The organism is Nocardia altamirensis NBRC 108246, from assembly GCF_001612685.1.
GTDB lineage: Bacteria > Actinomycetota > Actinomycetes > Mycobacteriales > Mycobacteriaceae > Nocardia > Nocardia altamirensis.
Genome location: NZ_BDAY01000021.1, coordinates 115,344 through 156,965, shown reverse-complemented (window position 1 = coordinate 156,965; position 41,622 = coordinate 115,344). Strand labels below are relative to the sequence as shown.

The 41,622-nt window shown below is 66.4% G+C and carries 35 protein-coding genes and 1 tRNA gene; 12 read left to right on the top strand and 24 right to left on the bottom strand.

Annotated elements, in window-relative coordinates:
- On the top strand, positions 1–643 hold a 643-nt coding region (locus NA11_RS14435), incomplete at its 5' end, for a TetR/AcrR family transcriptional regulator (RefSeq protein WP_069162365.1).
- Positions 644–741: 98 nt separating this feature from the next.
- Here the strand turns inward: NA11_RS14435 and NA11_RS14430 are convergent.
- The gene (locus NA11_RS14430; protein ID WP_084654618.1) at positions 742–1,593 is read right to left on the bottom strand and encodes an AraC family transcriptional regulator; all 852 of its coding nucleotides are present in this window, start codon (positions 1,591–1,593) and stop codon (positions 742–744) included.
- 301 nt (positions 1,594–1,894) lie between these two features.
- Here NA11_RS14430 and NA11_RS14425 point away from each other — a divergent pair, with 301 nt between their 5' ends.
- Complete coding sequence (locus tag NA11_RS14425; protein ID WP_218023299.1) at positions 1,895–3,013, top strand: acyl-CoA dehydrogenase family protein; 1,119 nt, start codon at positions 1,895–1,897, stop codon at positions 3,011–3,013.
- 263 nt (positions 3,014–3,276) lie between these two features.
- Positions 3,277–4,434 (top strand): GGDEF domain-containing protein, encoded by a 1,158-nt coding sequence (locus NA11_RS14420; RefSeq protein WP_069162362.1) that lies wholly within the window; start codon positions 3,277–3,279, stop codon positions 4,432–4,434.
- A 133-nt stretch (positions 4,435–4,567) separates the two neighbouring features.
- On the opposite strand, the gene NA11_RS14415 is transcribed toward NA11_RS14420, so the two are convergent.
- From NA11_RS14415 to NA11_RS14385, 7 genes are all read right to left on the bottom strand, one after another.
- The gene (locus NA11_RS14415; RefSeq protein WP_069162388.1) at positions 4,568–5,716 is read right to left on the bottom strand and encodes an acyl-CoA dehydrogenase family protein; all 1,149 of its coding nucleotides are present in this window, start codon (positions 5,714–5,716) and stop codon (positions 4,568–4,570) included.
- Positions 5,717–5,750: 34 nt separating this feature from the next.
- On the bottom strand, positions 5,751–7,550 hold the full coding sequence (locus tag NA11_RS14410) for an NAD(P)/FAD-dependent oxidoreductase (RefSeq protein ID WP_218023298.1): 1,800 nt from the start codon (positions 7,548–7,550) through the stop codon (positions 5,751–5,753).
- A 25-nt stretch (positions 7,551–7,575) separates the two neighbouring features.
- Positions 7,576–8,385, bottom strand: coding sequence for a TauD/TfdA dioxygenase family protein (locus NA11_RS14405; RefSeq protein WP_069162361.1), 810 nt, complete (start codon positions 8,383–8,385; stop codon positions 7,576–7,578).
- On the bottom strand, positions 8,382–9,356 hold the full coding sequence (locus NA11_RS14400; protein WP_245745872.1) for an L-tyrosine/L-tryptophan isonitrile synthase family protein: 975 nt from the start codon (positions 9,354–9,356) through the stop codon (positions 8,382–8,384). The genes NA11_RS14405 and NA11_RS14400 overlap by 4 nt, the downstream gene beginning before the upstream one ends.
- Positions 9,357–10,347: 991 nt before the next feature.
- Positions 10,348–11,544: an MFS transporter gene (locus NA11_RS14395; protein WP_069162360.1), complete on the bottom strand. Its 1,197-nt coding sequence runs from the start codon at positions 11,542–11,544 to the stop codon at positions 10,348–10,350.
- Between the two features lie 129 nt (positions 11,545–11,673).
- Positions 11,674–12,894 carry a styrene monooxygenase/indole monooxygenase family protein gene (locus NA11_RS14390; protein WP_069162359.1) on the bottom strand — a complete coding sequence of 407 codons (1,221 nt, stop codon included), beginning with the start codon at positions 12,892–12,894 and terminating at the stop codon, positions 11,674–11,676.
- The gene (locus NA11_RS14385) at positions 12,891–14,033 is read right to left on the bottom strand and encodes an LLM class flavin-dependent oxidoreductase (protein ID WP_069162358.1); all 1,143 of its coding nucleotides are present in this window, start codon (positions 14,031–14,033) and stop codon (positions 12,891–12,893) included. Before NA11_RS14385 ends, NA11_RS14390 begins: the two co-directional genes overlap by 4 nt.
- 414 nt (positions 14,034–14,447) lie before the next feature.
- Here NA11_RS14385 and NA11_RS14380 point away from each other — a divergent pair, with 414 nt between their 5' ends.
- From NA11_RS14380 to NA11_RS14370, 3 genes are all read left to right on the top strand, one after another.
- On the top strand, positions 14,448–15,416 hold the full coding sequence (locus NA11_RS14380; protein WP_084654612.1) for a LysR family transcriptional regulator: 969 nt from the start codon (positions 14,448–14,450) through the stop codon (positions 15,414–15,416).
- A 247-nt stretch (positions 15,417–15,663) separates the two neighbouring features.
- Entirely contained in the window at positions 15,664–16,638 is a 975-nt protein-coding gene (locus tag NA11_RS14375; protein WP_084654611.1) for a carbohydrate kinase family protein, read from the top strand.
- 116 nt (positions 16,639–16,754) lie between these two features.
- Complete coding sequence (locus NA11_RS14370) at positions 16,755–18,878, top strand: HAD-IIB family hydrolase (RefSeq protein ID WP_069162357.1); 2,124 nt, start codon at positions 16,755–16,757, stop codon at positions 18,876–18,878.
- A gap of 21 nt (positions 18,879–18,899) precedes the next feature.
- On the opposite strand, the gene NA11_RS14365 is transcribed toward NA11_RS14370, so the two are convergent.
- The 4 genes from NA11_RS14365 to NA11_RS14350 form a co-directional block, all read right to left on the bottom strand.
- Positions 18,900–18,973, bottom strand: a tRNA-Leu gene (locus tag NA11_RS14365).
- Positions 18,974–19,111: 138 nt separating this feature from the next.
- Positions 19,112–20,029: a ribonuclease Z gene (locus NA11_RS14360; protein ID WP_069162356.1), complete on the bottom strand. Its 918-nt coding sequence runs from the start codon at positions 20,027–20,029 to the stop codon at positions 19,112–19,114.
- Positions 20,030–20,111: 82 nt separating this feature from the next.
- Complete coding sequence (locus NA11_RS14355; protein WP_069162355.1) at positions 20,112–21,611, bottom strand: amino acid permease; 1,500 nt, start codon at positions 21,609–21,611, stop codon at positions 20,112–20,114.
- Between the two features lie 57 nt (positions 21,612–21,668).
- Positions 21,669–23,135 (bottom strand): peptide MFS transporter, encoded by a 1,467-nt coding sequence (locus NA11_RS14350; RefSeq protein ID WP_069162354.1) that lies wholly within the window; start codon positions 23,133–23,135, stop codon positions 21,669–21,671.
- A 250-nt stretch (positions 23,136–23,385) separates the two neighbouring features.
- On the opposite strand from NA11_RS14350, the gene NA11_RS14345 reads away from it, so the two are divergent.
- Positions 23,386–23,835, top strand: a complete 450-nt coding sequence (locus NA11_RS14345; protein WP_069162383.1) for an SRPBCC family protein — start codon at positions 23,386–23,388, stop codon at positions 23,833–23,835.
- Positions 23,836–23,865: 30 nt separating this feature from the next.
- Here NA11_RS14345 and NA11_RS14340 read toward each other — a convergent pair whose 3' ends face one another.
- From NA11_RS14340 to NA11_RS44765, 9 genes are all read right to left on the bottom strand, one after another.
- Entirely contained in the window at positions 23,866–24,813 is a 948-nt protein-coding gene (locus tag NA11_RS14340; RefSeq protein ID WP_069162353.1) for a Ppx/GppA phosphatase family protein, read from the bottom strand.
- Positions 24,814–24,816: 3 nt separating this feature from the next.
- Positions 24,817–25,344 (bottom strand): DUF501 domain-containing protein, encoded by a 528-nt coding sequence (locus tag NA11_RS14335; protein WP_069162352.1) that lies wholly within the window; start codon positions 25,342–25,344, stop codon positions 24,817–24,819.
- On the bottom strand, positions 25,341–26,012 hold the full coding sequence (locus NA11_RS14330; RefSeq protein WP_069162351.1) for an FtsB family cell division protein: 672 nt from the start codon (positions 26,010–26,012) through the stop codon (positions 25,341–25,343). Before NA11_RS14330 ends, NA11_RS14335 begins: the two co-directional genes overlap by 4 nt.
- 20 nt (positions 26,013–26,032) lie before the next feature.
- The gene (gene eno / locus NA11_RS14325) at positions 26,033–27,316 is read right to left on the bottom strand and encodes a phosphopyruvate hydratase (protein WP_069162350.1); all 1,284 of its coding nucleotides are present in this window, start codon (positions 27,314–27,316) and stop codon (positions 26,033–26,035) included.
- Positions 27,317–27,428: 112 nt separating this feature from the next.
- Entirely contained in the window at positions 27,429–28,163 is a 735-nt protein-coding gene (locus NA11_RS14320; protein WP_245745875.1) for a lytic transglycosylase domain-containing protein, read from the bottom strand.
- 55 nt (positions 28,164–28,218) lie between these two features.
- A complete protein-coding gene (locus tag NA11_RS14315) occupies positions 28,219–29,838 on the bottom strand; it encodes an ABC transporter ATP-binding protein (protein WP_069162348.1) in 1,620 nt (539 codons plus the stop codon).
- The gene (locus tag NA11_RS14310) at positions 29,835–30,704 is read right to left on the bottom strand and encodes an ABC transporter permease (RefSeq protein ID WP_069162347.1); all 870 of its coding nucleotides are present in this window, start codon (positions 30,702–30,704) and stop codon (positions 29,835–29,837) included. The genes NA11_RS14315 and NA11_RS14310 overlap by 4 nt, the downstream gene beginning before the upstream one ends.
- A complete protein-coding gene (locus tag NA11_RS44770; RefSeq protein WP_245745871.1) occupies positions 30,701–31,699 on the bottom strand; it encodes an ABC transporter permease in 999 nt (332 codons plus the stop codon). The genes NA11_RS14310 and NA11_RS44770 overlap by 4 nt, the downstream gene beginning before the upstream one ends.
- Positions 31,684–33,201 (bottom strand): ABC transporter substrate-binding protein, encoded by a 1,518-nt coding sequence (locus NA11_RS44765; RefSeq protein WP_069162346.1) that lies wholly within the window; start codon positions 33,199–33,201, stop codon positions 31,684–31,686. Before NA11_RS44765 ends, NA11_RS44770 begins: the two co-directional genes overlap by 16 nt.
- 248 nt (positions 33,202–33,449) lie before the next feature.
- Here NA11_RS44765 and NA11_RS14295 point away from each other — a divergent pair, with 248 nt between their 5' ends.
- Genes NA11_RS14295 through NA11_RS14275 form a run of 5 tightly spaced genes read left to right on the top strand, consistent with a single transcriptional unit; the run spans position 33,450 to position 39,494 of the window.
- Complete coding sequence (locus NA11_RS14295; RefSeq protein WP_069162345.1) at positions 33,450–34,652, top strand: TauD/TfdA family dioxygenase; 1,203 nt, start codon at positions 33,450–33,452, stop codon at positions 34,650–34,652.
- Positions 34,624–35,634 carry an ornithine cyclodeaminase gene (locus tag NA11_RS14290; RefSeq protein ID WP_069162344.1) on the top strand — a complete coding sequence of 337 codons (1,011 nt, stop codon included), beginning with the start codon at positions 34,624–34,626 and terminating at the stop codon, positions 35,632–35,634. Before NA11_RS14295 ends, NA11_RS14290 begins: the two co-directional genes overlap by 29 nt.
- The gene (locus NA11_RS14285) at positions 35,625–37,013 is read left to right on the top strand and encodes an alanine racemase (protein ID WP_069162343.1); all 1,389 of its coding nucleotides are present in this window, start codon (positions 35,625–35,627) and stop codon (positions 37,011–37,013) included. The genes NA11_RS14290 and NA11_RS14285 overlap by 10 nt, the downstream gene beginning before the upstream one ends.
- A gap of 37 nt (positions 37,014–37,050) precedes the next feature.
- Positions 37,051–38,085: a PLP-dependent cysteine synthase family protein gene (locus NA11_RS14280; RefSeq protein WP_069162342.1), complete on the top strand. Its 1,035-nt coding sequence runs from the start codon at positions 37,051–37,053 to the stop codon at positions 38,083–38,085.
- Positions 38,082–39,494, top strand: coding sequence for an MATE family efflux transporter (locus NA11_RS14275; protein WP_069162341.1), 1,413 nt, complete (start codon positions 38,082–38,084; stop codon positions 39,492–39,494). The genes NA11_RS14280 and NA11_RS14275 overlap by 4 nt, the downstream gene beginning before the upstream one ends.
- Positions 39,495–39,543: 49 nt before the next feature.
- On the opposite strand, the gene NA11_RS14270 is transcribed toward NA11_RS14275, so the two are convergent.
- From NA11_RS14270 to NA11_RS14260, 3 genes are all read right to left on the bottom strand, one after another.
- Positions 39,544–40,119: a TerD family protein gene (locus NA11_RS14270; protein ID WP_069162381.1), complete on the bottom strand. Its 576-nt coding sequence runs from the start codon at positions 40,117–40,119 to the stop codon at positions 39,544–39,546.
- Positions 40,120–40,203: 84 nt separating this feature from the next.
- The gene (locus NA11_RS14265) at positions 40,204–40,695 is read right to left on the bottom strand and encodes a pyridoxamine 5'-phosphate oxidase family protein (RefSeq protein WP_069162340.1); all 492 of its coding nucleotides are present in this window, start codon (positions 40,693–40,695) and stop codon (positions 40,204–40,206) included.
- A gap of 122 nt (positions 40,696–40,817) precedes the next feature.
- Positions 40,818–41,270 (bottom strand): flavodoxin domain-containing protein, encoded by a 453-nt coding sequence (locus NA11_RS14260; protein ID WP_069162339.1) that lies wholly within the window; start codon positions 41,268–41,270, stop codon positions 40,818–40,820.
- Positions 41,271–41,622 lie beyond the last annotated feature (352 nt).

Sequence of the window (41,622 nt, the reverse complement as noted above, 5' to 3'; positions counted from 1 at the left end):
ACAACGCTCCACTCGTCGTCAGCTCCAAGCGGCCGCGACACGGTCCGACATCCTCGACGCGGCCGAGACACTGTTTCTGGAACGCGGCTACGCGGCGACCTCCGTCGACGCGATCGCCGGAGCGGCGAACGTCGCCCGCGCGACCGTGTTTCTTGCGTGCGGTTCAAAAGTGGAGATCCTGAAATCGCTACGGGACCTGCGGCTCGTCGGAGACGACGAGCCGATTCCGATGCTCGATCGACCGTGGTTCCGCGAGGCGCTCGAAGCCACCAACCGGGACGACGTGCTGCGGCTACACGCGCGGAACATGCGCATCATCTGCGACCGCGAGGCAGGCATCGAACGCGTGCTCGCCTCGGCCGCCGATGTGGAGCCCGCGCTGCGGGAGCTGTACAACGAGGCACACCAGCAACGGGCCGCCGGGATGCGATTGATCGTCGAGGCCGCGGCGGCCGGGGGCACCGATCCGATCGCGGACATCGAAACCTTCGCCACCGCCGTGTATGCCCTGTCCGGTCCCGAGGTGTACGAGCTCCTGGTACGCCGGAGCGGCTGGTCGTCCGATCATTACGAGAAATGGCTGGCGGCAACGCTTATTCGGCAGTGCGCTGATAGCGCGGCATGCGGCGGTTCCGCTACGTAGTCCCTGATGTCGAGCGCAGTACTCCTCGCGGGCGGCACATTCCCTCGGAGCCGCACCGTGCCGAACAAACTCGGCCGCGGCATGGACCCCGCCGCCCTCTACGCCCTGTTCACCCGGTCTGCCGCAGCGTTCTTGAATGAGTGACGCTTTTTCGCGGCCATGCACGCGCACGGTAAGAGCCGGGCGGTGATCTCACTCGGCGCGGCGCCGGCAAACTCGGCGAAGGCACGGGAAAGGTGCGCGTGATCGCTGTAACCCGTCTCGGCCGCGAGATCGGCGAGCGTGCCAGGATATCCGTCGATCAGCCGGGAGAAGGCCGTTCGGAAACGAATCAGCCGGGCCATCGTCTGCGGCGACTGCCCTAGCTGCGCGGCAAATCTCTTGGCCAGATGTTTGCGACTCCAGCCGACGGCGGCCGCGAGGGTTTCGATGCGGATCCGGCCGCCGGTGACGGTCAATCGCCGCCAGGCCTCGACGACTTCCGGAGCAGGCGACGGACCGTCCTCCGCTCTGGCGAACAAGAAACTCTCGATCACGGCGAATCGCCGCCGCCAATCATCGGCCTCGCCGACCGCGGCGGCCAGATCGGATCCGACCGCACCGAGCACGGCCTCCAGATCGGTTGTGTACCCGCCCAATTCGGCGATGGGCAGACCGAGCAACCGGTATGCGCCGACCGGTGTCAGGTTGATGCATGCCCACATCGGCTCGGCGACACCAGGTTTCGGCCGACCCGTGACGTACGTCGCTTGCAGACCAGGACTCCACAGCACCGGATGCCTGTCGAACGTGTCGAAGGAGAAGATCAGTGGCACCCGTGCCCTGGCCGGAACCAGCCATGGCGATGATCGGACCGTAGCCGACCGGACCGAAGCGGAACCGCCGCAATATTTGTCGACGATGTGCCGTAGCCGCGGATGCGGCACGCCGGCACAGTTGGACGTCTGCATGGCCGAACCTCCCTGTCAGCCAACCACAAATAGGTCACGGCAATACTTCCTGATGGAATAAGAAGGTTCATCTTTCGGTTCGGTCACCGAACCACGATGGCATCGTCCCAGCTCCCGACCGGCTGCGGAAAAAGCGACATTCGTTCAAGCCTGCGGCGGCCTGCCGCCGATAGCCTCACCTCGGTGCTGTGTCACCAACCGAATAAAGCGCAGTACCAAGAGAAACGGGGGCAATCTAGTGCAACACATCGAAATAGCATCTCGAGCCGACCTCGTCGAGCGAGCAACGAAGCTGGTCCCCTTGTTGCAAGAGAATGCCTTACGTATCGAGGCCGACCGCAGGCTGCCCTCCGACATTATCGACGCGCTGACGACCGCGGGAATGCCGCAGCTGCGGGCGCCTGCCCGCCACGGCGGTCATGAAGTCGACATCCGCACGATGGTCGACGTCATCGCGGAACTCGCACGTGGTGACGCGTCGACGGCGTGGACGGTATCGGTGTGGTGCACGTTCGCCTGGATCGTCGGCTTCTTCCCCGAGGAGGTGCAAGCGGAGGTATTCGGCAGCCCCGGCGCGCGGGTCAGCGGGGTCCTCGGGAAGCCGGGAACGGCGGTGCCGACGGACGGTGGCTACCTCATCAGCGGCCGATGGGCCTTCAATACCGGTGCGACGCAGAGTGACTGGAATGTTGTCATCGCACGGCATCCGCTGCCGGAAGGCAAGCATCGATCGTTTCTGATGTTGGCGAAGTCCAGCGATTTCACGACGATCGATGATTGGCACTCCAGCGGGTTGTGCGGATCCGGCAGTGTCACTTCGGTCGCAAAGGATGTGTTCATCCCCGAAGCACGCGCCCTGCCGATGCCGACGGTCCTCAAAGGACAATCCGGCGCCCAATGCGATCCGGACAACCCGTTCTACCGAACGCCGCTGTTTCTCGGCGTGATCGTTTCCGTGGCAGGGGTTCCGCTCGGCCTGGCCAGGGCCGCACGCGAGGCATTCCATGACCGGCTTCCCGGCCGCGCGATCACGTATACGGACTATGCCAGCCAGAGTGCGGCTCCCATTACCCACATGCAAGTCGGCACCGCCGCAATGCTTCTCGATGAGGCCGAGTTCCACATCACCAGCACCGCCGACTTCCTTGACGAAAAATCCGTCAGCAATCCCGTATGGACACTGTCGGAGCGCGCCAGGGTGCGGTTCGGCATCAGCGCTTCCTGCCTGCGCGCAAAGGAGGCGGTCGACATCCTGACCATCGCGAGCGGTGCGTCGTCGGTGTACCGAAATGTGCCCATCCAACGCATCGACCGCGATATCCGCGTCGTGCACCAGCACGCATCATTGCATCCGAACACCGCGATCGAATTGCACGGCAGGATGCTGTGCGGACTAGAGCCGAACACCAATAATTTATGAGCACAGGGAGGGAATCTCGTGCCTCATCGTCGCCATGGCGGCGCCGGATCAGCCGCAACCTGCGACGACGGCAATAAGGACAATTCTCGCGAATGGTGTTGGCGGCGTAGGGATTGCCTCCGATAAGTATTGCCAAATGGAATAATCTTGGTAGGGTCGGTTGCGCTCCGCGCCTGTGGCCGGTGCTCGTTCCAACAATCTGCGCAACCCGATCGGGCGCGGTTGCCGTATGAGGCGGTGAATTGGTGGGCGATAGTCGGTCGGTGCTCCGATCCTGGTGGAGCGAGCGCATCGACTATCGCTGGCTGGTCGACACGATCGGGGCGCATTCGGCCTTGCGGCCGTTGAAGACGATGGTCGGCTGTGCGGGTCTCGTCATGCTGGCGATCACGATCGTCGCGCTGTGCTCCCCGGCCGGGCAGCACGGAACGGCCGGGGACATTCAAGCAGGCATCGTCGCCACGACCGCCGTGCTGTGGACGTTGCGCTGGTGGTTGCTGCCGTGGCCTGGCGAAGCCGAATCGTTGGTGCTGATCGCCATGGTCGACATCGCCATCACCGCCAACAACGTCATGGTGCAGGACCGGCTACTCGGTGCGATGGGCAGCGCGTTGCTGGTGGTCACCGGGGGTTATGTGACCATTTTCCACGGGCCGCGATTTCTGCTGTGGCACGTCGGCTGGTCGCTGTTGTCGATCGTGGTGTTGTCGCTGATGATGGTGCTCGGCGACGGGCACGGGGCCGGCGATGCCGCGCTAGGTGTCGTCGTGGTGCTCGTGTCGTTTGTCGTCGATATCTTCGTGTTGCCGATTGTGCAGTTCTGCCATTGGGTATTGCGCCGCGACGCCCTGACGGATCCGCTGACCGGCCTGATGAATCGGCGCGGCCTGGACTACCACATGCAGCGCCATGTCGACTGTTCGGATTCGCGCCGCCGCTTCTCTCGTCGGCGCGAAACGCGGGCATGCTATTTCGCGACAGTGGATCTCGACCGCTTCAAGACCGTCAACGACACCTTCGGACACGCGGTCGGCGACGACGTCCTGGTGAGCACTGCGCAACGCCTACGTGCGACCGTCGACCCCGATGCCCTCGTTGCGCGCATCGGCGGTGAGGAGTTCGCGCTCGTCGGTCAGCTGCTCGACCCGTCCGACGAGATCGGCGAACGACTCCGTGCCGCCATCGCGACCATGCCGAATCTCCCCGTCGAGGTCACCGCGAGCGTCGGCGTCGCCCTGTGGGACGGCACCCAGATGGCTGCCAAATGCACCGAACCCGCAGGCAGACACCTACTCCAACTATCCGACGACGCCATGTACGTGGCGAAACGCCTAGGCGGCAACACCGTCATCGTCACCAGCGCCAACGAACCAGGCACCCCCACGTCCCAAGGCGTCCCCACCGGCGAATGGTGGGGCTGACCCAGGCGAGGTCGGTGGATCCGAATGGCCCCTTGGGCGAATTGGCTTGGCTCGAGGGGCCATTCGGATTTCCATCGGGTAGGTCAGACGACAGTCGGTGTTGCTCCTTCGTGTCGGATAAGGGTTTCCGGCATCAGGCGAAGGGACTCACGGTGTTTTTTGCGCCGACCAGAGCTGCACCGTAGATCTCCAGGTTGACCTGCGGGATGAGCATGCCGTGGCGGGCGGCCACACTGGCGTCACGCCAAATGCGTTGGAGTGGGCTGGCATCGGCGAAGCCGCTCGAACCGTGCGCGGTCATCAGGACTTCCAGTGCACGGTTCACGCTCCGTGCGGCTACCGCGGCGTCGGCGCGGTAGCGAGCACGGAGCAGTTCGTCGGGATAGACGGCTTCGGCGGCATGCACGTCCATGGCGTCAGCGGCACGGTAGGCATGCAGTTCGGCGGTGTCCAGCGCGGTGGCCGCCTCGGCGATCTGCAGCTGAAAAGCGACAGAATCGGATTGGCGGTCGAAGCTGGTGAAGGCGATGCCCTTGTTCCCCGCACCCTCGATGACGTGGGACAGCGCAGCACGGCCGAGCCCGAGCTGCGGCCCGACGACCATCAACACGAGCGTTGGCACCATGGCGGTGCGGAAGGCCGCGGCAGCGCCGGCATCGGTAGCGTTCGCCCCCGCCACCAGCGGGCCGAGCCGCATGACGCGGTGGTCGGGCACGAATGCGTCGTCGACAACGAAGCGGTTGCTGCCCGTCGCACGCATCCCGGTCATGTGCCACTCGTCCACGATCTCGAAGTCCTCGCGCGGCACCAGGAAAGCCGCAGGACCATCGTCGAGGACTGCCGACGCGATCGCCCACGACGCGTGCCAGATCCCGGAGGCGTAACTCCATGCGCCACTGAGCCGGAAGCCGCCGGGCACCTGGCGGACCGGGCCACTCGGCTTCAGGGTGCCGCTGATCAAGGTATCGGGCGAACTGCCCCACACATCGTCCTGCGCCTGTTCCGGAAAATGGGCAACGCACCAGTTGTTGCCGTTCCACAGCCCGGTCAGCCAGCCGACGCTGCCGTCCATCGCGGCAACGGCGGACGCCACCTCGAGGTGGGTGCGGAGTCCAGCCTCCCCGCCGCCGTACCGCTTGGGCGCCGACACCCGGAACACACCCGCCGCCTGCATCGCAGCGACGGTCTCGTCGGACAGCCTGCGGTCCGTGTCGGCCTTGTCCGCAGCACCGGTCAGCTGTGGTGCCAATGCACCGATGGTGGTGAGCAAGTCGGAGCTCATCGCACTCTCCTCAGGATCGGGGTTGTCGCGGCGTTCACTGGGCACCGCCGCTCTGACCATTGGTTTCGGTGACAACGAGGCCCGCGCGGAGCAATCGCTTGATCGCCCGCCCTTGCAGTGCCGACAGCGTCGGCGCCAGCTCGGACCACAGCACCGGACCGTTCGAGAGCGCGTCCCACAGTCCCTGTCCGCCATCGCGTTCCAGGCAGCGCACCTCGATCTCGGGGTCCTCGCTGGAGTAGAAGCGGTGACACGGCACCGTATCGACCAGCGGGGACGGCGCCGAATCGGTGTTGGCGATCGGGTCGAGCCAATAGTGGGCAAGCCCGTCGCGTGCTTCCTGCGGGATCTCGAATGGTGGTGACATGCCCTTGAATCCGGGGATGTCGGCGGCGACGCTCGCGCGGATCCTGGTCTCTGGCGCCAGCGAAATCCGTTCCACTGCTGCGAGTTCCACGGTGTCGGCGGCACTCACAGCTTGCAGGTAGGGGCCCTCGGTGGCCAGATCGCGCGGGTCCCGGCTGCCGTTGGTCATCACGTTGAGCAGGTCGGGGACCAGCGCCGTGTTCAGCAACGCCTGGAAGGTGGCCTCGGTGGCGTTTTCCAATGTGCCGCCGCGATTTTCGCGCTGCCAGTACGTACTGGTCGGGTGCGTGCGCGAGATCTCGTGGTACCACTGGTCGATGCCGAGCGCGAATGTCTCGGCCATGGCCCGCCATTCGACGTCGTAGTCGCGCCAGAGATCTCGCTTGGTCTGCTCGTCGACCGAAGGGTCGAAGCTCTTGCGCAGCACCAGTGCCGCCGCCCATGCCTGGGTCACCGCGAACGACATCCCCGACGAGAACAACGGATCCACGAAGTACGACGCATCCCCGACCGCGAGCCAGCGCTCGTCGAAGGACCCGAAGTGATCGCTGATCCGCGAATAGTTCGTCGCGGTCAGCATTTCCGGGCGGATCGGCTCCGCATCGACGATCAGATCACGCAGCACCGGAATCGAGTGCAGCGCCTTGGCGAAGATCTCCGGATCACGCAGGTTCACCCGCGACATCGTGTCCGGGTTGGTGACGATGCCGATGGACCAGACGTTCTCCCGCACCCCATCGATATCCCGTGGTGTCGGGATGTACCAGACCCAACCGTGCTCGAAGGCTGTGCAGTAGATGGGCGACTGGTTCTTCTCCCGGAACACGTTCCAGTCACCCGGAATCTGCTGCGCCGGAATGCAGTTGCGGAAGTGCGACCACACCGCGATGTTGCGGTACTCCGAGAGCCACTGCTTGTCCCGCTGCGATCCGCGCGCGGCCACCGAGTTCGCCCGGCCCGACGCGTCGATGAAATAGCCTGCCCGGATCGGGGTGCCGTCTTCCAGTACGACGGTCGCGTGACCTTCGCCGTACCCGAATTGGGTGATCCGGACCCCCTGGAAGACATGTGCGCCGCTGTCCTCGGCGTGATCGAGCAGGACGGTGTCGAACTCTTCCCGGTTGACGTGAATCGACCAGCGGTTCACCCCGTCGACCAGGTAGTCGGCGTGCTCGAAGAGCGAAACGAACGGACGATCGTTGTCCCACTGGAAGATTCCGCCGAACTTCTGAATCCAGCACTGACTGGCGAGCACCTTCTCCAGCGCCCCACTGGCTTGTAGGACCGGCACCAGCGGATGCGCGCCGGATTCCCCGATGTGCTCACGCGGGAACACTTCCCGGTCGAAGACGGCAACCCGCAGATCGGTGTCGCGGCACAGCATGGCGGCGAGGGTCGACCCGGCGGGTCCGCCGCCCATGATCACCACGTCGTACTCGGTAGCCATTTCGGTGACAGGTGTTGGCATAGTAGACCTTTCGACGAGCAGACGATCAGACGATCTGGATGCGCTGTACGTGGCGCTCGGCGGATCCGCTGAATCCGTTGCGTCCGTGTAGCAGCGCGTGGTTTTCGACGACGACGATGTCGCCGGTTTCCCATGGGTGGGCGTAGCAGTAGCGCGGGTCGTGCAGTCGCTCGCGCAGGTCCTCCATCACCCGGACGCCGTCCTCGGGCGAAATCCCCTCGAGGGTGAGGAAGAGCGGGTTGAGATACTTTGTGGGATCGAGTGGTTCGGCATAGCGGATGGTCGTCTCGCCGGTGGCCGGGTGTGTACCGAGCAGTGGCCACTTGGCCAGCCCGCCGTAGTGCGCGAGTTTGTCGGTCCGATAGGTGATGGTGGTCTGCGCCCAAAGATCCTTGAGCTCTTGCGGCGCTTCGCGATACACCTGAGTCGTGTCGGAGAACACCGTCTCCCCACCTGCACCTTGTGCACTGCCTTGTACACACTGGAACAGGAAGAACCGCGGCACCTGCGCGGCGAACGCACCGTCCCAGTGGAACGGCACATCACCCTTGTCGAACAGATAGTTCTGCGGGTTGTCTTTGACCACCAGGTCGAGGATCGTGCCGAAGTCCCACTGCAACAGCTCCCCCGCGGCGCGGCAGTACTGCTCGAGCTCCGGCTTGTCGAGCAGACCGTAGCCGCGCAGCACCGTCACTTTGGTGGCGAGCACGGTCGCGAGGAGATCCTCGACCGGCAGATCGGCGAGGGTCTGCCCGCCGGCAGGTGCGGTGACGATACGGGCAAAGGGTGACAGGTCCGTCCCATCGAGCACGGGCGGATGTACGCGGTTTGTCATAGTGTTCCTCGGGTTGCGAGTACGAAGTGGCTCGGCCGGCTGTTGCGCCAGATCAGGCGTGCGCCAAGGTCTTCCGCCTCGGCCCGCTTGATCAGCGTGTATCTCGTGCCGTCGTCGAGCACGACGCCGTGCCACGGGGTCAGCCAGTTGTCCGGAGTCCGCAGCAGGTGGAAGCCGATCTTTCCGCTGTGGTGGGTTTGCGGATGGATGGACAGCCGTACCGCGTCGGGGAACACCCCGGCGACCAAGCCGCTCCATGCCTGACTGCGCTGCACCACTTCGTAAGCGGTCTCCTTCGACCGGTTGCGCCGCTGGGTCGCGCTCAACTCCGGCATCAGTGCCGTGTTGTCCTCCACCATGAATCGGTGGATACCGTTGAACATCCGTCGCATCGCCGGATCTGTTTTCACCGACTCGCGAATCGAGTCGATGCTCGTGGCGAACTCCTCGAGCAGACGCGCGCGGCGCTCGTCCCACGACAGCCCAGGCATGGCGTCACGCAACCCGTACAGGCCGATGGAGCCACCACCGGTGGACCGGATCACCCGGCGCAGCTCGGCGGCATACTCGTCGACGTTCGGGTCCGGAATGCCCAGTGAGTCGCTGAAGACGTGGCCGTCCGAGCAGATCGTCACGATCGCGCCAGGGGCATAGACCGCTGACACCTGATCGCAGAACCCCTGCAGCGACTCGATCGCCAACGTCTCGGCCATATCCGGCAGTCGCCCAAGGGTTTTGCGGCGGTTGCGCGACTTGGCAGGGAAGGCGGGAATCACGAAGTGCACCGGCTTGCCCGCCTCGACAAACCCGATCACCTTCTTCAGATGCGGCGCGAAACACTCATCGCAGGGGCCGACGTCGCAGACCGCGTCCGGTTCGGCGCTCCGACGCCTGGCGAAGACCAGGCGGAGTACGTCTGTGGCGACTGCCTCGGCGGCCAGGGGGAGCGGAGAGGTTATCGGCTCCGGCACAGGCTTGTGAACAAATTCAGAACTATTACCGACGGTTACGCTCATAACTACTTTCGATGACTTACGGTGGCACGGACCCATACGGCCGGCACAGAAAGCTGGCGGTCGCTTCTTGGCGTACCGCCCGAGTCCGTCCGAGCACCTGTGCTGGAAAGATCGCCTGGTCACCGCATATTGTTGAGCTCAATATCGGATCCACGGCGCAATCGGCTGCATACAATGTAACAATGAGCACTGCGGACCCTTCCGCAGTGGCCATCAAGTATCGCGTTGCCTATTAGCGGAATCTTTGCCGCCGCTATCTGCATACGCCCGAACAGCATGCATCGAAGAATGTCGATATACGACTCGGCCTTCATAGCACGGGAGACGATCTAAACCCCCGGGCGTGCGGCCAAAAAACGGCCCCCCAATCTCTACACGCTCAAATCGAAGAACATCATCATCGTAACTCTGTTCAATTGAGCCTGCAAGTCTGTTTCACTCAGTGGACTTGTCATATAACCGTCTCGGACACCGAACGTAGAGTTTCACGCGTAGCGAACTCGTCGTGAAATAAAAGAACTAATTCTCCGCGATTCTATTTCACCGAAATGCCGCCTCGACCGGCGGATCGGATGGGACAAACATGCAGCTCGTGCGCTTCGACCGGCGCGGTGACACATCTCCAGCGACGCGACGGAGATGCACTGCAATCGTGCCGCCAGGAACTTCGAAAGCGAATTACCCGCCGTCAGCAATATAGCAACTGGCGCAGCACAGCGGGCCCGCAATGCACAAGACCCCCAAACCAAGGGCATGGGGGTTGTGCTCGCGGCGATCACAACACTGGACGAAAAGGCCATTGTCGGCTTTCCGGTCTGTGCCGCGACTATTTCGGCAGAAAGGTGCTGATCAAAACATTGTCGGTCCCGATGACATGCTTTCGGGGGCTTGGTCGACGACCAAGCCCCCGAATCCAGCGGAGCCCGTATTGTTGCTGAACGCTATATCAGTGGGTTTCTGCCTTTCCCGGCTCGGACACCGGCACTGCCGTACCCTCGGCGTCCGCGGCGGCACGATCCCGGTACCACGCCAGACCGCTCAGCGCGATGCCTGCCACCGTGATCGCGGCTGCCACCAGATACATCGACCGCAACCCGCTGGTATTGATGACCTGGCCACCCATCCACCCCGCGAACGCAGCCGCAACCTGATAGGCCGACGCGTTGACCGCCAAGGCGAGAGTTGGTGCCGCACTTGCGATGCCGAGCACCCGAGCCTGCATCCCCGGTATCACCGCAAAGCCGAGCGCGCCGATGATGAACACCAGGACACCGATGATCACCGTACTGCTGCTCGTCACCCACATGACGGCGAGCGCGACGGCCATCAGCGTGAGCAGCCCGACCTGTGAGGGCATCTTCGCCTGGTCCCACAGTCGACCGCCGACGAGGTTGCCGACGGTTGCGCCGACGCCGTACACCAGCAGCCATATCGCAATGCTGCCGCTGGAGAACCCGGTGACGTCGGTCAGCAGTGGCGCGAAGTAGGTGAACACCATCAATATCCCCGCATTGGCGACCGCGTACACCGCAAGGGCCAATTGCAAGTCACGATTGCGGAATGCGCGCAGCTCACTGGCGACCGACCCACCCGAATTCGGCACGGCGGGCACCAGCTGCATCACGAGCAGCAACCCGATCACACCGATCACGGCGATCGCCGCAAAGGTGGCACGCCAGCCGTAATGCGAACCGATGAAGGTGCCGAGCGGTGCACCGAGGATCATGGCAATGTTCATACCGAAGACCAGCTTCGACACCGTCGACGCCTGCTTGCCCTCGGGCGCCGTCGCTATAGCGGTGACGACCGCATTGGCGAAGAACGTCGAGGTAATACTCGCGGCAATCACCCTGGCTACGAACAGAATCGCGTAGGACGGCGCGAGGGCCGAGACGAGGTTGCCGACGACGGCGACGGCGAGCAGCACCACCATCAAGGGTTTCCGTGGATACCGTGTGGTGAGCGCGGTCAGCGTCGGCCCTCCCACAATCATCCCGATGGCGTACGCCGTAACCAGCAGACCCGCAGCCGGAATCGACACACCTAGATCGGTCGCGAGATCCGGAAGAATACCGGCGATAACGAACTCACCGGTCGTAATTCCGAAGACGCACAAGGCAAGTGAAGCAATACTGAGCCGCATGATTCTCTTCTCTGTAAGAGCAGGGATCGGCGAACGTCACACGATCCGTGCTACGGCGATGACGCAGGACGGGCGGAGCTGGTTCCGAACGAGCTGAACGACGGTGCAGGAGTGTCTGGATTGCTCATCTCACTCCGTACGGAAGCCGGCGAGGAACGACTCGGTTCCCCCTGGGCTGGACAGGGTCTGCCACATGGTGACCGGGTCGTTGAAGTTGTTGACGAAGGCTTCCGCGACCCGTTTGTCCGCTGCTGCCGCCCCGAACAGCCCGATCACATGGGGCGGCGGCGGCCCGAGAAATGCGGTGCTCCAGTCGACGACGTCTCGTGCGTGCGCCCAGAGCTGTTCGGAAGTTTCCCGGCAGAATTGATCGTCGTACGGACCCGATGCTTTGGCGATCAAGTCGGCGAGCTCGAATGCGGTGTAGGAGCCGAGATTCGCGCCTTGCGCGGTCAGCGGATCGTTCGTGATCCACGCATCGCCGATAGCGAGCGCACACTTGCCGTCCGGCAGGCTTGCCCACCCTTGGCGGACCACCGGAGTGATCCCGCCCTGAGCCACTTCTCCCGGTCCGATGAGTGAGAATGCCTGCGTATCAATGCGTTCCCGCAGACCGGGCGCGAATTCGCCGAGCAGCTTGAGCACATCGCGGTAGAAGGCCTCGGGATCGGCCTCGGAGTCGACGTGCGAGATCGCTTCGAGTGGTCCGCCGGGGACTGCCTCGAAGGCCAGCACGTCGGCCCGCCCCTGCGGGGAGTAGAAGGGCATCCGCAAGATCTCGCCGACACCGGCGAGCAGGAACAGATCCAGCGAATGCGGCGTTTCCTCGCTGATCCCGAAATACAAACCGCTGCAGAGGATCCGCTGCGGACCGTCGAACACCGATCGGGTCTCGTGCCGCGGAAACAGCTCCCGCATCGAGCGGTCGCCGTTGGCGACGACCATCAGGTCGTGCCGCTCGGCCAACTCGGTGATCGGCCGTTCGCCGACGACGACATTCCCGCCCCGTTCGACAAACTTGGCGCACAGGTGTGGCAGGTAGACGCGGAAGTCGACGACACTCGACGGCGGCCGCAGATCCGCGTGGAACGTCAGTTCTTGCGGGCCTGCCTGGATCGCCACATCCCACCTGTGCACTTGCGCGTCAGCGAAGTCCCAGTCGAAGACGCCGAGTTGCGCCTCGCGCTGCTGGGTCGCGCCGAATCGTGCTGGGAAATTGCGGGGCCTGCCTGATGCGAGCTGGTCGGGATCCTGCGCGGAGTAGACGGTGACGTCGATCCCCAGTTGCTGCAGTCGCAATGCGAGCTGCAACCCGGAAATCCCGGTCCCGACAATGCCAATACTGCTCATGAGATCGTTTCGCCAATCGGTGAGGGCGCCCGGAGTTCGCGAGCGAGCCAAGCCACTGTTTCGAGGGTGAATGCCGCGGCATCGGGAGAGGCCAACGCGGAAACCGGAATCAGCATCGGATGTTCCATGCCTGCCTCGACCAGCTCACCTATCCGGTCGAGCACCGTCTTCCTGCTTCCGACAAGCACCTGATCGGCCACCACCTGTTCAGGTACGGCGGCCATTGCCTGCTGTACTTCCTGACGAGTCAGTACGTGGGGCAACAGTTCGGTGAGCCCCCGGTACTCGGCACCGAACGGATGCACGGCACCATGTCGTGCCCATGCATCGGCACCCGCGTGCAGGGCAAGGAACCGAATAGGATTGGCCTGCAACAGTTCATGGGCCTGGTCATCGGTTTCGGCGACCACGATGGGCACACCGCCGGAAGCCACGATCGCACTCGGATCCCGACCCGCCGCCGCCGCGGCCTTCCGGACGACGCTCAGCCTGCGCGCGTACTCATCCGGCGCCACGAGTTCCGATGGCAGCCAGCCGTCCGCATATCGGCCGGTCAGTGTGAGCATCCGAGATCTGTTCGCGCCGACCCACAGTCGTGGTTCCCGGCCCTCGGGGGCGCGCAGACCCATCAGTGCCTGATCCAGGGTGAAGTGGCTGCCTTCGAAGTCGTGCGGGCCTGCACCGTCCAGCAGCATCCGCACGATCTGCAGGGCCTCTTCGACCCGGTCGACTTGATGATCGTGCGGCACGCCGTACGGCTGGAGGTTTTCCAGCGCTCCCGTCCCGATCCCGAGAACCGGCGGCCGATCGGTGAACTGCGCGAGAGTGAGCGCCGTTTGCGCAAGTACCGCAGGGTGCCTGCGATGCGGGTCGGTGACCCCGACGACGAGCTGCACCGGACCCGCATGCGGCGCGAAACTGCCTAGCACCGTTGCGAAGTCGAGGCACTGGTCCGGTGTCGACTGGACGGACGCCAGGTAGGTGAAGTCCGTGTCCCACGCCTGGCTCGGAAAAGTGTTGATCAGGTGGTCGAAAATCATGAAGGCGTCGAACTCGTTGACCCGAGCCAACTCCAGCAGACCGCGCCCGCCCTCGACGGATCCGGCTGCGTCCCACACCAATCCAACTTTTACGGTCATCGTCCACTCCTCGCCGACCGCGTCGCAGCGACCGACGCCGCCGCGTTCTCGTGCTGGTTCGTCCAGCCTTTCCGCGAGGTGGTTTCATCGTTTTCGGTGCGCATGCGCACCCATGGGTTGTCCAAATCGTCCATAGGCACGGCATCACCCCCAATTTCTAGCTCGATTCCCCTCGGGCGAATACACTGGGAAATAGCTGCTTCTGCCACTACCCATCGACCGACCTAACCCGACCCGGCGCACAGCAATCCCTGAGCTAGCGGATCGCCGATCAATGGTCGTGATGGCGTGCCTTCATCTAGCGGAGCGGACTCTGATGCCGTGCGGCGAGTCTTCAACAGCTTGCCAGTTGTGCATGCGACCAGACAATGGAGTACCGATTAGAATTCGGCGCAGTTTGATAATGTATGGGCTATGGATCAAGTTCGTAATCCGCTGGCCGGCATAGACGATCCGACCGCTCATCAGCTACGACTGCTGCTGACACTTGCCGAGGAGCTGCACTTCGGGCGCGCCGCCAGCAAGCTACATCTCACCCAGCCTGCGCTGAGCCAGCAGATCCGCTCGCTCGAGGATCGACTCGGCGTCGAGCTGTTCCACCGGACCAGCCGCCGCGTCGAGCTGACCGCTGCGGGTCAAGCAGTGCTGGTGGCTGCCAGGAATGTTGTCGATGCCGCCGACTATCTACGGAACATCGTGCGCCGCATCGCATCGGGGAGCGAACGCCTCCGGTTGGGGGTTTGCGAGAGTTTCGCGGCCGTGCCACCCGCCCGCGGTGTCATTGCCGCGCTCACCGACTCCAATCCCGTTCCCGGCCCTGATGTCCGGGTGCTCGATCGGCTGACCGACCTACTGTCCGCCCTCGAGTCCGGCGAGATCGACGCGGCGTTCACGCATTTGCCCGTGCCGGAACACCTGCACAGCGAACCGCTCAGCATCGAACCTCGGGTGGTGTGCGTCTCGAGCGACGATCCACTCGCCAGCCGTACCTCCGTTCGCCTGGCGGATCTGGCCGACCATCGGGTTATCAGCTTGGTGCCGCCGACATTCCGCGCCGGGCACGACTTCTGGGCGGCCAGCCCCCGCCCCGACGGCACCCCGGTTCGCTACGCCGCCCATCAAGGCTCCAGCTTCCAATCCGTGCTGTCCACGGTCTCACTCGGCGGCGTGATCGTCTTCGTTCCTGCCGTCACGGCCAGCCTCTATCCGCGACCAGACCTCCACTACCTCCACGTCGAGGACCTCACCGAGTGCACATTCGGCGTCGTCTGGAATCCGCGCAACCCGGCCCTTGCGAAGATCAACGCGCTACGAGCCGGTGTCAGCAGCTATCGCGCCCGCAGTTCCAATGAGTACATAAGTAATTCGAGACTCGCAGGGTGAATTCCCTGATATTCGAGTGCGTACACGATGGCGTGTGCCGAATTACTCCGAGTTAACTGTTGCCGAAGCTATTCATCGGCTACTGACCTAAACGTGTGCGTGACAAGAATTGCCACGTCCCTACACAATCGCAAAAGATAATGCCCGGCAGGCGGGTGCCTGTCCAGCTGTTGCGCGCGCAGGTGCGCACGAATCCCGCGTTCGAGAAAATCGGCGGTGGTGCCGCGCCGTTTGCTAGTGTCGCCGGATGGGAACGGACCCGGCGGGGCGGGTCGATGCCGCTACCTCATCCAACAATCGCCGCCACCGTGCCGAGGTGCTCGTCGTCGGCGCCTATTACGCCGATCTCGTCTTTCACGGCCTGTCCCGGCCCGTCCGGCCCGGCACCGAGGTGTTTGCTCGCGGCTTCGCAATACTGCCCGGTGGCGCGTTCACGCCCGCGATGGCGATGCGGCGACTGGGGCACGAGGTGGTCTGGTCGACCGACTTCGGCACCGATCTGTTCAGCGCGCAGGTCTTGGCGGCCGCGCGCGCGGAAGGACTCGACGACACCGGATTTCGGTTCCACACCGTGCCGGTGCGCAGCGTCACGGCGGCGCTGTCCTCGCCAGAGGATCGGGCGATGGTGAGCTATCAGGACCCGATCGCGCCGCACCCGCTCGCGATGGTGCTGCGGGAGCATCGGCCACGAGTGGTGATCCTGCCGCAGCTGCGCTACGGCGAATCCGTGCTGGCCGCCGTCCAGATCGCCCATCGGCTCGACACCATGGTGTTCATGGACTGTCAGGACGTCCCGTGCACGCTCGACACCCCAACGGTGCGCGAGATCCTCGCTGACGTAGACATTTTCGCGCCCAACGCCGACGAGGCACAGCGACTGACCGGCGCGCCGACCCTCGACGCGGCCATCGATATCCTTGCGGGCCTGGTGGATACGGTCGTCGTCAAGCGGGGCAGCAATGGCGCCATCGCGGTCCGGCATGGTCAACGGTGTGAGATCGACGCGATCCCGGTCGATGTCGTCGACACCACCGCCGCGGGTGACTGCTTCAATGCGGGCTTCCTGCACGCACACCTGGCCGGACACCCGCTGCCCGACTGCCTGGCCACCGCGGTGGCCTGCGGCGCGGCGGCGACAACGGCGCTGGGATCCAGTGCCGCACCGGACTTGACGGAGCTCGCACAGTGGTTGGATCGGGTGCCACGCGCCCGCCTGGTCTGAAGTTCCTCCCGATTCAATGATGCGCCCCTGCTATCGTTGGGTAGATGGCAACCGGCGAGGGTTCCAAAATAGTTGAGCCGGAAGCCAGTTCACCCGGCAATCGACGTTGCGGCACCATGGCGAGCGGTCGTGGCAAGGTCTTGGTCACCGACCTGGACGGCACCCTGCTCGGCGGCAGCGCCGCCGATCGGCTCCGGCTGCGGAACACGCTGACCCGGCATCCTGAGGTGACGGTAGTTTTCGCGACCGGTCGCGGAATCGAGTCGATCCGTGAAGTGCTGCGCGATCCTCTTGTGCCGCACCCGCGTTGGATCATCGCCGATGTCGGCGCCAGCATCATCGACGGCGAAGACCTGACCCCCGTCACCGAGCTGGAGGCGGGATTACGCGCGGGCTGGCCCGGCGCCGACCGAGTCCGCGTTGCCTTGAATCGGTTTCCGGCACTGCGCTATCAGGAAGTTTCCCAGCACGGCCGCTGCTCGTTCCACCTGCCACCCGCGGCGCTGACGCGAGAACTGGTCGACGCCGTCGGCGCACTGGGCTGCTCATGGCAGTACTCGGCGAACACCTACTTCGACGTGCTGCCCCGCCACGCGAACAAGGGAAACGCACTCGTCGCGCTCGCCGAAGACCAGCACTGGCCGATGGATTCGATTCTGGTCGCGGGCGACTCCGGCAATGACCGTTCGATGTTCGGCCGCGGCGCACACGGCGTGATCGTCGGCAACGCGGAACCCGCCCTGGCGGCAACGGTGCCCGTGGCGGACGCCGCGCATCGACCGGACCAGGCCGGTGCCGCGGGCATCCTCGCGACACTGCACGAGCTCGGCTGGGTCGCGGCCGACTACCCCCTGGTGGTCGGATATCACCGCGCACCGGTCACCTGGACTGCGGAGGGCTGGCGGACACCGGCGAGTCCCAACGGCATCCTGCCTACCCTCAACACCCTGTTCACCGAGGACCTGCGGGCCGTGTGGGCGGCGGGCGTGGTCATCGAGCCCGACGAATCCGTCGCGCACCTCGACGAGCACGACACCGGCCTTCCACTCGCCTTCCTACCGCTGACCTCGGCCGAGTGGAGCGGCTACTTTCACAGGGCCTGCAAAGAAGCACTGTGGCCGGTCCTGATGTCCCAACCGCATCGGCTGCGCTTCGACCCCACCGCCTGGGCCGAGTATCGCGCGGTCAACATGCGCTTCGCCGACCACATCAGCGTCCGGGCCGCACCGAGCGCGACTGTCTGGCTGCACGACTACAACCTGTGGCTCGTACCGGCCCGACTCCGCGAGACACGCCCCGACCTGCGGATCGGCCTGTTCCACCACACACCGTTCCCGGAGCCGGAGGTCTTCGCGGCACTGCCGCCCGCCGCCGAGATCCGCGCCGCACTCGGTTGCCTGGACTGGGCGGGCTTCCACACCGGCGTCTTCGCCGAGCGCTTCCTCGGGTCACTCGCCGACCTGGCCGAACCACCGCAGGTGGGGGTCCATCCACTGGGTATCGACCGCGCGGCCATCGAGAAGCTGGCAGGTACGAGACCGCGCCGTCGCCGAAAAACCGGTGGGCCCGTTGTGCTTTCGGTCGAACGCCTGGACTACATCAAGGCACCGGTGCAAAAAGTCGACGCCATCGCCGAGCTGCTCCTCCGTCATCCCGAGCTGCGCGGTGCGCTCCGATTCCGGCTGGTCTGCCCGCCACCCGAGCCGGGCATCACCGCCTACGACGCGACCAGAGAGATGCTCGAGCGACGCATCGACGAGGTCAATCGCATCTGGGCCGTCGGCGCGTGGCAACCCATCGAATACTTCCCGCGATTCCTGAGTTTCCCCGAAGTGATCGACCACTACCTCGCCGCGGATGTGTTCTGGGTGACGTCACTGCAGGACGGCATGAACCTGACCTCGAAGGAATTCATCGCCGCCCAGGCCGCGACGGGCGGTTCCGGCGTGCTCGTGCTTTCGCGGCACACCGGAGCCGCCGCGCAATTGGCGGCGGGAGCCCTGCTCACCGAACCGAACTCACCCGCCGACCTGGTCGACACCCTGCATCGAGCACTGACGCTACCCGCCGTGGAACGCCGGAAACGATTGGCTCGACTCAGCGATCTTCTCGGACACCACAATCCGGCACAGTGGGCTGCCGAGATCCTCACCGCCATCCGGCAAGGCCGGGCGCTGCGGAGTGTCGACCGACCGGGCCGCTCGAGCGCCCCGCTCGAAGCGCTGCCCACCCCGAGCTGAGCCAGGGCCAGAGCGATTTCGTGCCCCCAGTCGGACTCGAACCGACACTGAATGGATTTTAAGTCCACTGCCTCTGCCAATTGGGCTATGGGGGCGCGCCTGGGACAGCGTACCGACTCGTACGGGTGTACCGGAATTCTGACCTTTCAACCTGTGCACTGTGTCGGATCGAAGTCCGGATGAATCGGGCATATGACCAAGTGGCGGCGGCCGGAACGTGCGGTGAGCGGGGGTTATCGCCTGGGCGGCAGCGGGATTCGGTCGAGGTCGGCGGCGATATGGATCTCGCCGGAGAAGTGTTTCTCGGCTTCGGCTCGGTGCGCGGACAGGTCGCGGTAGCGCTGGGAGAAGTGGGTGAGCACAAGGGTTCTCGCCCCTGCCTCGGCAGCGACGCGGGCGGCTTGGCCTGCGGTGAGGTGGCCGTACTCGGTGGCGAGGTCAGCGTCTGAGTCAAGGAAGGTGGCCTCGATGACGAGCATGTCGGCGTTCGCGGCTAACTCGTAGACGCCGTCGCAGAGGCGAGTGTCCATGACGAAGGCGAAGCTCTGGCCGGGCCGGTGCTCGCTGACTTCGTCGAGTGTGACTGTGTGGCCGGATATTTCGACGCTGCCGAGCCGTTGCAGCTCGCTGACGATCGGACCGCTCAGCCCGAAGGCACGCAGGCGATCCGGGAGGATGCGGCGACCGGACGGTTCGGTGAGCCGATAGCCGTAGGTGTCGATGAGATGCGAGAGACGGACGGCCGACACGGCGAACGGCGCGTCGGGGACCTCGAGGACACCGGGTTCCTCGATCGGGCGCGGACGGAGTTCGGCCTGGTGAAAGTAGGAGGTGGCGTTGACAAGCCGGTCGTAGAACTGTGCTCCGGAGGCGGGGAACCACACGTCGATCGGGTGCGGCACCTTGTCGAGGCTGATCCGCTGCGCCACGCCGGCGAGCCCGAGGCTGTGGTCGCCGTGGAAGTGCGTGATCGCGATGCGCGTGATGTCGGTGGCCGACACCCCGGCGTAGGTCATCTGCCGCTGCGTTCCCTCCCCCGGATCGAACAGCACGCCTTCGGCGTCCCAGCGCAGCAGATACCCGTTGTGATTGCGCTGCTTGGTCGGTACCTGGCTGGCAGTACCGAGGACGACGAGTTCCCGCTGCGACACCGTGTCACGCTACCGCGCGCCGCCGGACGCACGACGCCCCCGCCGCAGGCAATCGCATGCGTCGGGGGCGTCGTCGCACGAGCTATTCCACGGGCGTGTTGCGCAGCACCGAATGCCTGCGGCTGTAGGCGAAGTAGATGACGAAACCGAGCGCCATCCAGACCAGGAACCGCAGCCAGGTCTCCACGGACAGGTTCAGCATCAACCACAGGCAGGCGAGCACCGCGAGCACCGGAATCACCGGCACCAGCGGAACACGGAAGCCACGCGGCAGTTCAGGACGCGTGCGGCGCAGGATGAGCACGCCGATCGAGACGAGCACGAACGCGAACAGCGTGCCGATGTTGACCATTTCCTCGAGCGTGCCGAAGTCGACGAATCCGGCGAGCAACGCGCAGACGATGCCGACGATGATGGTGATGCGCACCGGCGTTCCGTGCTTGCCGGTGTGCGCCAGCTTCCTCGGCATCAGCCCGTCGCGCGCCATCGCGAACAGCACCCTGGTCTGGCCCAGGAACATCACCATGACGACGGTGGTGAGCCCGGCGAGCGCGCCGATGGAGATGATGTTCTTCACCCAGGTGTCGCCGTGGATGGCGAAGGCCGTTGCCAGGGTGGCGTTCCCACCGGACAGCTCGGTGTAGGGCACCATGCCGGTGAGCACGAGCGACACCGCGACGTACAGGATCGTCACGATCAGCAGCGAGCCGAGGATGCCGCGCGGCACCGCCTTCTGCGGGTTCTTGGTCTCCTCCGCGGTGGTCGCGACGACGTCGAAACCGATGAACGCGAAGAACACCAGGCTGGCCGCGGCGAGCAGGCCGTACCAGCCGAAGCTGCTGTGGCCCGCACCGGTCAGGAACGAGAACAGCGACTGCCGCAGCCCTTCGCCCTCGGCGCCGGGCTGCGACGGCGGAATGTAGGGCGTGAGGTTCTCCGACTTGAAGTAGGTGACGCCGACGATCAGCACCAGCGCGATCACGCTCAACTTGATCGCCACCGCGACCGCCGAGACCCGCGAGGACACTTTGGTGCCGGTGGCCAGCAGCACGCCGAGGATCGCGATGAGCAGCACCGCGCCCCAGTCGAAGCTCACCGAACCGAGGTGCACCACCGGCGTCGTGCCCATCACCTCACCGAGGTACTGGGACCAGCCCTTGGCGACCACCGAGGTGGCGAGCGCGAACTCCAGGATCAGGTCCCAGCCGATGATCCAGGCGACGAGCTCACCGAAGGTGGCGTAGGAGAACGTGTACGCGCTGCCTGCCACCGGAACCGTCGACGCGAATTCGGCGTAGCACAGCGCGGTCAGCCCGCAGGCGATCGCGGCGAAGACGAACGCGAGCGACACCGATGGCCCCGCGACGTTGCCCGCGGTGCGCGCGGTGAGGGTGAAGATGCCAGCACCGATCACCACCGCGACGCCGAAGACGGTGAGGTCCCAGGCGGTCAGGTCCTTGCGGAGCTTCGAATCCGGTTCGTCGGTGTCCTTGATCGACTGTTCGACGGATTTGGTGCGGAACAGACCGCCCCATCGAGCAGCCGCCTGCCCTGTCGCGCCGTCCGGCTTGCGGATCGCCACACGTTCTCCTCACCTCAGGTAATACTGTCGAACTGTCCTACGTGCCCGGCACGCAGGCTAATGCACGCCTTCCATGTGCTTGCTGACCCACGGCGAAAGTGCGGCCACGGCCAGTCCCGCACAGACCGCGACGGCTCCGGTGATGCCGAAGTACGCGATTTCGTGGTCCGCGTCATAGAACCGGGCCAAGGTACCCGACATCGACGTGCCGATGCCAAGCGAGAAAAAGTACAGCGCCATCATCTGTGCCCGGAAAGCTTCCGGTGCGAGCTGGGTGGTGACCGCAAGTCCGATCGGCGAGAGCAGCAGCTCCGAGATCACGAACCCGCCGAGGACGACGAAGACGAGCAGCACGGGAACCGTCCGCCCACTGAACGTGGACAGCGGCATGAACAGCAGGAACGAGACGCCGACGCCGATCACGCCGAGCGCGAACTTGTGCGGGGTACTCGGGGCCCGCGAACCGAGTTTCGTCCACAGGATGGCGAAGATCGGCGACAGCCCGATGACCCAGACCGCGGCGATCGAGCTGACCCAGCTCGATGGTGCGTTCCAGCCGAAGATGTTCCAGTCGATCCGTTCGTCGGAATAGACCGTGAGCACCGTGAAGATCTGCTGGTACAGCGACCAGAACACCGCGTTGGCGACGAGCAACGGGATGGCGGCGCGCACCCGGCTTCGCTCGATCGGCGTCACCTTGGGGCTGCGGAGCAGCACCCAGAGGTAGATGATCACCCCTGCGGTGATGGCGCCGGTGGTCACGTCCGGCAGGTTCTCCAACGTCACCAGCCCGGTCGTCCACACCACGGCGACCGCGACGACGGCGACGGCGACCACCGCGGCCACCTTCCCGAACTCATCGCGCGACAGCGGGTTCGGCACCTCACGGCCGTGCGTGCCGAGGTTGCGGCGGAAGACCACGTACTGCGTGAGACCGATGGCCATGCCGATGGCCGCCGCGCCGAACCCGTAGTGGAAGCCGACGTGGTCCTTCAGCAGACCGGTGAGCAGCGGCCCGATGAACGCGCCGAGGTTGATGCCGAGGTAGAACAGCGTGAACCCGCCGTCGGCGCGCGCGTCGCCCTTCGGGTACAGCGTGCCGAGCAGCGAGGAGGCGTTGGCCTTCAACGCACCGCTGCCCAGGGCGACGAGCACCAGGCCGATGGCGACGCCGCCGAAGCCTGGCACTATCGCGAGCGCGATATGGCCTGCCACGACGACCGTGCCGCCGTAGAAGACCGTCCGTTCCATGCCGAGCAGCCGGTCGGCGATCCAGGCGCCGAGGACGGTGGACAGGTAGACCAGCCCGCCGTATGCGCCGACGATGCCGACGCCGGTGCTCTTCGCGAGCCCGAGCCCACCGTCGGTGGCCGAGTAGTAGAGGTAAAAGCCCAGGATGGAGACCATCCCGTAGTACGAGAACCGCTCCCAGAGCTCGACTCCGAAGAGGTTGACCAGCCCGATCGGGTGGCCGAAGACGGTTCGTCCTGTGACCGATGACTCAGTCGTCGTAGTTTCCGACATTCTCAGACCATGCCATGCCGACGCAGATTTTTTGGCATCTACACCTGAAATCCGAATGATCGTCGACTTAAGTCCACCTTCGTCGTTGTGTAATGTCGAACGGCAATTAGTCGCACGCGGGAATCGGCCGTCGGTGCCACGGCGAGGCGCGCGGGTTTCCCTGGACCGCTGGCGGGCATCCGACATCGGGCGGCCGTCGCGGATCTGCACGATTACAGTCGGCGACACGGACGACGAAAGCGATGCAGCGATGGATCCTGTCGAAATCACGGTGGACGCCTCGGCGGAGCAGACGTTCGCGGTCCTCGCCGACGGCTGGATGTACGCGACCTGGGTGGTCGGCGCCTCACATATCCGCGACGTCGATCCCGGCTGGCCCGCGGTCGGCACCCGCATTCATCACAGCGTCGGCACCTGGCCGCTGACCATGTCCGACATCACGAAGGTGCACGACGTCGACCCACCCCGGATGCTCGAGCTGGAAGCCAAGCTGTGGCCGGTCGGCTCGGCCTGGATCCGTTTGGAGCTGGTCGAACTCGCGCCGCAGCGCACCAAGATCCGGATGTCGGAGCGGGCGATCAGCGGCCTGGCCACCCTGCTGCCGGACCAGGTGCAGGAGCTGGTGCTGGTGCCGCGCAACAAGGAATCACTGTCCAGGCTGGCCGATTTGGTGATCGGCAGGTCGCGGGACAGCAAGTAGGCCGAGCACCGCGTCAGGCGATCGACACCGTCAGGCGATCGACAGCGCGATACCGTCGAGAATGTCGTGCTCGGACACCACGAGCTCGGAAATCCCGGCGCGGCGGGCCAATTCGTCGGCGAGCACCTCGGCGATGACGGCGCCGCCGCCGATCACATCGACCCGGCCCGGATGCATGGGGCCGAGCGCGGCCCGCTCGTCGTGCGACATGGCGATCAGCCGATCACACACGGCCCGAAGCTGATCCAGGCTCAGACGGGTGAGATGGACTTTGTCCGAGTCATATTCGGGCAGATCGAGTGCGACCGCAGCCAGCGTGGTCATGGTTCCTGCCACGCCGACCCAGGTGTGCGCGCCGTCCACGGGCACCGCGGCGAATGCGGCGGCCAGTCGTTCGGCGGCGAATTCCCGTGCCGCGCCGACCTGTTCGGCATCCGGCGGGTCACCGGGCAGGCAGCGCTCGGTGATCCGGACGCAGCCGATGTCGGCGGAGAACGCCGCCTGCACGCCGTCGCTGTCGCCGAAGACCAGCTCGGTCGAGCCGCCGCCGAGATCGACGACGACGAAAGGTCCTTCGGCGCTGGCGAGTTCGCCGATCGCGCCGGCGAAGGACAGCCGCGCCTCCTCGTCACCGCTGATCACCTCGGCCTCGGCGCCGGGCACCACGGTGCCGAGTTCGGCGCGCGCCATGGCGAAGAAGTCTTCTCGATTGGACGCGTCGCGGGTGGCGGAGGTGGCGGTCATCCGTACCCGGACGACACCGGTCTTCTGCATCAACGCGACATAGTCGGCCAACGCCACCCTGGTGCGTTCGATCGCTTCCTGCGCAAGCGAACCGGTCGCGTCCACCCCCTGACCGAGGCGGACGATCCGCATCTCCCGATGCACGTCGACGAGCCTGCCGTCCGCGCCGACGTCGGCGATCAATAGTCGGATGGAGTTCGTCCCGCAGTCGACCGCCGCTACCCGATCACTCATTGCCTAAGCTCCATCTCCTCGATCGCCGGTCCGCTCGTACTTCGGCCAGTCGGCCGGAATCGCGGTGCCGCGCAAGCCATTGTCGGCGGCAAGCGCCACCGCCTCATCGCCGAACGGATTCACGCCTGGCCCCTTGGCCAGTGCGTGCGCAATGAGCACATGCAGGCATTTCACCCGCTCCGGCATCCCGCCGCCGGTGAAATCGGTGCCGAGCGACTCGATCTCGTTACGCTCGGCCAGATAGCTCTCGTGCGCGGCGCGGTAGGCGGCCGCCAATTCCGGGTCACTGCCGAGCCGTTCGGTCATCTCGCGCATCACCCCCGCCGACTCCTGCCTGCTCGCCTCGGCGGTGAGCCGCGGGTCGGTCAGGTAATACAGCGTGGGGAACGGCGTGCCATCCGGCAGTCGTGGCGCGGTTTTGACGACGGCCGGGATCCCATCCGGGCTGCGATACGCGACGGCGAGCACGCCGCGGGGTTCGCGGCCCAACTGCTTGGCGATGATCGCGAGATCCTGGTCGTTCGGTGTCACCGTGGTCCTTCCGGGCCTGGCTGCGGCGCTGCGGGTAGCGGCCCCTGCGGTGCGGGGGCGGTACCGGCAGCGGGTTGGGGTTCGGAGATGCTGTGCCACAGCTGGGTGTACCAGGGGTCTGGCTCCCGAGACTTGGTCGCGGCAGTCGGTGCGGCAGGCGCTTCGATGCCGGGCACCTGCACGATGTAGGGGGTTTCGCCGGGCTGCACCAGCCGAAGCCGATCGCGCGCCTCGGACCGGATGTAGGCCGGATCCTGTTGCTGCGCACGACGATCCCGCAGCCGAGCCAGATCGGCCTCCAGATCGAGCCGCTGTTGCGCCAGCTGCGCAGCCTCGGCCCGCTGCGTGAAATACGTGCGCATCGGCACGGCAAGGGTGAGCGCGAGACCGCACACCACGATCGCGAGGATCACCGCCTTGCCGGTGGACAGCCCGAGGATCGTGCGCTCGTGCCTGTCCTCGGTCCGCAACCCGACCTTCGGCTTACCGACCTGCTGCGGCTCGGCCTTCTTGTCCTCCGACCGCCTGCGCGTGGCGCGCTTGGCGGCGGCGGGCCGTGCGGCGGTCTCCGTGTCGGAGCCCGCCTTGGGACGCGAGCGGGCGGCCCGCGACGTGCGCCGGTCCCCACGCCCGGCCGGACTGGATCCCCGCGCACGTCGCTCCGTCATCGCGAAACCCCTCTAGCTAGTCAGCCCTCGAATGCGAAGCGCGGGAACGCGACATCCCCGGCGTAGCGCGCGGAGTCGCCGAGCGCGTCCTCGATGCGCAGCAGCTGGTTGTACTTGGCGACCCGCTCGCTGCGCGCAGGCGCACCGGTCTTGATCTGGCCGCTGCCGACCGCGACGGCGAGGTCGGCGATGGTGGTGTCCTCGGTCTCGCCGGACCGGTGGCTCATCATCGTCTTGTAGCCGTTGCGGTGCGCCAGCTCGACCGCGTCCAAAGTCTCGGTGAGCGTGCCGATCTGGTTGACCTTGACCAGCAGCGCGTTCGCCGCGCCCTTGGCGATGCCCTCTTCCAGGCGCTCCGGGTTGGTCACGAACAGGTCGTCGCCGACCAGCTGGATCTTGTCGCCGATCTGATCGGTCAGCGCGACCCAGCCGTCCCAGTCGTCCTCCGACAGCGGGTCCTCGATGGAGACCAGCGGGTAGGCGGCGATCAGGTCGGCGTAGAACTGCGCCATCTCGGCGGCCGAGCGCACGCTGCCCTCGAACTTGTAGCCGGTGGAGCTGTAGAACTCGGTGGCCGCGACATCGAGCGCGAGCGCGACATCGGTGCCGAGCTTGAGGCCGGTCTTGCCGATCGCCTCGCTGATCAGGTCGAGCGCCTCACGGGTGCCTGCCACATCGGGGGCGAAGCCGCCCTCGTCGCCGAGGCCGGTGGACAGGCCCTTGGCCTTCAGCTCGGCCTTCAGCGCGTGGTAGACCTCGGCGCCCCAGCGCAGCGACTCCTTGAAGGTGGTCGCGCCGATCGGGGCGACCATGAACTCCTGGACATCGACGCTGGTGTCGGCGTGCGCGCCGCCGTTGAGGATGTTCATCATCGGCACCGGAAGCACGTGCGCGTTCGGACCACCGAGGTAGCGGAACAGCTCGAGGCCCGAGGACTCGGCGGCGGCGCGTGCCACCGCGAGCGACACGCCGAGCAGGGCGTTCGCGCCGAGGCGGGACTTGTCCGGGGTGCCGTCGAGATCGAGCAGCACCTGATCGACGGTGCGCTGTTCGACCGCGTCCAAACCGATCACGGCGGGCGCGATCTCGTCGAGCACACCCTCGACGGCCTTCTGTACACCCTTGCCGCCGTAGCGTTCGCCACCGTCGCGCAGTTCAACGGCCTCGTGTTCACCGGTCGATGCGCCGGAGGGCACCGCAGCCCTGGTCAGGGTGCCGTCGTCGAGCGCGATCTCGACCTCGACAGTGGGGTTTCCGCGAGAATCCAGGATCTCACGAGCTCCGACCTGTTCGATGATTGCCACGAAAACGACACTCCTTCGGCTGCTGGCACGGTAGGTCTCATGGGCATTGCCGTGCGCTGCGAGCCTAGCGCCCGCCGACCTGGGCAGGTAACCGGCACTCCGTAGTCCGAGGTCACACGCGTCGCCCGACGCTGTAGGCCGCGGCGCGATCGCGCACGGTGAGTAGGTAACTGTGCGACTGGTTGTAGGTGAGCAGCGCCCGTTGCCAGCCGTGCTCCGAGGTGAGGTCGCCGCCGCTGACGCACAGGTAGCGGGCGGCGGTGAGGGCCGCGTCGTCGATGTTCTGCGGGTCGGCAACGCCGTCGCCGTTGGCGTCGACGCCCAAGCGCTTCCAGGTTTCCGGAATGAACTGCAGCGGGCCGATCGCGCGGTCGAACTCCGGATCACCGTCGAGCACACCGCCATCGGTGTCCTTGATCAGCGCGACGCCCGGCGTGCCGTCCAACGGGATGCCGATGATCGGCGGGCGGACGACGCCGTCCTCGCCGACCCGCGCGCCGCGGTAGGTGCCGTGCTTGCTCTCCACACTCGCGATGCCCGCGATGGTGGTCCATGCGATCCCGCAGTCCGGGCGCGACCTGGCGAGGATTGCCGCCGCGTAGCCGTAGGCCTCCAACGCGATCGGCGGAATGGACATCCGTTCCGCCTGTTCCTCGGCCCAGCCGCGCAGTTGGACCGCGGTGCGGCCAGGCGCGTCGAGGTCGATCACCGGCAACGGGGTACCAGGACCCGGCGGGATGCCCTCGGGGATCGGGGTGAGCGCACGGTCGATCCCGCAACCGGCCACCACGAGGGACACCACGACGGCGGCCGCGGCGCCGGACAATTTCGAAAGCACCCCATCCATCATCCAGATCCCGCGCGGGATGTCCGATTTCCCACGCGGATATGGCAGTCCGGAATCAGCGGAGCAGCGCGTGGGTCGCGGCGTGTGCCGGGGCAGCGAGCACCGTGTCCGTCGCGCCGGATTCGACGATGCGGCCGTGGTCGAGGACGAGCAGGCGCGGGCAGTGCGCGGCGACCATCGTCATGTCGTGGGTGATCACCAAGAGGCCCATGGCACGGTCGGCGCGGAGCCGGTCGAGGAGGGTCATGATCGAGGTTGCTGTCGCGGTGTCGAGGGCGGAGGTGATCTCGTCGCAGATCAGGACCGCCGGCTCGGCGGCGAGCGCGCGGGCCAGTGCGACGCGCTGGCGTTGTCCGCCGGACAGCTCGTGTGGGTATCTGGCCGCGAGGTCCTCGGCCAACTCGACGGAGCGGAGCAGATCGGTGATCCGTTGCGCCAGTTGCGTTCTCGGTACACCACCGATCCGGCGCAGTGGCCGGCCGAGTGTTTGCGCGACGGTTCGGCGCGGGTTCAGCGCGGACCGCGGGTTCTGGGTCACCAGCTGAATACCCTTGCTGCCCATGGCAGTTCTGCTGCCGCGAGTGATCGGTATCGAGGCGCCACGCAGCTCGAGGGTGCCGGTTGCCGCGCGGCACAGGCCCGCGATCACCCTGGCGAGCGTTGTTTTGCCCGCGCCGGACGCACCCACAACGGCGAGCGCCTCGCCGGGCGATAGCTCGAGACCGATCCCGTGCAATACCTCACAGTCGTTGATGGCAGCGCTGATGTTTTTGGCGCACAGCATGACTGAGGCGGCAGCGGCCGATGGCATCGACGGTTCGTGCGTGGCGGCGTCTTCGCTTGACGGATCGCCCTCTCGACCGTCAAGCGCCGCAGCGTGTCGCCGCGGTGTGGTCACGCCGCGGTGCTTTGGCGCATTCTGAGCCGAGTCCCGTTCTGCCGCATTGCTCGACACGACCGCCGGGTGCGCGCCGAGCTCGATGACGTTGTCCGCGATGGCGTGGACGGTGGCGGTGTCGTGACCGGACAGGAGGATCGCTGCGCGACGTTCGGCGGCGATCTCGGTGAGCAGGCGCGCGATGTCGGTGCGAAGCGCACCGTGCAGGCCCGCGAGCGGCTCGTCGAGGATCAACACGCCGGTATGGCGGATCAAGGCGCGCGCCAAGGCGACTCGGCGCTGCTGGCCGCCGGAGAGTTCGGCGGGCCGTCGGCGTAGCTGCTCGGCCGAGAGGCCGACCAGTTCCAGGGTGGTGACGAGGGCGTCCCGCGAGGCGTGCTCGGCGACCTCGCGAAGCAGGGCGTGCACCCGCATCAGCGGGTTGAGCGCCGAACCGGGGTCTTGGCCGACAAAGGCGACCTGGGTGCGCCGGAAGCGCTGGCGGGCAGCGGGGTCGAGCGTGAAGACGTCGTGGCCTGCCACCGACGCCGAACCGGCCTGGCGGGTAGCGCCCTCCGGGAGGTGCCCGAGCAAGGCACGCATCAGCGTCGTCTTGCCCGACCCCGAGGCGCCGGTCAACGCCGTGATCGTGCCCGCATCGGTCCGGAAACTCGTCGGCCCGAACAACTCCTGCCCATTCGGGCCGCGCACCAACAATCCGTCCACCACGATCGCCGACGAGGTATCGCTGTCGGATTTCGGCAACGGCCCGTGCACATCGATTGTCCGGCCACTCATGACTCCACCTCACCGACACGGGGTTTCGGCCCGGGCTCGGCAGCGTCCACCGACACCTTCCGCCGGCTTGTCCGCCCTCGGCCGAACGCGGTGACCGCGAGGTTGACGCTGACCGCGACGATCGCAATGGCCAAGCTCGGGGCCAGGACAGCCCAGGGGTTGAGCAGCATGCCGGAAGCGTTCTCGCGGACCATGACCGCCCAGTTGCTCGCGCCGAGGGTGGTGGGGAGCTGCAGGAACGATGCGGTGCTGACCAGGTAGACGGCGGCCACGAAGCGCAGGCCGAGTTGGGCGAGGATCACCTCGCGCAGATTCGGGATCACTTCCCGGAAGATCAAGTGCGCCAAGGTTTCACCGCTTGCCTGCGCGACCTCGACGTAGCCAGAGGCGGCGATGCCCGCTGCTGCGGCCGCGAAAACTCTTGCACAGTAGGGGGTACCGAAGAGCAGGGCGACGACGAGCAGGCCGTAGGCGCCCGCGTCCGGCCATGAGGTCAGCACCAGCAGGATGCCGAGAACGGCGGGGAGCAGCATGACGAAGTCGGTGGCGCGTTCGATCAGCGTGCCGATCCCGGGACGCAGCGCGGCAAGGGCGCCGAGCACGCAGGACGCCGCGGTGACCGCAACGGCGATCACCGCGGCAAGCACGAGCAGACCCCAACCGCCGTACAGCAATTGGCTCAGTACGTCGCGGCCCAACCGGTCGGTGCCGAGCCACGCGGTGGCGTCGGGATCGCCGAACGGGATGCCGACGGGGGTCTCGGCCGCATGCGGAGCCAGGGCAGGGCCGAGGATCGCGAGCCCGGTCACCAGGACCGCAGGGAGCACCGTCAGCAACCGCAGCTGCTTCGCCGTGGCGCGCATCATCCGTGTCCTCGCAACGACCAGGCCCGAATACCGTCCGCAACGGCGAGCATCACCATGATCACCGCCCCGGACAGCGCCACCACCGAGGCGACCACCGACACGTCCCGGTCGGCCACCGAACCCGCGAGGACCGCACCGAGTCCCGGGTAGTTGAAGATGGTCTCCACCACCAGCGATCCGCCGAGCACCATGCCGACGGTGGTCGCGAAGCTCGCCACGATCGTCGGCAACGCGAAGGGCATGATGTGCCGCAGCATCACCGTGCGCGGTGCAATGCCTTCCAGCACAGCACTTTCCACATGCGGCGCCTGGGCAGCATCGACCAGTGCGGCGCGCACCACCCTGGTATTCCAGCCGACCTGGGGAATGGCCAGCGCCAGCACCGGCAACACCAGCATGTCGGGGCTCGCGGGGAAGCCGGACCGATCGGTGAGGGTGACCGCGGGCAACCAGCCGAGGACGAGCGCGAACACCAGAATCAACAGCGTCGCGACCACGAACTCCGGCACCGCCGCGGCGATGGTCGTCGCGGGCTGCAACGACCGAAGCACGCTCCGGCGCACCGCGACCAGGCCGCGCGGAACCAGCCTGGCGGGCAACGTGAATGGCGCGATGGTGTGGCGCCCCGCCCACCAAGCACCGAGCAGCAGCGACGCGACCGCGGTCACCGTCAGTGCGAGGCCGCCGAGCAGCAGTGTCGGCGGGAATTTGGCGGCGAGCAGTTCATTGATCGAGCGTCCGCGCGCGGTGTCGCCGAAATCGCCGGTGAGCACGCCACTGATCCAGCGCCAGAAGCGTTCAGGCAGTGGACGATCCAGGCCGAGCTCGCGTTCCTTCGCCGCGATCTGATCCGGGGTCGCGTCCCGGCCGAGCACCGCCCGTGCCGTGCTGCCTGGCAGCAGGTCGACGACGACGAAGACTGTCGCCAGCAGGGCGACCAGGAGGACGATGCGCCGAAACAGGGCACGGGCGAAGGGGATCACTCCGCCAACCACGCTCGTTCCAGCTGCACCCTGGCGAAGCCGCCGAGCGTGGGCAGGTCGTGCACCTTGGCCGACGCGATATCGATGCCGTCGGCCATCCCCCACACCAGGTAGCCGCCGCGCTCGTGCTCGATCTGCTGCACTTCGCGACAGGCTTGGGCGTACTCCGAATCGCTCTGCGCCGCCAATGCCTTCGCGGTGGCCGCGTCGAATGCGGCGTCCTTGAAGTCGGTTTCGTTGCGGTTCGATCCGCTGGTCAGCAACTTGGACGCGAAGAAGAGCGTGGAATCGTTGGTGCCCCAGGAGACGGTGTAGAACGGCGCCTTCAACCAGGTCTGGTCGTAGAAGGCGTTCGACTCCTGGGTGAGCACGTCGAGGCGGATGCCGATCTCGGACAGCTGCGTCGCGATGACCTTCGCCGATTCGACCTCGCCTGGCGCCTCGGCCTTGGTCACCAGCGGATAACTGCGGCCGGTATCGAAATTGGCTTCGCGCAGTAGCGTTTTCGCCCGCTCGATATCGCGGGTGCGCTGCGCGATGGTCTTGTCGTACTGCGGATCCGCAGTGCCGAGAATGTCGTTGGCCACCGTGCCGTAGCCCGAATGCACCTGGTTCACCAGGGCTTTGCGATCGACACCGAGCCGGACGGCGGTCCGCACCTTGACATCGGCGAACGGGCCGTCCGAGGTCCGCATCGCGACGCCGAGCATGGTGTCGTCGGCCCGGCGCACCACCTGCAGGTCGCCGCGCCCCTCGGCGGTCCGTCCCGCGATCGCGCCGACATTGGAGGCGAGGTCGATCTGCCCGCCGAGCACCGCGTTGCCCAGCGCGGTCACGCTGTCGAACATGGTGATCTCGATCGCGTCGAGCAGCGGCGCCGGACCGTGCCAGCGCTCGTTGCGCACCAGCCGTGCGTTGCCACCCTGGTACGACTCGAGCCGAAACGGCCCGGTGCCAATGGCTTTGGTGAAGTCCGTGGTGTCCTTCTTGACGGTGAACGTCATCAACCGCAGCAGCAACGGCAGCTGAGTGTTCGGCTCCGGCACCGTGAACACCACCCGGTTCGGCCCGTCCGCGCTGATGTCCTCCGCGGCCACCGGCATTTTCGACGCGCCTGCGACCGTGCGCAGCCTGCGCATCGACCACACCACATCGTCGGAGGTCACCGGCGTTCCGTCGTGGAAGGTCGCGCCGTCGGCGAGGGTGAAGGTCCACCGCCGCCGCGCCGGGTCCGGTTCCCATCGAGTCGCCAAGCGCGGCGCGACATTCGGGTCGCGGCCAGGCACGGTGAGGGCGTCGTACACCAGCGAGGCGAGCAGGAAGTCGCTGTCGTTGCTGAGGTTGGCGTGCGGGTCGCGTTCGATCCGCGCCGGGGTGCCGAGCGCGCCGACCCGTAGCGTGCCGCCCCGCCGCGCGGGACCCGAAGATTCAGTCCCCGTCGAACACCCAGCAATCAGCAGGATCGCTCCGACACCGACGCTCGATTGCAGCAGCTGCCGCCGACTCAAACCCATTGTGCTGCCTTCTTCCTGGACGAACACCCTGCGCGCGAGGCAGGAGGACCGCGATCAGGACAGGCTAGCCTAATGGGTTGCGCGGCACGCCGGGGCCGACCGCGCCAAACTTGGATACAGTTATACGTTTCTGCTATTTTCCAGCAGTGAGATTAGGTAAGCCTTGCTTAATCAATCAATGCACGCTAGCTTCGCAGATCGACGTCACTCCTGCTCTTTTCGAACGATGCGAAGAAGGGACTCCCTCGGTGAAAGGCGTTCTCTCGGAACGTAAGACGCTTCACCCGCAGGATATCGAACGTCGCGAGCTCCCCGACGCCGCCGGGCGTGCGGTGCGCGAACTCGCACGAGAGATATCTACCACACTCGACGCAACGCCGCACGACCCGGCCACACTGGCCGCCACCCTGACCGATTCCGCCCTGATCGCCCAGATCGACACCAGGGTCGGCGAATTGCCCGCCGACGTCCGCCGCGCCATGCGCCCGCCCGCCACCGCGGCAGGCGCGACGATCGTGAGCAGGCTGCCGCTGACCGACGACGAATTCGGCCCGACCCCGCCGAGCTGGCGCGAGGCCGCCGAGTGGAGCGGCACCGCGGCGCGGCGCGCGAACTCGCTGGAACTGGACATCGCCATGATGCTGCTCGCCCGCAGCGCCGGTGAGCCGTTCGGCTGGCAGGGCCAACAGGGCGGCCGCCTGGTCAACAACATCCTGCCCTCCCCCGGCCACGAGCACGAACAGTCGGGCGCCAGCAGCAAAACCCTGCTCAGCCCACACAGCGAGGACGCATTCCACCCGGCCCGCGCCAACCTGCTGATGCTCGGCTGCCTGCGCAACCCCGACTCGGTCGGCACCACGGTGTCCTCGGTGCGCCGGGTACAGCTCACCGCCGACCAGCGGCGCCTGCTCAGCACGCCGACCCTGCCGATTCTGCCCGACGTCTCGTACGGCACTGGGCACGAACGGTATTCGGCCCCGCCGCTGCCGACGCTGTGGACCGCGGCAGGACCGGACGAGACCACGCTGCGCTACGACCCGGCCTACACCCCGCTCGACGATGCCGACTCCGCGTTCTGTGCCGCCTACGCCACCCTCGCCGCCGAGCTGGAGCGGGTCTGCGTGACCGCCGCGCTTACACCGGGTGAAGTACTGCTTGTCGACAATGACGTGGCGGTGCACGGTCGAGTACCGTTCACCGCACGCTATGACGGCACCGACCGCTGGCTGAAGCGGGTGAACATCCGCCTGCCTGAACGACCGCGGCGGGCCGAAGAGGCCGACGAGAATGGTTATGGGCAACGGATCGTCGCCCCGTTCCGCGCGGCAAGTACCACCGCGTTCGCGTCCGGCGGCGTCGAGCCTGCCCGAGCGGACGGACACCGGGAGCAGACGCCGGTGGCGATAGAGCGGGACACAGCACATGATCGAGGATCCGTTGAACACTCGTGACCGAAGCACACCGCTGCGGGTATTGAGCCGCAGCGACCTGGCAGGCGTGCCGATTACGCCCGCCGACGTCGTGCGCGCGGTGGAGGACGCGTATGTGGCGTTCGCCGCGGGCGATTCGGATAATCCGCGCAAGCTCAGCGTGGCCAATCCGGACGGCTCGTCGGTGTCCTACGCCATGCTCGGACGCGATGGCAGGCGCCGGGTGGTGGCGATGAAGACCTCGTACAAATTCGATCCGGGCCACGACCGCGCCACCAAGCGCTACTACACCACCATCACGTTGTACGACGACAGCACCGGCGCGCCGATCGCGATGATGGACTGCTCGCGGGTCGGCGCACTGCGCACCCCTGCGGTGTCGGCGCTGCTCGTCCGCGAGACGGCCCGCAGGGGCGCCGAGAGCGTGCTGCTGATCGGCACCGGAACCCAGGGCCGAAACGCGTTGCCGCACTTGCTCGCCGCGAATCCGCAGCTGCGCAAGCTGATGCTGTACGGAACCCACCCGGAGGGGTTGGCCGCGGTGCACAGCCAGCTCGCCGAGTACTACCCGCACATGCTGCTGGAAACGGTCGAAGATCCGAAGGCCGCCGCGGCCGCCGCCGACGTGGTGCTGGCGACCGCGGGGCCAGGCACCGAGGTCGCGCTCGAATCCACCGATCTCGCACCGGGTGCCACGGCGGTGCTTGTCGGCTACGGGCTCGCGCCGTCGACCCTGGTCGACGCCGACCGCGTCATCGCGACCAGCGCCGAGCAGATGGCGTTGACCGGCACCGACATGGTCGGTCCGGACGGGACACTGCGCCGCGTCGACGCCGAACTGCCGCAGATCCTCACGCGCAGGGCGGTCGCACGGCGCTCGGACGACGAACGCATCTTCGTCTACAACAGCGGGCTCGTGCTCACCGACATCGCCGTGGCGCACGCGCTCGCGGAGCGGGCCATCGCGGAGGGCCGCGGCACGGAGGTGCCGCTGTGGGACTAGAAGTCGGAGCGGTCGGGGCGGCGCGCAGTGCCATCAGCGCCGTCCCGCTGCCCGCACGCCTCGACGCGTGGGAGCGTCAGGCGATCGACGATCCGAACCTGCTCGGCGACATCGCCTTTGCGCTCGGTCGGCCGTTCCATGTGTTGTATCCGCCACGCGTCGGTCGCACTGTCGACGAGTTCCGTGCCGCCTTCGCACAGGCCGGGATCGACGGGGTCGTCTACTACGGCAAGAAGGCGAACAAATCACCCGCCGTGGCCAGGGCCTGCGCGGAAAGCGGTGCCGGTGTCGACGTTTCGAGCACCGGCGAACTGACGGCCGCGCTGGCGGCGGGGATCCGTGGCGCCGAGCTGATGGTGACCGGGCCCGCGAAATCGGACGACCTGCTCTGGCTCGCCACTCGACACGGCGGGCTGATCGCGGTGGACGACCTCGGCGAGCTCGAACGGCTTGCCGCACTCGGTGTCTCGAGCCGGGTCATGCTCCGCGTCCTGCCCACCGCATCGGCCAGCCGATTCGGGATGACCGACGGCGACATCGACCGAGCGCTGGCCTTCCTCGCCGGTGCCGACTCGATCCGGCTGGAGGGCTTCAGCTTTCATCTGTCCGGCTACGACGCGGTGGCGCGAGCCGAGTTGGCCGTCGAGCTGATCGACCGCTGCCTGCACGCACGGACACTCGGACTGCCTGCCGACACCATATCGGTCGGCGGCGGATTCGGCGTCGACTATGTCGAGCCGGGCGCGTGGGCCGAGTTCACCGCGCACGTCGACCGACGGTGGTTCCACTCCGGCAAGTCGTTCGAGTCCTACTACCCCTATCACTTCCCCGTGCCAGGTCCGGCCATGCTCAGCGCCGTTCTCGCGCACGACGGCCTCGCACAGCGGTTGCGCGACAACGGCATCCGGCTCGCGATCGAGCCGGGGCGCGCGCTGCTCGCGCACGCCGGGTTCACCGTCTTCCGCGTGCAGGGCAGCAAGACCAGGCACGTGCACGGCGAGCCGTACCAGCTGCTCACCGTCGACGGAACGAGCCTGAGCCTGTCCGAGCAGTGGTTCGAGAGCGAGTACCTGCCCGACCCGCTGCTCTGGCCCGCCGGGCCCGGCGACACCACGCCGACCTGCGTCGGCGCCGCCACCTGTCTCGACTCCGACATGCTCAGCTGGCGGCGCATCCCGCTACCCCGCGCCGCCGCGGTCGGCGATCTGCTGATCTATCCGAATACCGCCGGATACCAAATGGATTCGAACGAATCCGCCTTCCACGACCTGCCGATCCCGCCCAAGGTGCTGCTGCACCCGGCACCTGCGCGCACCAACCCCGGCTCGGCCGACTGTCACCCCCCAGGCAATCGGCTGCGCTGGACGCTCGACGGCTGAACCCACACACCATCCCGACCCGAACGAGGAGATATCCATGCCGCTCGTCACGCGCGTGACGGATCTGATCGGCCGCACGCCGCTGTTCGAACTCGCGGCCACCACCACCGGCACCCGGCTGCTACTCAAGCTGGAACCGTTCAATCCGACCGGGGCGGCGAAGATCAGGATGGCGCGCGAGATGGTGCTCGATGCCGAGCGGCGCGGTTTGCTGACAAGTGGCGGGCATATCATCGAGTCCACATCCGGGAACACCGGACTCGGTCTCGCGGTAGTAGCTGCCGAACGTGGGTATCGCTTTACCGCAGTGGTCGATCATCACGCATGTAAGGACAAGCTGCGCGCGATGCGAGCAATGGGTGCGGAATTGGTGTTCGTCGCCGACGACGGCGACGACAACCTCGCCACCTCGGCACGGGAGGACCTGGCCGAGGCGATGGCGGCCGCGCGGCCGGACGCGTATTTCACCGAGCAGCACAACAACGACACGAACGCGGTCGGCTACTATGCGGTCGCCGAAGAATTGCTGGAAGACGTGGAGCGGGTCGACATCCTGCTGTCCTCGGTCGGCACCGGCGGTTCGCTGTTCGGCACCGCGACCCGGCTGCGCCAGCTCGGCTGCCCGGCCTACGTGATCGGTGTCGAGCCGGTCGGCTCGATCGCCTTCGGCGGCGAGGGCGGCCCGTACTGGCAGTCCGGCACCGGAACCCCGCCCGGCGCGACCATCGGCACCGCCGTGGACTATTCGCTGCTCGACGAGGGTGTCAAGGTCTCGGATGTGGCGGCCTTCGCGACCGCCCGCGCGGTCGCGAAGGAGCTCGGCCTGATGATCGGCGGGTCGGCGGGCGGCTCGGTGCACGCCGCCCTCAGCAGGCTCGAGGAATTCCCGGCAGGCTCGACCATTGTCACCATCGTCTGCGACGGCGGCGAAAAGTACCTGGACACGGTCTTCGACGACGACTGGATGCGCGAGCGCGACCTGCTCGATCCCGCCGCCGAAGACGACGTGCGGGCAATGCTGCACCGCTATGTGCCCGCAGGCCGCCGCAGTGAGCTCGCGGAGGCCCGGTGAACCTATCGGACTACCGGGCCGACGGCCGTCGGCTCACCGCACTCGCCACCCCGATTGCGATGACCCAGCTGGCGCAGATCGCGGTGTCCACCACCAACATCGTGCTGATGGGCACGCTCGGCGTGCAGCAGGTAGCCGCGGGCGGACTCGCGATCGCGCTGTTCAACCAGATCCGCACCATGTGTGTCGGGCTGATCACCGCGAGCGGCAATCAGATTGCCACCGCGGTGAGTTCGGCGGGCAAGCGCGGCGAGTCGCCGGATCGCGAGATCAAGGACGTGCTCCGGTCGAGCTTCCTGATCGCGACCGTGGCCGGAATCCTCGGCGGCGCAGTGCTTATCGGACTCGGCTGGTCGTTGCAGTGGCTCGGGCAGGATGCCGGGGTGCTTGCCGATGCGCGACCGCTGATGATGGCGCTCGCGCCAGGCTTGTTGCCGTGCTTGTGGTTCCAGGTATTGCGCCAGTACACCGTCGGCATGCAGCGGCCCCAGGCCCTGCTGTGGGTCACCCTCGGGTCGGTGGTGCTGAACCTCGTGCTCGCGCTCGGATTCATCCACGGACGGGCAGGCCTGCCCGCGCTCGGCCTCACCGGCATCGGCGTCGCGACCTCGCTGGTCTTCCTGATCACCTTCGGGGTGTTCTTGGCGATGGTGCGCCGCGACGCGAAACTCGGTGCGACGCTACCCCTTCGACCGTGGCCGGTGCGGAAATCGACGGTGCTCGCCGAGCTGCGCCTCGGCGGGCCGATCGCCCTCACCTACGGCTCGGAGGCGGGCATGTTCTCGGTGCTCGCCCTCGTCATGGGCAGCATCGGCCCGGCGGCGCTGGCGGCGCACAACGTGGTCTATCAGATCATCTACATCGTCTTCCAGGTCGCGATCGGGTTGTCGCACGGTGCGTCGATCCTGGTGAGCCACGCCGTCACGCGCGACGAGTACTCGCACGCGCGGGCGCTGGCGTGGCTCGCGCTGCGCCATGTCGCCGTGGTCGCCGCGCTCACCGGCGCGGTCTACCTGATCGCGCCGGATCTCGTGCTGCGGCCCTTCCTGAATTCGGAGGACACCAGCACCATTCAGATCGCGCACACCCTGTTGTTCGTCGGCATCGTGCTGCAGTTCTTCGACGCCGCACAGAACATCGGCACCGGATTGCTGCGCGGGCTCAAGGAAACCAACGCAGGCTTCCGCCTGTCCCTCATCGGATATTGGGGCGTCGGCCTTCCCGTCGCCCTGCTGCTCGCCTTCCCTATCGGGCTCGGCGCCGCAGGTGTCTGGTGGGGCCTGACCGCAGGCTTGGCTACCACCGCCACCCTTATGCTCCGTCGCTACTTCGCGCTGCTGGACGCCAGGGAGCGCGACCGGCCGCAGCTCATCCCCGAAGCACCGGAATCGTTGAGCAGCCCAAGCTGATCGAGCCTTGTGCGCACCACGGTGCGCACAAGGCTCGTGGGGCAACAGCTCAGATATTGACGCCGTAGTCGCGGGCGATGCCGGCGAGGCCGGAGGCATAGCCCTGGCCGATCGCGCGGAACTTCCATTCGTTGTTGTGCCGGTAGAGCTCACCGAAGACCATCGCGGTCTCGGTGGAGGCGTCTTCGGTCAGGTCGTAGCGGGCCAGCTCCACTCCGGTGGCCGCGTCGACGACGCGGATGAACGCGTTGCGGATCTGCCCGAACGACTGGCTGCGGGCGTCGGCGTCGTGGATGGACACCGGGAAGAAGATGTTGGTGATGGTGGGCGGGGTGGCGATCAGGTCGACGTTGATCACTTCGTCGTCGCCCTCGCCTGCGCCGGTCAGGTTGTCGCCGGTGTGCTCGATCGAGCCCTCGGGCGAACGCAGGTTGTTGTAGAAGATGAAATGCTGGTCCGACAACACCTTCAGATTCGGACCGGTGGCCAACGCACTCGCGTCGAGATCGTAGTCGGCACCCGTGGTGGTGCGCACGTCCCAGCCGAGACCGACCGCCACCTTACTGAGGTTGGCTGCCTGCTTCGACAGCGAAACATTTCCGCCTTTGGCCAATGTGACGCTCATGGCTCGCACACCCTTTCACGCGGCCCGTTCGCGCCGCCTTCGATTCCGATTATCGTCGCGGATCCGCAGAACCGTTCTGCCGGTTCAATTCTGGTTCTCGGCCCACACCCGCAGCGTAGTCACCCTGCCCTCGAGCGCATGGAGTTCGCTCGCGTCGAGCACGGTGCGCTGGATACCCTTGTCCACCGCGAACGCGGACTGGCGGTGGTCGTCGATCGCCTCGACATCGATGCGCACCGCGACATAGTCGGCGGCGCCGGGCATCTCCTCGGCGACAACCCGCGCGACGCCACGCGCGCACAGCGCGACATTGCCGCCACCCAGAATGAGCAACGCCACCTGTGGCCGCGCCCGCAGCCTGGCCAGCGACCCGCGATCGAACTTGAGACTGAGCAGAATGCGTCGATCGCCCGCGCGCACCGGCCAGGACACCGGGATGGCGTGCGGGGCCGGATCGGTCGTGACCAACACAGCGATCGTCTCCAGCGGCCATTCCGGCAACACGTCCAACTCGGGGTGATCGGCATGATCTGTCGAGTGGTCTTGACGTTGCGCGGGGCTTGCTCCGGGGGCCATCTTCGTCACCTCATGGATCGTCGCGCACGGCGGGCTGTGCCGCGCTCGACTCCAGTCTAAAGTGCTGGGCCACTTGTCCGCTGGCGCTGTCCCCCAACTGCAAACTGCTCTCAGCGGAACTATCAGGCCGAGGTGAGGGTAGGCATACGCAACTCCGACGCCCATTCGCGCGCCATGTCTTTCGGCCGAATTTCCGTCGACGCGTCGTGCCGCGCGTGCACGCCGAACTGGGTTGCGCCCCGCTCCGCGAGCTTCTCCGCGGCGATCTCGCCGCCCCGATTGAAGGTGTCTCCGTAGATGCTGTCGCCGAGACCGAAGACTGCGAAATGCAGACCGGTCAGATCTGGCGCTGCGGCATCGAGTGCGTCGAAGAAGGGCTCGGCACCGGTCGGCAGTTCGCCGTCGCCGTAGGTGGAGCACACGATGAGGAGGACGTCGCGCACATCGAGATCTTCGACGGCGAATTCGGCCATGTCGTAGACCGACACGTCGTGCGACGCGAGCACGTCGGCGATGCTGTCTGCGACGGTCTCGGCCGTGCCCAACTCGGATCCGAACAGAATGACGACGCGCACAGCGGTACGCTCCCTTCCTTCCAAGCGGTCAACATTGGTGAGGCTACCCTAACTACTGCGGCAGCGGTGCGCTACTCTTCGTCGTTTTCGACGGCCGGACATGATGACGATCACCCCACCGAACGGCCGCCGACCTCGGACCGAGCACCTGGCTCGGCACGAACTGCGGCTGTTCCCAGCAGGACTCGCCGACACCGCGCCGCAAGGACAGCGCGAGAGGCAGCGGAACGGCAGCGGGTGAGACGGAGTGTCCCGATTGACGAAATGTCACCGTGGATGCATCATTCGTACAGCTCCCATTGTTGTCTGGGACATCTTTCTTCCCGCCGGCCGATGACTGTCCGGCCCAGCG

What these genes read in the sequence shown, in the direction of transcription:
- NA11_RS14430 (WP_084654618.1), bottom strand. Translation starts at nt 1,593, where the DNA reads ATGCAGACGTCCAACTGTGCCGGCGTGCCGCATCCGCGGCTACGGCAC.
- NA11_RS14415 (WP_069162388.1), bottom strand. Translation starts at nt 5,716, where the DNA reads ATGAGCTCCGACTTGCTCACCACCATCGGTGCATTGGCACCACAGCTG.
- NA11_RS14410 (WP_218023298.1), bottom strand. Translation starts at nt 7,550, where the DNA reads ATGCCAACACCTGTCACCGAAATGGCTACCGAGTACGACGTGGTGATC.
- NA11_RS14405 (WP_069162361.1), bottom strand. Translation starts at nt 8,385, where the DNA reads ATGACAAACCGCGTACATCCGCCCGTGCTCGATGGGACGGACCTGTCA.
- NA11_RS14395 (WP_069162360.1), bottom strand. Translation starts at nt 11,544, where the DNA reads ATGCGGCTCAGTATTGCTTCACTTGCCTTGTGCGTCTTCGGAATTACG.
- NA11_RS14390 (WP_069162359.1), bottom strand. Translation starts at nt 12,894, where the DNA reads ATGAGCAGTATTGGCATTGTCGGGACCGGGATTTCCGGGTTGCAGCTC.
- NA11_RS14385 (WP_069162358.1), bottom strand. Translation starts at nt 14,033, where the DNA reads ATGACCGTAAAAGTTGGATTGGTGTGGGACGCAGCCGGATCCGTCGAG.
- NA11_RS14380 (WP_084654612.1), top strand. Translation starts at nt 14,448, where the DNA reads ATGGATCAAGTTCGTAATCCGCTGGCCGGCATAGACGATCCGACCGCT.
- NA11_RS14375 (WP_084654611.1), top strand. Translation starts at nt 15,664, where the DNA reads ATGGGAACGGACCCGGCGGGGCGGGTCGATGCCGCTACCTCATCCAAC.
- NA11_RS14370 (WP_069162357.1), top strand. Translation starts at nt 16,755, where the DNA reads ATGGCGAGCGGTCGTGGCAAGGTCTTGGTCACCGACCTGGACGGCACC.
- NA11_RS14350 (WP_069162354.1), bottom strand. Translation starts at nt 23,135, where the DNA reads ATGTCGGAAACTACGACGACTGAGTCATCGGTCACAGGACGAACCGTC.
- NA11_RS14345 (WP_069162383.1), top strand. Translation starts at nt 23,386, where the DNA reads ATGGATCCTGTCGAAATCACGGTGGACGCCTCGGCGGAGCAGACGTTC.
- NA11_RS14340 (WP_069162353.1), bottom strand. Translation starts at nt 24,813, where the DNA reads ATGAGTGATCGGGTAGCGGCGGTCGACTGCGGGACGAACTCCATCCGA.
- NA11_RS14330 (WP_069162351.1), bottom strand. Translation starts at nt 26,012, where the DNA reads ATGACGGAGCGACGTGCGCGGGGATCCAGTCCGGCCGGGCGTGGGGAC.
- NA11_RS14320 (WP_245745875.1), bottom strand. Translation starts at nt 28,163, where the DNA reads ATGGATGGGGTGCTTTCGAAATTGTCCGGCGCCGCGGCCGCCGTCGTG.
- NA11_RS14315 (WP_069162348.1), bottom strand. Translation starts at nt 29,838, where the DNA reads ATGAGTGGCCGGACAATCGATGTGCACGGGCCGTTGCCGAAATCCGAC.
- NA11_RS14310 (WP_069162347.1), bottom strand. Translation starts at nt 30,704, where the DNA reads ATGATGCGCGCCACGGCGAAGCAGCTGCGGTTGCTGACGGTGCTCCCT.
- NA11_RS44765 (WP_069162346.1), bottom strand. Translation starts at nt 33,201, where the DNA reads ATGGGTTTGAGTCGGCGGCAGCTGCTGCAATCGAGCGTCGGTGTCGGA.
- NA11_RS14290 (WP_069162344.1), top strand. Translation starts at nt 34,624, where the DNA reads ATGATCGAGGATCCGTTGAACACTCGTGACCGAAGCACACCGCTGCGG.
- NA11_RS14280 (WP_069162342.1), top strand. Translation starts at nt 37,051, where the DNA reads ATGCCGCTCGTCACGCGCGTGACGGATCTGATCGGCCGCACGCCGCTG.
- NA11_RS14270 (WP_069162381.1), bottom strand. Translation starts at nt 40,119, where the DNA reads ATGAGCGTCACATTGGCCAAAGGCGGAAATGTTTCGCTGTCGAAGCAG.
- NA11_RS14265 (WP_069162340.1), bottom strand. Translation starts at nt 40,695, where the DNA reads ATGGCCCCCGGAGCAAGCCCCGCGCAACGTCAAGACCACTCGACAGAT.